The sequence below is a fragment of the Carnobacterium sp. FSL E2-0243 genome (genome assembly GCF_038003605.1).
GTDB classification, from domain to species: Bacteria; Bacillota; Bacilli; order Lactobacillales; family Carnobacteriaceae; genus Carnobacterium; species Carnobacterium maltaromaticum.
The window spans coordinates 2,652,888-2,710,558 of the sequence record NZ_JBBOPM010000001.1 but is presented as its reverse complement, the minus strand read 5'-3'; the positions used below and the strand labels follow the sequence as shown (position 1 = coordinate 2,710,558).

The 57,671-nt window shown below is 34.2% G+C and carries 56 protein-coding genes and 1 riboswitch (2 of these 57 cut by a window edge); of the genes, 48 read left to right on the top strand and 8 right to left on the bottom strand.

Going from position 1 to position 57,671, the window contains the following annotated elements:
• The 5 genes from MHI00_RS12945 to MHI00_RS12925 all read left to right on the top strand — a co-directional run.
• Positions 1–223, top strand: partial view of a VanZ family protein gene (locus MHI00_RS12945; RefSeq protein ID WP_010054348.1) — the end only. The gene continues 428 nt to the left of window position 1, outside the view; the window shows 223 of its 651 coding nt (coding positions 429–651); its start codon lies off the left edge, out of view; it ends in the stop codon at positions 221–223.
• A gap of 103 nt (positions 224–326) precedes the next feature.
• A complete protein-coding gene (locus tag MHI00_RS12940) occupies positions 327–1,535 on the top strand; it encodes a multidrug efflux MFS transporter (protein ID WP_010054350.1) in 1,209 nt (402 codons plus the stop codon).
• Between the two features lie 35 nt (positions 1,536–1,570).
• On the top strand, positions 1,571–2,749 hold the full coding sequence (locus tag MHI00_RS12935) for a class I SAM-dependent rRNA methyltransferase (protein ID WP_341114122.1): 1,179 nt from the start codon (positions 1,571–1,573) through the stop codon (positions 2,747–2,749).
• Between the two features lie 150 nt (positions 2,750–2,899).
• Positions 2,900–4,420, top strand: coding sequence for an ABC transporter permease (locus MHI00_RS12930; protein ID WP_341114119.1), 1,521 nt, complete (start codon positions 2,900–2,902; stop codon positions 4,418–4,420).
• Positions 4,421–4,439: 19 nt separating this feature from the next.
• Positions 4,440–5,099, top strand: a complete 660-nt coding sequence (locus tag MHI00_RS12925; protein WP_010054353.1) for an ABC transporter ATP-binding protein — start codon at positions 4,440–4,442, stop codon at positions 5,097–5,099.
• A 53-nt stretch (positions 5,100–5,152) separates the two neighbouring features.
• On the opposite strand, the gene MHI00_RS12920 is transcribed toward MHI00_RS12925, so the two are convergent.
• A complete protein-coding gene (locus tag MHI00_RS12920) occupies positions 5,153–6,196 on the bottom strand; it encodes a tagatose 1,6-diphosphate aldolase (RefSeq protein WP_057000573.1) in 1,044 nt (347 codons plus the stop codon).
• Between the two features lie 145 nt (positions 6,197–6,341).
• On the opposite strand from MHI00_RS12920, the gene ybaK reads away from it, so the two are divergent.
• Positions 6,342–6,836 (top strand): Cys-tRNA(Pro) deacylase, encoded by a 495-nt coding sequence (gene ybaK, locus MHI00_RS12915; protein WP_010054355.1) that lies wholly within the window; start codon positions 6,342–6,344, stop codon positions 6,834–6,836.
• 76 nt (positions 6,837–6,912) lie between these two features.
• Here ybaK and MHI00_RS12910 read toward each other — a convergent pair whose 3' ends face one another.
• Together MHI00_RS12910 and MHI00_RS12905 are read right to left on the bottom strand one after the other, a co-directional pair.
• Positions 6,913–7,722 (bottom strand): GNAT family N-acetyltransferase, encoded by an 810-nt coding sequence (locus MHI00_RS12910; protein ID WP_332490292.1) that lies wholly within the window; start codon positions 7,720–7,722, stop codon positions 6,913–6,915.
• A 362-nt stretch (positions 7,723–8,084) separates the two neighbouring features.
• On the bottom strand, positions 8,085–9,350 hold the full coding sequence (locus MHI00_RS12905; RefSeq protein WP_341114110.1) for a BaiN/RdsA family NAD(P)/FAD-dependent oxidoreductase: 1,266 nt from the start codon (positions 9,348–9,350) through the stop codon (positions 8,085–8,087).
• Positions 9,351–9,537: 187 nt separating this feature from the next.
• On the opposite strand from MHI00_RS12905, the gene MHI00_RS12900 reads away from it, so the two are divergent.
• The 9 genes from MHI00_RS12900 to MHI00_RS12860 all read left to right on the top strand — a co-directional run bounded on the left by MHI00_RS12900 (position 9,538) and on the right by MHI00_RS12860 (position 20,184).
• Positions 9,538–10,389, top strand: coding sequence for a GRP family sugar transporter (locus tag MHI00_RS12900; RefSeq protein WP_015075705.1), 852 nt, complete (start codon positions 9,538–9,540; stop codon positions 10,387–10,389).
• A 126-nt stretch (positions 10,390–10,515) separates the two neighbouring features.
• Positions 10,516–11,904 (top strand): APC family permease, encoded by a 1,389-nt coding sequence (locus MHI00_RS12895; protein ID WP_341114106.1) that lies wholly within the window; start codon positions 10,516–10,518, stop codon positions 11,902–11,904.
• Between the two features lie 173 nt (positions 11,905–12,077).
• A complete protein-coding gene (locus MHI00_RS12890; protein WP_010054365.1) occupies positions 12,078–12,416 on the top strand; it encodes a DUF1801 domain-containing protein in 339 nt (112 codons plus the stop codon).
• 204 nt (positions 12,417–12,620) lie between these two features.
• Positions 12,621–13,097 carry a hypothetical protein gene (locus MHI00_RS12885; protein WP_015075707.1) on the top strand — a complete coding sequence of 159 codons (477 nt, stop codon included), beginning with the start codon at positions 12,621–12,623 and terminating at the stop codon, positions 13,095–13,097.
• A gap of 287 nt (positions 13,098–13,384) precedes the next feature.
• Positions 13,385–14,086: an ABC transporter ATP-binding protein gene (locus MHI00_RS12880; RefSeq protein WP_010054366.1), complete on the top strand. Its 702-nt coding sequence runs from the start codon at positions 13,385–13,387 to the stop codon at positions 14,084–14,086.
• A gap of 18 nt (positions 14,087–14,104) precedes the next feature.
• Entirely contained in the window at positions 14,105–17,410 is a 3,306-nt protein-coding gene (locus MHI00_RS12875; RefSeq protein ID WP_341114101.1) for an FtsX-like permease family protein, read from the top strand.
• A 118-nt stretch (positions 17,411–17,528) separates the two neighbouring features.
• Positions 17,529–18,056 (top strand): AAA family ATPase, encoded by a 528-nt coding sequence (locus MHI00_RS12870; protein WP_015075709.1) that lies wholly within the window; start codon positions 17,529–17,531, stop codon positions 18,054–18,056.
• Positions 18,057–18,195: 139 nt separating this feature from the next.
• Positions 18,196–18,711, top strand: a complete 516-nt coding sequence (locus MHI00_RS12865) for an NfeD family protein (protein ID WP_015075710.1) — start codon at positions 18,196–18,198, stop codon at positions 18,709–18,711.
• A 21-nt stretch (positions 18,712–18,732) separates the two neighbouring features.
• On the top strand, positions 18,733–20,184 hold the full coding sequence (locus MHI00_RS12860) for a flotillin family protein (protein ID WP_341114096.1): 1,452 nt from the start codon (positions 18,733–18,735) through the stop codon (positions 20,182–20,184).
• A 33-nt stretch (positions 20,185–20,217) separates the two neighbouring features.
• On the opposite strand, the gene MHI00_RS12855 is transcribed toward MHI00_RS12860, so the two are convergent.
• Both MHI00_RS12855 and MHI00_RS12850 read right to left on the bottom strand, forming a co-directional pair.
• Positions 20,218–20,805, bottom strand: coding sequence for an FUSC family protein (locus MHI00_RS12855; protein ID WP_010054373.1), 588 nt, complete (start codon positions 20,803–20,805; stop codon positions 20,218–20,220).
• A gap of 20 nt (positions 20,806–20,825) precedes the next feature.
• Positions 20,826–21,500, bottom strand: coding sequence for a YkyA family protein (locus MHI00_RS12850; protein WP_341114092.1), 675 nt, complete (start codon positions 21,498–21,500; stop codon positions 20,826–20,828).
• Positions 21,501–21,649: 149 nt separating this feature from the next.
• Here MHI00_RS12850 and MHI00_RS12845 point away from each other — a divergent pair, with 149 nt between their 5' ends.
• The 7 genes from MHI00_RS12845 (at position 21,650) to MHI00_RS12815 (ending at position 28,066) form a co-directional block, all read left to right on the top strand.
• On the top strand, positions 21,650–22,654 hold the full coding sequence (locus tag MHI00_RS12845; RefSeq protein WP_229252294.1) for an aromatic acid exporter family protein: 1,005 nt from the start codon (positions 21,650–21,652) through the stop codon (positions 22,652–22,654).
• A gap of 189 nt (positions 22,655–22,843) precedes the next feature.
• Positions 22,844–23,989 carry an ABC transporter substrate-binding protein gene (locus MHI00_RS12840; protein ID WP_010054380.1) on the top strand — a complete coding sequence of 382 codons (1,146 nt, stop codon included), beginning with the start codon at positions 22,844–22,846 and terminating at the stop codon, positions 23,987–23,989.
• 84 nt (positions 23,990–24,073) lie between these two features.
• Positions 24,074–24,952 carry a branched-chain amino acid ABC transporter permease gene (locus tag MHI00_RS12835; protein ID WP_010054383.1) on the top strand — a complete coding sequence of 293 codons (879 nt, stop codon included), beginning with the start codon at positions 24,074–24,076 and terminating at the stop codon, positions 24,950–24,952.
• A 9-nt stretch (positions 24,953–24,961) separates the two neighbouring features.
• Complete coding sequence (locus MHI00_RS12830) at positions 24,962–25,933, top strand: branched-chain amino acid ABC transporter permease (protein WP_010054385.1); 972 nt, start codon at positions 24,962–24,964, stop codon at positions 25,931–25,933.
• Positions 25,934–26,707 carry an ABC transporter ATP-binding protein gene (locus tag MHI00_RS12825; protein ID WP_010054386.1) on the top strand — a complete coding sequence of 258 codons (774 nt, stop codon included), beginning with the start codon at positions 25,934–25,936 and terminating at the stop codon, positions 26,705–26,707.
• Positions 26,708–26,710: 3 nt separating this feature from the next.
• Positions 26,711–27,415, top strand: coding sequence for an ABC transporter ATP-binding protein (locus MHI00_RS12820; RefSeq protein ID WP_010054389.1), 705 nt, complete (start codon positions 26,711–26,713; stop codon positions 27,413–27,415).
• A 3-nt stretch (positions 27,416–27,418) separates the two neighbouring features.
• A complete protein-coding gene (locus MHI00_RS12815) occupies positions 27,419–28,066 on the top strand; it encodes a CBS and ACT domain-containing protein (protein ID WP_010054392.1) in 648 nt (215 codons plus the stop codon).
• 55 nt (positions 28,067–28,121) lie between these two features.
• Here the strand turns inward: MHI00_RS12815 and MHI00_RS12810 are convergent, their stop codons facing one another.
• Entirely contained in the window at positions 28,122–29,066 is a 945-nt protein-coding gene (locus MHI00_RS12810; protein ID WP_318589005.1) for a helix-turn-helix transcriptional regulator, read from the bottom strand.
• Positions 29,067–29,169: 103 nt separating this feature from the next.
• Between MHI00_RS12810 and MHI00_RS12805 the strand changes: the two genes are divergently transcribed.
• Positions 29,170–29,613 carry a VOC family protein gene (locus tag MHI00_RS12805; protein WP_010054394.1) on the top strand — a complete coding sequence of 148 codons (444 nt, stop codon included), beginning with the start codon at positions 29,170–29,172 and terminating at the stop codon, positions 29,611–29,613.
• Between the two features lie 51 nt (positions 29,614–29,664).
• On the opposite strand, the gene MHI00_RS12800 is transcribed toward MHI00_RS12805, so the two are convergent.
• Positions 29,665–30,633: a Gfo/Idh/MocA family protein gene (locus MHI00_RS12800; RefSeq protein WP_341114084.1), complete on the bottom strand. Its 969-nt coding sequence runs from the start codon at positions 30,631–30,633 to the stop codon at positions 29,665–29,667.
• 207 nt (positions 30,634–30,840) lie between these two features.
• On the opposite strand from MHI00_RS12800, the gene MHI00_RS12795 reads away from it, so the two are divergent.
• The 12 genes from MHI00_RS12795 (at position 30,841) to MHI00_RS12740 (ending at position 43,706) form a co-directional block, all read left to right on the top strand.
• On the top strand, positions 30,841–31,890 hold the full coding sequence (locus MHI00_RS12795; protein WP_035064421.1) for an AI-2E family transporter: 1,050 nt from the start codon (positions 30,841–30,843) through the stop codon (positions 31,888–31,890).
• A gap of 146 nt (positions 31,891–32,036) precedes the next feature.
• Entirely contained in the window at positions 32,037–32,576 is a 540-nt protein-coding gene (locus MHI00_RS12790) for a hypothetical protein (RefSeq protein WP_010054397.1), read from the top strand.
• Positions 32,577–32,826: 250 nt separating this feature from the next.
• Entirely contained in the window at positions 32,827–33,600 is a 774-nt protein-coding gene (locus MHI00_RS12785; RefSeq protein ID WP_010054401.1) for a M15 family metallopeptidase, read from the top strand.
• Positions 33,601–33,940: 340 nt separating this feature from the next.
• A complete protein-coding gene (locus MHI00_RS12780) occupies positions 33,941–34,573 on the top strand; it encodes a glycoside hydrolase family 73 protein (protein ID WP_016356346.1) in 633 nt (210 codons plus the stop codon).
• A 189-nt stretch (positions 34,574–34,762) separates the two neighbouring features.
• On the top strand, positions 34,763–35,449 hold the full coding sequence (locus MHI00_RS12775; RefSeq protein ID WP_057000588.1) for a hypothetical protein: 687 nt from the start codon (positions 34,763–34,765) through the stop codon (positions 35,447–35,449).
• A 36-nt stretch (positions 35,450–35,485) separates the two neighbouring features.
• Positions 35,486–37,516 carry a penicillin-binding protein PBP4(5) gene (pbp4, locus tag MHI00_RS12770; RefSeq protein WP_341114075.1) on the top strand — a complete coding sequence of 677 codons (2,031 nt, stop codon included), beginning with the start codon at positions 35,486–35,488 and terminating at the stop codon, positions 37,514–37,516.
• 28 nt (positions 37,517–37,544) lie between these two features.
• The gene (locus MHI00_RS12765; protein WP_341114073.1) at positions 37,545–38,186 is read left to right on the top strand and encodes a DNA alkylation repair protein; all 642 of its coding nucleotides are present in this window, start codon (positions 37,545–37,547) and stop codon (positions 38,184–38,186) included.
• Positions 38,187–38,325: 139 nt separating this feature from the next.
• Positions 38,326–39,045 (top strand): GntR family transcriptional regulator, encoded by a 720-nt coding sequence (locus tag MHI00_RS12760; RefSeq protein ID WP_341114071.1) that lies wholly within the window; start codon positions 38,326–38,328, stop codon positions 39,043–39,045.
• 506 nt (positions 39,046–39,551) lie between these two features.
• A riboswitch (purine riboswitch) is annotated at positions 39,552–39,652 on the top strand.
• Positions 39,653–39,820: 168 nt separating this feature from the next.
• Positions 39,821–40,405 carry a xanthine phosphoribosyltransferase gene (locus tag MHI00_RS12755; protein WP_341114069.1) on the top strand — a complete coding sequence of 195 codons (585 nt, stop codon included), beginning with the start codon at positions 39,821–39,823 and terminating at the stop codon, positions 40,403–40,405.
• Between the two features lie 4 nt (positions 40,406–40,409).
• Positions 40,410–41,738: a nucleobase:cation symporter-2 family protein gene (locus MHI00_RS12750; protein ID WP_341114067.1), complete on the top strand. Its 1,329-nt coding sequence runs from the start codon at positions 40,410–40,412 to the stop codon at positions 41,736–41,738.
• A gap of 120 nt (positions 41,739–41,858) precedes the next feature.
• Positions 41,859–42,182 carry a type II toxin-antitoxin system PemK/MazF family toxin gene (locus MHI00_RS12745; RefSeq protein WP_341115165.1) on the top strand — a complete coding sequence of 108 codons (324 nt, stop codon included), beginning with the start codon at positions 41,859–41,861 and terminating at the stop codon, positions 42,180–42,182.
• A 1,113-nt stretch (positions 42,183–43,295) separates the two neighbouring features.
• Positions 43,296–43,706, top strand: coding sequence for a hypothetical protein (locus tag MHI00_RS12740; RefSeq protein WP_057000591.1), 411 nt, complete (start codon positions 43,296–43,298; stop codon positions 43,704–43,706).
• A gap of 306 nt (positions 43,707–44,012) precedes the next feature.
• On the opposite strand, the gene MHI00_RS12735 is transcribed toward MHI00_RS12740, so the two are convergent.
• Positions 44,013–44,282, bottom strand: a complete 270-nt coding sequence (locus tag MHI00_RS12735; RefSeq protein ID WP_341114065.1) for a hypothetical protein — start codon at positions 44,280–44,282, stop codon at positions 44,013–44,015.
• 98 nt (positions 44,283–44,380) lie between these two features.
• On the opposite strand from MHI00_RS12735, the gene MHI00_RS12730 reads away from it, so the two are divergent.
• From MHI00_RS12730 to hutH, 13 genes are all read left to right on the top strand, one after another.
• Positions 44,381–44,599, top strand: a complete 219-nt coding sequence (locus tag MHI00_RS12730) for a helix-turn-helix domain-containing protein (RefSeq protein WP_414021676.1) — start codon at positions 44,381–44,383, stop codon at positions 44,597–44,599.
• 116 nt (positions 44,600–44,715) lie between these two features.
• On the top strand, positions 44,716–45,099 hold the full coding sequence (locus MHI00_RS12725) for a hypothetical protein (RefSeq protein WP_057000594.1): 384 nt from the start codon (positions 44,716–44,718) through the stop codon (positions 45,097–45,099).
• Positions 45,100–45,546: 447 nt separating this feature from the next.
• Complete coding sequence (locus tag MHI00_RS12720) at positions 45,547–45,912, top strand: hypothetical protein (protein WP_010050859.1); 366 nt, start codon at positions 45,547–45,549, stop codon at positions 45,910–45,912.
• A gap of 16 nt (positions 45,913–45,928) precedes the next feature.
• On the top strand, positions 45,929–46,474 hold the full coding sequence (locus MHI00_RS12715; RefSeq protein ID WP_010050863.1) for a DUF2179 domain-containing protein: 546 nt from the start codon (positions 45,929–45,931) through the stop codon (positions 46,472–46,474).
• A gap of 123 nt (positions 46,475–46,597) precedes the next feature.
• The gene (gene purE, locus MHI00_RS12710; RefSeq protein ID WP_010050865.1) at positions 46,598–47,086 is read left to right on the top strand and encodes a 5-(carboxyamino)imidazole ribonucleotide mutase; all 489 of its coding nucleotides are present in this window, start codon (positions 46,598–46,600) and stop codon (positions 47,084–47,086) included.
• On the top strand, positions 47,073–48,200 hold the full coding sequence (gene purK / locus MHI00_RS12705) for a 5-(carboxyamino)imidazole ribonucleotide synthase (RefSeq protein ID WP_035064409.1): 1,128 nt from the start codon (positions 47,073–47,075) through the stop codon (positions 48,198–48,200). Before purE ends, purK begins: the two co-directional genes overlap by 14 nt.
• 13 nt (positions 48,201–48,213) lie before the next feature.
• Positions 48,214–49,512 carry an adenylosuccinate lyase gene (gene purB, locus MHI00_RS12700; protein WP_341114059.1) on the top strand — a complete coding sequence of 433 codons (1,299 nt, stop codon included), beginning with the start codon at positions 48,214–48,216 and terminating at the stop codon, positions 49,510–49,512.
• Between the two features lie 372 nt (positions 49,513–49,884).
• A complete protein-coding gene (locus MHI00_RS12695) occupies positions 49,885–51,186 on the top strand; it encodes a dicarboxylate/amino acid:cation symporter (protein ID WP_341114058.1) in 1,302 nt (433 codons plus the stop codon).
• A gap of 57 nt (positions 51,187–51,243) precedes the next feature.
• Entirely contained in the window at positions 51,244–52,605 is a 1,362-nt protein-coding gene (locus tag MHI00_RS12690; protein WP_341114056.1) for a sigma-54 interaction domain-containing protein, read from the top strand.
• 401 nt (positions 52,606–53,006) lie between these two features.
• The gene (locus MHI00_RS12685; protein ID WP_201735667.1) at positions 53,007–54,572 is read left to right on the top strand and encodes an acyl CoA:acetate/3-ketoacid CoA transferase; all 1,566 of its coding nucleotides are present in this window, start codon (positions 53,007–53,009) and stop codon (positions 54,570–54,572) included.
• A complete protein-coding gene (locus MHI00_RS12680; protein WP_015075737.1) occupies positions 54,569–55,774 on the top strand; it encodes an L-lactate MFS transporter in 1,206 nt (401 codons plus the stop codon). The genes MHI00_RS12685 and MHI00_RS12680 overlap by 4 nt, the downstream gene beginning before the upstream one ends.
• Before the next feature lie 20 nt (positions 55,775–55,794).
• On the top strand, positions 55,795–56,727 hold the full coding sequence (locus tag MHI00_RS12675; protein WP_057000598.1) for a nitronate monooxygenase: 933 nt from the start codon (positions 55,795–55,797) through the stop codon (positions 56,725–56,727).
• 12 nt (positions 56,728–56,739) lie between these two features.
• On the top strand, positions 56,740–57,671 hold the 5' portion of the coding sequence (hutH, locus tag MHI00_RS12670; protein WP_341114051.1) for a histidine ammonia-lyase. It continues 628 nt past the right edge of the window; 932 of the gene's 1,560 nt are visible here — the first part of the coding sequence; its start codon is at positions 56,740–56,742; its stop codon lies off the right edge, out of view.

Below are 57,671 nucleotides of genomic sequence, written 5' to 3'. Positions count from 1 at the left end.
TCTTTCACAAAATAATCATCCGTTTTTACGCACATTTTTTATCGGTTTATTTTGTTCAATTGCTATTGAAACAATGCAGTTCTTATTTAGGACAGGTATCGCAGATGTAGATGATGTAATGTTCAATACCACAGGAGCGCTAATCGGTTTTGTATTATATGAAGTTTATTTCTTGCTAAAAAAATTATTTTCCAAACAAAAAAGACGAAAAGAGGCAGTCTGACTGTTTTTTTCGTTTTTTTTTTGAGAAAATAACCACTTTTAATTTTTTCTAAAAGCTGTGCTATAATAGGAAACAAAGGAATCAGAAAAGAGTGGATGCATCGATGAAAAGAGAAATCTGGCAAGTGAACCTTAAAATTTTATGGTTTGGTTGTTTTTTAGCTGGAGTTGGATTCAGTTTAGTCATGCCTTTTATGGCTCTTTATATTGATACTTTAGGTGATTTTACATCTAAAGAAGTGAGTATGTGGAGCGGAATTACTTTTAGTTCAACTTTTTTTGTGACGGCAATAGTAGCGCCTTTTTGGGGGAAACTAGCAGATCGAAAAGGGCGAAAGCTCATGCTTTTACGAACAGCACTTGGAATGGCAATTGTGATTGCTTTAATGGGTACGGTCCAAAATGTCTATCAATTAATCGGATTGCGTTTGTTACAAGGTTTTTTTTCAGGTTTTATTTCTAATGCGACAGCTTTGATTGCCACTCAAGTACCAAGGGAAAAAAGTGGTGCAACATTAGGGACACTTACAACTGGAAGTGTGACAGGAACATTGATGGGACCACTAGCTGGTGGAACGATTGCTGAATTTTTTGGTTTTCGAATTACTTTTTTTATTACTGGCTTTTTATTATTTTTAGTTTTCTTATTGTGCTTGTTCTTTGTAAAAGAAAATTTTGAACCTGTTTTAAAAGAAGACGAGTTATCTGGTAAAGCCGTTTTAGCAGAGTTGAAATTTCCACGAGTCATTATTGGCATGTTCGTTACAACAATGATGATTCAAGTTGCCGCTAATTCAATCAGTCCGATTTTAAGTTTATATGTGAAACAATTAGCCGGTGAATCCTCCAATGTAGCCTTTATTAGTGGCATTGTTGCATCTGTTCCAGGAATTGCCACCTTACTGGCAGCACCTCGTTTAGGTGCGCTTGGTGATCGAATCGGAAGTGAACGAGTGTTGAAAGCTGGGTTACTATTTTCAGTCATTATTTTAATTCCGATGGCTTTTGTGACCCAAGTTTGGCAATTAGCTGTTTTACGGTTCTTGTTAGGGGTATCAGATGCAGCTTTAATTCCAGCAGTTCAAGCTATTCTAACAAAAAATACCCCGCATGCTGTGGCTGGTAGGATTTTTAGTTATAATCAATCATTTCAAGCAATGGGAAATGTGATGGGTCCGCTGCTCGGATCGGTTATTTCAGCTAGTTTAGGATTTAGTGGAGTCTTTTTAATTACACCGCTATTTATTATAAGTAATTTCTTTTTAGTACAGCGTAATACTAAAAATATTAAAAAAATTCAATCAAATAAGTAATTTGAGTAAAGAGAGATAAAGGGGTTTTAGGTAAAATGGAAAAAATAATGGTGAAAATGCAAGCAACAAATAAAATTAAAAGTGGCTATCCACTGCTTGTGAAGGGTGATTTTGTTAAAGAACCAAGTGTTACAGAAGGTACCTTGGTTGAACTAATTGACCAACAAAAGAAATTTGTTGCTAGTGCCTATTTAGCTAAACAAAATAAAGGCGACGGTTGGATCTTATCTCTAAATCCTCAAGAAAAAATAAATCAAAAGTTTTTTGAAAAGTTATTTCATTTAGCTGGAAGCAACCGGACATTTTTAGAAGCCAATGGTGATACGACGGCTTATCGCTTTTTTAATGGTGAAGGAGACGGTTTAGGCGGATTGACAATTGATTTTTATGCAGATTACTATGTTTTTTCATGGTACAGTGAAGGTATTTATACACATCAAAAAATGATTATAGAAGCTTTTAAGTCAGCAGTTCCAGCTATAAAAGGTATTTATCAAAAATTTAGATATGATACAAAAGGCCAAAATGATGAGAGTCATGTATTTGGTGAAAAGGCTCCAGAACCCTTGTTGGTACAAGAAAATGGCATCCAATACGCAACTTATATGAATGATGGTTTGATGACTGGAATTTTCCTAGATCAACGAGAAGTTCGTGAAGCCATTAGGGAAAAATATGCTGTGGGTAAAACTATTTTAAATACATTCAGCTATACAGGTGCTTTTTCAGTAGCTGCAGCCATGGGTGGTGCTTTAGAGACAACGAGTGTAGATTTAGCTAATCGTAGTTTACCTAAAACTAAAGAACAATTTGAAGTTAATGGAATTGATCCAGAAACACAAAAAATTATTGTGATGGATGTTTTTGATTATTTTAAATATGCATCTAAAAAAAAATTGTCTTTTGACACAGTTATAATAGACCCACCAAGTTTTGCAAGATCTAAGAAGCGAACTTTTAGTGTGGCAAAAGATTATTCAAAATTACTAGAAGAAGTGATTGAGATAACGAATAAAAATGGTGTAATTGTTGCTTCAACAAATGCAGCCAATGTAACAATGGAGAAATTTGAAGGATTCATTAAGAAAGCTTTTGCAAATAAAAATTGCCAATTTGATTGGCTTGAAAAGTATCAACTGCCGAATGATTTTAAAATAAATACTCATTTTCCTGAAGGCGACTATTTAAAAGTCTGGATTTTACGTAAAAAATAAATAGATTTCGACTGATTAGACAAACGAGTCATACTTGTTTGTCTATTTTTTTCGACTTTTTTTAAGTTTGATTTAAGCTTGGAAAGGTATAACTAATGCAGAGCACAAGTAAAGTGTTTCTATATTGAAAGTAAGCAGGGGGAAAGTAGTATGAATTTTATCAAACGAGCACTATTAAGTACTAAAGTAAAAAAAGGACGTTCATTTTTATTGTTATTCATTTTTTCTGCCATCTTAATTTTTGTGTTAGCAGGGTTAACAATCCAAAGTGCTGCCAATGTAGCTACATCTGAAGCTAGAAAATCAATGGGAGGTTCTGTAACCTTAGGAGTCAATCGTGAAAATACATTAAAAAAATCAACTGAAGAAACGAGTAGTTTAGAAACCACAGAAACTCAAAGACCAACTCCTGGTTCCTATGAATCAACGCCTGTTGATTTGACGGTTGCCACTAAAATAGCGGCGTTAGATCATGTTGCTAGTTATAACTTTATTTCAACAACTTCAGCAGGAGCGGAGTCTTTCGAACCCATTTCAAGTAGCGATTCAACGGAAGCAACGACTGAAACCCAACAACCAACTGGGGGACCAGGAGGTGAAGGTAGCGAGAGCGAAAGAGGCTCAAATTTTGGACCAGGAGCAGCCCAAGGTGATTTAAATGTTCAAGGTGTTCTATCGACAGAAAACTTAGCGACTTTTACAGACGGAACAAGTACATTGACAACTGGAACAGCCTTGACTAAAGAGGACGTAAATAAAAATGTTGTTTTAATCGAAAAAAGTTTAGCTGAAGCCAATGACCTGGCTGTTGGCGATACAATTACTATTTCTAATCCAACAGATGACACAGTCACATATGAGCTAAGGATTCAAGGAATTTATGAGACAACAACAAGTGACAATGCAATGGCGGCTAATTTTAATTTCTTAAATCCTTCGAATCAAATCTATGTCCCTTACACCTTTGCCAATACTTTAAAAGGCGCAACATATGATAATGGGGTTGACTCAGTTATCTTTAATTTAGATGATCCAGAAAATGTCGAAAGTTTTGTGAAAGCTGCAGAGGCAACCGGTTTAGATACTGAGACCTATAGCTTACAAACAGATACAGCCGTTTATGAGCAAATGATTAAACCGATTGAAAATGTCTCAAGCTTTGCTAAAAAAGTTGTTTTATTAGTAGCGATAGCTGGTGTTGTCATCTTATCACTAATTATTATGATGACAATTCGTGAACGCAAGTATGAAATGGGCGTTTTACTCTCTTTAGGCGAAAAACGTTGGAAATTAATTGCCCAATTTTTCACTGAGATTTTGATGATTTTCTTAGTTGCGATGTGTGTAGCTGGAATTAGTGGGAAATATGTTGGAACAATCGTTGGCCAACAATTACTAGATCAACAAACAGCGACAACAACAGAAACGACTGAAAATACAGGACCAGGTGGCGGCAATAGTGAACCACGTGGCGGAAATATGGGCGGATTTAGAAATTTTGGTGCAGAAAGTTCCACAGCAGCGAAACAAATAGATGAGCTGAACGTAACTGTTTCAACAAATGACTTAGTTAAACTAGGGGGAATTGGATTAGGAATTTGTTTCTTGTCCATCATGATTTCATCAATAGGAGTTATTCGTTTAGAACCAAAGAAAATTTTGACAATGTAAAAAGATAGGGGATGTTTAAATGATAACAGCAAAAAATGTCGGGTATTGGTACGATAAAGGGAATATACCTCTTTATCAGCATGTGAATTTAACGTTTGAAAAAGGCGTTTTATACAGTATTTTAGGCAGTAGTGGATCTGGTAAAACGACTTTTTTATCTTTACTAGCAGGATTAGAAAAGCCTAAAGAAGGGGACATACTTTATGAAGGTACGTCCATTAGTAAAATGGGTTTGACTAAATTTCGCAATCAAAAAGTTTCGATTGTTTTCCAAGCCTATAATTTATTACCCTATATGACTGCTTTACAAAATATTGTAACAGCAATGGAAATCACCCGTTCCAAAGAAACGGATAAAAAAGCTTATGCGCTAAAAATGTTGAAAAAGGTCGGTATCTCTGAAGATTTAGCAAATAAAAATGTGATGAAACTCTCAGGTGGACAGCAACAACGAATTGCAATCGTGCGGGCGATGTGCACGGACACAGAATTGATTGTTGCAGATGAACCGACAGGAAACTTAGACGAGGAAACTTCTCGTGATATCATCCATTTATTTCAAGAGTTGGCTCATAAAGAAAATAAATGCATTATTTTGGTGACGCATGAAAAAGAAGTAGCGAATGAAAGCGACGTGTGCATCCAATTAAAAAATAAGGAATTCACAACTATTATTTAAGTACCAAAAAGGCGTTCTCAGATAAATTGAGAACGCCTTTTACATAATCTAAGCTAATCAGCAACATTTAAATCAAAGACATCAATGTTGTCTAAACCACCATAGATGTCATACCAGGGAACAGCACCATCCGCTAAAATGCGATTCAAAGTCTCAACGTTATTTTTCCCAGTGGTATCTAACCATTGGATTAAACCGGTTTTCCCACCTTGAGCATATGCTGAAACCCCATCAAACCAAGTGGCTCTCCCACCTAGAATTCCACTATATTGTGCACCGGCCTCTTTAGCAAATCTTAGTTCTGCTTGAAAAGTTTTGGTAGGGACGCCAGCGCTTAAATAGATAAAAGGCCGCGTTGCTGCATCGCTAGCCTCTTTAAAGTAAGCCAACGCTTCATCTCGAGAATAAACTTGCGGATCACCATTTTCTGTATAGCCTTCAACATACTTGAAAAGGACAGGCACTTCTACTTTTAGTACATCTATATGATATTTATCTTTAGTTAATTCTTTGATTGTATCGATAACTTTTTTCGGTTTGATTTTTGCAAATTCAGGACTGTGATCATCGGTAATATCATTATCATAAACGATAGGCTCTACGAAAACAGGAATATCAGCAGCCCGAGCTTCATCACCAAGTCTTTCTAGAAATCCCAATTTTTTTTGAATAATTTCATCCTCTTCATCGGGGTTAAAGTAGACTAGAACTTTCGCTGCATCAGCACCTTTAGCAATTAATCGTTGTGCTGACATTTCAGGAATTAACTCAGGTAAGCGACCAGGTGTATGCACATCATAGCCTGTTTTTTCATAAGATAAGATTAAACCAGCTTGCTCATTTTTATCAGATATTCCTTTAAAACCGAGTTCTTCATCAAGTAAAATAGCACTGACATATTTAGTTAGTTCTTGTGAAACGAGCCCTTTGAATTCATAGACCATTTCAATAGTATAATTTTCTGAACCCACAGCTTGTTCCATCATTTTTTTCATAGAACCACGTTGATCAATTGCTAATGCAGCAATCACGCCATTTGAGTTAGATAATTGTTGCATTTTTTCAAACTTGCCTCTTGAAATTCTTTTCTTTGTCATGAAAAATCCCTCCAATATCAGTTTCATTAATTGTAGTCCTCCTATTTCTAAAAGACAAATGAAACGCTAGATAAACAAAACCTTTACCAAAGAAAGAGTTATGATAAACTATAAGAAAGACTACTAAAGAAAAGAAGGAATGAACATGAAAGCTAAAAAAATCCACAAAACAAATGCTTGCCGTATTTTAGATAAAGCTAAGATACCTTATGAAATTTATGAGTTTCCTTGGAGTGAAGATCATGTAGATGCCAAAACAGTTGCTAAAGAGCTAGGCATACCAAATGAGAGTATTTATAAAACAATTGTCACAATCGGTGATAAAACTGGAGTTACAATAGCTTGTTTACCAGGTACTGAAGAATTAAATTTAAAAGCTTTAGCCAAGGCAAGTGGAAATAAAAAAATTGAGATGTTGCCCATGAAAGAGCTTGAAGAAACAACTGGTTATATTAGAGGAGGCTGTTCTCCAATCGGTATGAAGAAAAATTATCCAACCTTTTTGGCAAGCGAAGCCCAAGAAAGAAACGAAATCATCATTTCAGCGGGAAAACGTGGCATGCAGGTAGCACTTAATCCAGCAGACTTAACCAAGGTCGTTAATTTAAAAATTATGGATATTACTGAAAATAAGGTGTGAGTAGGATGTTTAAGAGGGAGTAAAAAGGCTGAGTAAACTAGAACATTCTAGTTTACTCAGCCTTTTTATTGCCTATTTAGAGCTGCTTACTATACTGATGTTGTGAGAGCTTCTCACTAAAGCCATTTTGTACTAAAAGTTTTGTTATGGGAGAATCAGCAACTAGATTACTTCCAATCCACTTATTAGGAGTATAAAGCTTTTGTAGTGAGGCTAAAGCAGCTTTTATTTGTAATTTTGGTGAATCTAACTCTAGTTGATGAATAACTAATTGATTCCCTTGTAAACTAACAACCGTATAACCGATTAATTTTGTCTGATCATAAATACCTATAGAATCATAGCCATGAATGGCTTTATTTTGCCATAAAATATCTGAGCTCTGATTCACACCAATCGATTTTAGACTCACCACTTTTTTCAGCTGATAATCAGTTTCAGAAGTGAAATTCGTAGAGCTTTCTAGAAATAAAACTTTTTTTACAGGCGCGAACCCAAATTTCTTATAAATAGAAATCGCCCGTTCATTTCCGTCAATCGCTTCAAGATACAAAATAGAAGTACCACGTTCAACAGCAACGCGCTCAAATTCCCTTAACATTTTAACTGAAACTTGCTGATTACGAAAAGCTGAATCGACAGCCATCCCACCTAACCAGGCTATTTTTTGATCAGAAAAAGTTCCTTCAGCATGAAGATAAATCCCAGCAGGTTGATTATCTATAAAGAAGACTTTGGATAATTCTTCAGAAATCGACAGACTAGATAATCTGTTATCTAACTGTGCCTCAGTCATATTGATAGGAACTAAATAATCTGAGAAACCATTATTCCAAACTTTAGTTCTAGCAGTTGGCGAAACTTCATTAAAACTTTTGAACATCATAATTAATCACTCCTTTAATAAAAAGTTCGTTGTGCCGTTTAGCTCCGTCAAGAAAATAGGAAAAATTGATAGGACGTTTTTTGTCCTCTCGAATTTTTATCTTTTTCTCGAGGAGTTGGCACAAAAGAACTAGGCTGATAAAAAGTTTGTTGTGCCGTTTAGCTCCATTAAAAGCTTGTTGAGTTTGCTCAGGCTCGAATGAAGAATAGGGGAATTTGATGTGGCGTTTTTTGCCACCTCGAAATTTCATCTTTCTTCCGAGAGGCTAACTCAAAAGAGCTGGCCAAGGCAAGAAAATAGATGAAAAAAATGTAAGAAACCCAATAAACCTGAATTTCTTACGTTTTGGATAAAAATGTATATCAATCTGTTTGTTTCCCTGCATGCATACCAGCAATTCTTCCAGTGACAAATGCCGCTGTGATATTGTATCCACCAGTATAACCGTTAATATCTAAAATTTCACCAGTAAAATACAACCCTTTTGCTAATTTACTTTCCATTGTTTTAGGATTAATTTCCTTTGTATTGATTCCACCGCCAGTAACAAAAGCTTTTTCCAAAGGTTGAGTTCCATTAGCAGTAAAGCGGAAATCCTTAAAAAATTCAGCCAATGCTTGAATTTGATCCGGTGTACATTGTTTTAAAGGCATCGTTTCTAAAAGCCCTAGACGATCAAAAGCAAAAAGTAAATAACGCTCTGGAACCAGCCCTTTTAAGGCGTTTTTAAGACTTTTATCGCCCTCATTCTTAATCAACTGCTGAAACTTTTGATTAAGCTGACCGCTACTAAACGCTGGCAAAACATCTAAAGTCATCGTAACAAAATCCGATTTATCACGACCCATCGTTTGGTGTACAAACATTGAACAGCGTAATGCAGCCGGACCTGACACGCCAAAATGAGTAAAAATCATATCCATTTGATGCGTAATTACTTTCTTTTCTTTCTTATTTAAAACACTCAAAGCAACATCTCTTAAAGAGAGACCTTGTAACGTTTTATCCAAAATAAAAGGTTCATCAGAGAGAATCGGAGCTTCAGTTGGGTAAAGAGGTTTTAACGTATGCCCAGCTTTCTTAGCCCATTTATACCCATCACCAGTTGATCCCGTTCGAGGCATAGCACGCCCACCAGTCGACAAAATAATCGCCGATCCATGAATCTCCTCGCCGTCTTCTAAAATAACCCCTTGAACTGCTCCATTCTCATAAAGAACCGTTGCAACAGGATTATCCGTTAAAATAGTGACATTCAATTGCTCCATTTTGGCCATAAGGGCCTCTAAAATAGTCTTTGACTTATCTGTTACAGGAAACATGCGCCCGTGATCTTCCTCTTTCAAGCGCACCCCGTTCGATTCAAAAAAGTTTATAATATCGTAGTTATCAAATTGATGAAAAGCGCTATATAAAAATCGACCATTTCCAGGAATATGGGCAATGATTTCATCTGCATCGCGGTTATTCGTTACATTACAACGTCCGCCGCCAGTCACCAATAATTTTCGTCCTAATTTTTTGTTTTTTTCAATTACCAAAACTTTGGCGCCTTCTTCAGCTGCTGCAATAGCTGCCATCATACCGCTTGTACCGCCACCGATGACAATAACTGTATAGGTTTTCATAATAAATCCTCATTTCCATTAATGAATCACTGCTTCTAATAATGTATCATAAAAAATGGGAAAAGCAATCTAAGAGATTTATTTTTAATGAGAATTTGTTCATTCTAGAGGATACTGCTTGAAGTGGGAACGCTCTCTTTGTTAGGATGAGGAAAGTAAAAACTTGTTTATAGAAAAGAGGAGTATCATGGAGATAATCATTGCACTTATTCCGGCAATTGCCTGGGGTAGTATTGGGTTAGTTAGTAATAAAGTAGGCGGTACTGCCTATAATCAAACTTTAGGTATGACAATTGGTGCGTTTATTTTTTCAATAGGCATCTACCTTTTTTATCAGCCAGTTATAGATATGAAGATTATGATTACTGGTTTACTTTCTGGTTTGTTTTGGGTATTAGGCCAACAACAACAGTTCCAAAGTATGAAATTTATGGGTGTTTCTGGTGCTTTACCGATTTCAACAGGCTGCCAATTAATTGCTAATACATTGGCGGGGGCGTTACTTTTTCATGAATGGAAATCGGGTCGTGATGTAACCTTAGGTGTTCTAGCATTAGTGATTTTAATTGTTGGGGCAAGATTTACCGCTGTAAGTGATGGTGGAGAGAGTAACGGTAGTGGCGAAAAAAATAAAGGCTACCGTGCAATTGCAATCTCAACAGTTGGTTATGCTTTGTATACAATTATTGTCAACGCTGCAGGAGTGGATGCGCTAGCAGTTATTTTACCGCAATCTGCAGGCATGCTAATAGGTGGAATTTTATTCTCCGTCAAGCAAGATGTGTTAAATAAATATACTGTGAGAAATTTAATTACGGGTTTATTATGGGCAGTTGGAAATATATTTATGTTGATTTCAATGAAGAATGTCGGACTTGCAGTTAGTTTTTCTTTGTCACAAACAGGAATTATTATTTCGACACTAGGAAGTATTTGGTTATTAGGAGAAAAGAAAACGAAACGAGAATTTCGTTATGTAGTAATGGGCTGTATTTTGGTTATTATTGGTGGTGTACTATTAGGATATCTTAAATCCTAAAAATAAAGATTAGGATTTTTTAACAATCTGAATCTCCCTTGTTATTTATGGTAAACTTATCATGGTTTTCGTAGATAAACCCATGGAATTGATAGTGTTTAAATTAAAAATAAGGTAGGAATAAAAATGGATTATATGAGGAAAAAACCGCTCGACCCGACAGCGCATCATTCGTCAAAATTAAAAAAAGAATTAAAAACAATGGATTTAATTTTATTAGGTTTAGGAGCAATGGTTGGAACGGGTATTTTTGTAATTACCGGAACTGCAGCAGCTAAATATGCTGGACCGTCTTTAATTATATCGTTTGCGATAGCCGCGTTTTCATGCGTACTCTCAGCACTTTGTTATGCTGAGTTTGCTTCACGGGTACCAATTGCAGGTGGTGCATACTCTTATGCTTATACTATTTTTGGTGAACTGATTGGTTGGATAACAGGTTGGTTAGTTGTTTGTGAATATTTGTTAGCCAATGCATCTGTAGCATCTGGTTGGTCAGGATATGTACATGGATTTTTAGATGGCTTAGGAATCCCCTTTCCAAATGCACTACGAGCTTCATACAATGCCGAAAATGGAACTTATGTGGATGTTATTGCAATTTGTATCACGTTTATTGTGATGTTTGTTGTAATGCAAGGAGCAAAAAAGGCATTAAGACTAAATAATATTATGGTTATTATTAAATTTGCGTTAGTTATTTTATTTTTAGTTGTGGGTATGTTTTATGTGAAACCAGATAATTGGACACCATTTGCGCCATTTGGCATGGCTGGGATTACAACTGGGGCCGCAATTGTTTTCTTTGCCTTCTTAGGTTTTGATGCCGTGAGTATGGCCGCCGAAGAAGTTGAAAACCCGCAGCGCGATATTCCACGTGGAATTATAGGTTCATTAGCTATCGCGACGATTTTATATATCGGAGTTACCTTAGTTTTAACTGGCATGGTGCCTTTTAGTAACTTAAATGTCAAAGATCCAGTTGCCTTTGCTATGCGTTTTATCGATCAAAATTTTGTAGCAGGTTTGATTTCAGTCGGGGCTATTTTAACATTACTAACCGTTTTAATTTCAATGATGTATGGGTTAACTCGAATGATTTATGCGATTGGTAGAGATGGTTTGTTGCCTAAAGGGCTAAGTAAAGTCGATTCAAAAACCAAGACACCAAAAAATGCGACTTTAATGATTGGGATAACTTCAGCTATTCTGTCAGGTCTTGTGCCTTTAGAAAATCTAGCTCAATTAACCAATATTGTGACTTTGATGGCCTTTGCGATTATTGCAGCAGGAATTATTAAGTTAAGGAAAGATTTTGGAGATCCAAAGATCAATGAATTTAAAGTTCCATTTGTACCAGTGTTTCCAATTGTTTCAATGCTCGTTTGTTTCTATTTAATGATTCAGCTTGAATTATCGACTTGGATTGTCTTTGGAATTTGGTTAGTTTTAGGTTTAGCTATTTATTTCTTATATGGATATCGGAATAGTGAATTAGGGAAAAATAAAGAATAATAGGGTTTAAAAAACACGTTAGAATCTAGTAAATAGAATTCTAGCGTGTTTTTTATCAAAATACTGTTATTTATAGTTAGAATAAGTGCTTATTTATTGACAAATAACAGTGATAACTGTAAATTTGGAGATAGAAAACCCTAAAATTCAGCATTTAGAAAAGAGGAATTAAGTTGAACCCAGAAGTAACTAATTTTATTAATGAGCTGGATAGTCCTTGGAAAATTACTTTAGTAAATGAGTTAAGAGAGCTCGTTCACTCAACAGTTCCTGATATTGAAGAGAGAATTCAATACAAAAAACCTCACTTTTTAAAAGATGGTCATTATGCAGCAGTCATATCTCCAAGTAAAGATGCAATTACTTTTATGATTATGAACACTGAAAATATTGAGTTTCCTAAAGAGTTTGCAGGACCTAAAGAACGAAGATGGATTAAAATAAGTGAAGGTCAAAAAGTTGATTTTGATTTGTTGTCTAAATTGTTAGCAGAAGCAGTAAATAGCCTTTAGAATTTAAGTTATCTGCTTAACAAAGTAATAAAAACAAGGATTTGTCAGTTATGCTGCACAGGTCCTTGTTTTTCGTACAAAAATGTGAACGTTTTCTTTTTTTAGCTGTTATTATATAAAAACAGTTGTATTTTAAATTTATTTAATATATAATAAAACCATCAGATGCATTTGATAAAAAAAATATAATAAGGGGTTGTTAAAATGAAAAGAATATCAGGAGTCACTCTGGCTATATTGGTTTTATTATTTATCCCGGTAAGTGCAAAAGCAGCAGAATATTCAAATCTTGGTCCAGGTAATATCAAAAAAGAAACTGTCTTTTACTCCAACTTAGGACCAGAAAAAATAGAATCTAAAAAAATAGAAGAACAAGAAAAAGTGGGAACTATTGAAATTAAATTAAACGATAATAGTATTTTAAAACTTGATAAAAAATATACAGAAGGAACAGAATATTCAACTGTCGATAGGAATGTAAGTACCAGAGCATTAACGGATTTTAAGACAATTACCTTAGCGAGAAATAATAGCAACTTTCCAACGGAAACTTACTATTCTCAATATAATAATAGTGTAAAGCGTTGGTATGCTGGCAATTTGAGTTTGAGGACTATATCCTATTCAAATGGAAGATATGTGGCTACTTATTCGGGAATTTTAGTCATGCAAAACTGGTGAAGATGAAGATAGATAAAAAGATTTGTAGATTATTTCTTTTCTATCTGCTTTATTTTACTCATACAGAAACGCTAAATAAGCTATTTGCTTAACCAAGTAATAAAAACAAGGACTTGTCAGTTATACTGAACAGGTCCTTGTTTTTCGTTTCTGCTTCTTTAAAATTTGTAGAAATAACTAGCTAGTCTGAATCAGATAACCAATAAAAAACGCCCCAGCTTCTTTTTTTATGGTAAAATAGATAGATATAAAAATTCTTAGGGGATTTAGAAAGTAAGGTGTATAAAATGGCATATGTCAGTATAAAAGATGAATATAAACGATACCAAATGGGAGATTCAGAAATTATCGCCAATGATGGCATCAGCTTTGATATTGAAAAAGGGGAATTTGCTGTCATTATTGGACCTAGTGGAGCAGGTAAATCCACTGTTTTAAATATTTTAGGTGGGATGGATAATGCTGATGAAGGGCAAGTCTTAGTCGATAATATTGATATTGCAAAATTCACAAAAAAACAATTAACAGGTTATCGTCGTAATGATGTTGGCTTTGTTTTTCAATTTTATAACTTAGTTCCTAATTTAACGACCAAAGAAAATGTTGAGCTAGCCGCTCAAATCTCACCTCATGCGCTAGATGCTGAAATGGTGCTTAGAGAAGTTGGTTTAGGCGAACGTTTAAATAATTTTCCAGCGCAATTATCTGGCGGAGAGCAGCAACGGGTAGCAATTGCTCGTGCATTAGCGAAACAACCTAAATTATTATTGTGTGATGAACCAACTGGGGCACTCGACTATGAAACTGGGAAGCAAGTCTTAAAACTATTACAAGATACTTGTTTAAATACAGGCACAACAGTCATTGTAATTACCCATAATTCAGCGATTGCTCCAATGGCAAACCGTGTGATTGAGATTAATAATGCCAAAGTACGGAAAGTGACACTAAATGAAAATCCACTCTCGGTTAGTGAGATTGAATGGTAAAGGAGCTGAGAAATTAAGATGAAAAAAGGAGCACTTTACAAAGATATATTTAGAGAAATTTGGCGGACTAAAGCACGTTTCTTATCTATTTTTGCGATTATTACATTAGGAGTCGGGTTCTTCTCTGGAATCAAAGCGACAGGTCCAAATATGATTGATACAGCGGACCACTATTTTAAAGATAAATCGTTGATGGATAGTAAAGTTCTTTCCACGTACGGCTTAGATAAAGAGGATATAAGCATCTTAAAAAAGCTTAAAGGAACTGAAATCCTACCAAGTTATACACAGGATGTTTTTCTAGGAAATTCAGGAATTGTCGCAAAAGTAATGTCACTGCCTGAACAAAATTCACTAAACCAGTATCGAGTTATCGAAGGTAGATTACCTGAAAAATCTGGTGAAATTGCCTTAGATAATGTAGCGAAATTAAAAAATAATTTTAAAATAGGTGATGAAATTACCTTTACTTCAGAGGGGACAACAACTGATTTAAAGGACAGTTTCAAAGAATTGACGTATAAAGTTACTGGATTTGTTAATAGCCCGATGTATATTGAAACGTTGACGCGAGGTACTAGCTCAATTGGAAAAGGCACAGCTGATGGTTTTGCCGTTATTCCAGAGAATGATTTTTCATTGGACTATTATACAGAAGCGTATTTAACCTTCCAAAATACAAAAAAATTACAGGCCTATTCAACAGAATATGAAGATACGATTGAGAAAAATAACAAAATAGTCGAAAAGGCTTTAGCAAATCAACCAGAAAAACGGTTAGCTGAAATCAAAACCAAAGGCGAAGAAAAAATAGCTGAAGGTGAAAAGAAAATAGCTGATGCTAAGGCAGCTATTAGTGATGGTGAACAGCAATTAGCTACGGCTGAACAAAAGCTAGCTGATGGCGAAGCTGCTTATACTGCAGGTGTGAACCAACTACAAACAGAATTAGCTAAAGCTCAAGCGAGCATTGATGAGAATCAAACAAAGATTGATACAGGAAAAAGTGAGATAGCTAGAAATGAAGCGACTCTTTCAGATGGCGAAGCACAACTTAATGCAGCCAAAGAAGAATTTCAAACAAAAAAAGTTGCGGCTGAAACTGGGATCAATCAAGGTCGCGATTTTGTTGCTGCTGTGAACCAAGCCATGGGAGTACCAATTCAACAGGTTCCTACAACAACTCAACAGAGTCTCATTCAAGCTGGCAATACAATTGATCCAGCTATGGGGCAAGTTCTGACAGGCTATTTTGCAGGAGTCGTACCGATTGAACAAGTTCAAGGAGCAATTAACGGATTGAATCAAAAACTAGCTGCCTCATCTGCTGAATTAGTTGCTGCCGAAAGTCAGTTGCAGCAAAAAGAACAAGAACTAGCAAATGGTAGAAGCACCTTAGAAGCAGCAAAATCGGACTTAGTGGCTGGCGAAGAAGCTCTAGCTAGTGGGAAAGCTCAATTAGAGACAGAAAGAGTTAATGGTGAGGCACAACTCGCAAGTTCTCGTAGTGAATTAGATGCTGGTCAAGCTAGTTTTAAAGATGCAACAACAGAATTTGCAACTAAAAAAGCCGATGGTGAAAAAGAAATTGCTAAAGGCGAACAAGAAATAGCGGATGCAAAAAAACAATTAGCTGATTTAAAAGAGCCAGAGTACTTTGTTCTAGATCGAACCACGAATCCTGGCTATGAAGAATTTAGCGATAATGCAACGAGAATCTCGGCCATTGCTCAAGTATTTCCCGTCTTCTTTTTCTTAATTGCTGCGCTTGTTAGTTTAACAACTATGACAAGAATGGTGGAAGAGCAACGATTACAAATCGGGACATTAAAAGCCTTAGGTTATACAAATGGCAATATAGCGATGAAATTTATCATTTATGCTTTGTTGGCGAGCGTTAGTGCAACTATTGTAGGATTATTTATTGGTTATCAATTATTCCCAACGATTATCTTTAATGCATACGGTGCGTTGTATAATTTACCAGATATCCGAATTACCTACTATGTAAGTTATGCGCTGATTTCATTAGTTGTAGCCTTACTATGTACGGTCATTTCAGCGATCGTTGTTACGTGGGTTGAACTAAAAAGTAATGCTGCCGAACTGATGCGTCCAAAAGCACCGAAAAGTGGAAAAAGAATTTTATTAGAACGAATTCCGTTTATTTGGAATCGATTTGGATTTAATCAAAAAGTGACAGCTAGAAACTTATTTCGTTATAAACAGCGGATGTTAATGACGGTTTTAGGAGTGGCTGGGTGTACAGCATTAATTTTAACTGGTTTTGGCTTGAAAAATTCAATTGCAGATATTGCTGGATTACAGTATGGTAAAATTATGCGCTATCAAGCAGTAGTTGCTTTCAATCCAGAAGCTTCCAAAGCGGATGAGGAAAGTTATGCTAAATTAATTCAAGGCACACCAGAAATAACTGGAACATTGAATGTGAGACAAGAAAATTTTAAAGTGGCTAAAAAAGGTGTAAATACACAAGAAGCCGCTATCTTTGTTCCTGAAACTACAAAAGATTTTGATAAATTTGTAGGATTACAGAACCGTAAAACAGGTGAAAAATATACCATTCCGGCTAATGGAGTTTTAGTTACTGAAAAATTAGCCAAGCTGTTTGACTTGGAACCAGGGAAAACCTTTGAAATTACAAATACTGACAATCAAAAGTATAAATTAGTCGTTAAAGGGATTACCGAAAACTATGCGGGTCACAGTATTTATATGAATCCGACTTATTATGAAGAGATTTTTAAGACACCCGTAGTCTTTAATTCACAGCTTTTAACATTTAATGAAAGCAGCAAGTGGGAGAATAGTTTTGGTGAGAAATTAACAGCTAATCCTAGAGTTGCCAGTACGATTTTTGTAAATCGAGTTGGAGATAATTTTGAAGACACAATGTCTAGTTTAAATATTGTGACACTTGTCTTGATTATTTCAGCGGCGCTATTGGCCTTTGTTGTATTATATAATTTAACCAATATCAATGTTTCAGAACGAATTCGTGAGCTATCAACTATTAAAGTATTAGGTTTTTATGATGGGGAAGTCAGTCTTTATATTTATCGTGAGAATATTATTTTAACCTTGATGGGAATTGTTGTCGGTTTAGGCTTAGGTGTTGTTTTACATGGCTTTGTCTTAGCAACAGCTGAGGTAGATATCATGATGTTTAGTCCAACTATTAAGACCCTAAGTTACTTGTATTCAGCGATACTTACGTTACTTTTCTCAGGTATTGTGATGATTGCTATGCATGTTAAATTGAAGAAAATCGACATGATTGAAGCATTAAAATCAGTGGATTAATTCTAACTTAAAAAGTCTCTAAAACCATTAAAATTGGTTTTAGAGACTTTTTGACGCTAGTAGAATAGTAGAGTTTTTGATAAAATATCTATTTAGTGTGTTTAAGAGGAGGATTGTAATGAAAAAAATTATTGTCATAGGACCATCTGGTTCAGGGAAATCAACCCTAGCAAGAAAAATTGCCCCTATTCTAAATCTGCCTTTGTATCATTTGGATCAGCTTTTTTGGCAGGCAGGGTGGAAATCTATTTCTCAAGAAGCATTTACTGAAAAACTACAAGAAATTGTAAAAAAAGAGGAATGGATTATTGATGGGAATTTTAATCATTCTTTAGAAATCCGGATAGAAAAAGCAGATGCGATTATTTTCTTAGACGTTCCACGCCGTCTTTATTTTCCACGCATTTTTAAACGCTATTTTCAAAATTATGGTCGAGTTCGAGTGGATATGAGTCCTGGATGTGTAGAGCAACTGGATACGGAATTTCTCAAGTTTGTTTGGACATTTTCTAAAAAAGTTCGTCCTAGTTTAATTGAAAAATTAAAAGGTTTGAAGCCAGAACAAACTTTAATTGTCCTTCGTTCGAAAAAAGAAGTGAACTTTTTTATTGAAAATTTACCTAGTTCTAAAAGTGATAAAACATAGACAATAGGCAAATTTTTTTGATAAATAAATGAGATTGTTTTCGTTATTTAAAAGCTGGACAAACAAATTTACTTACGAAAAGGATACCAATTATAAAGGATTATTGCTACAATATAGTTAATGAGAGGAAGTGAAGAAGATGCTATGGGGAACGACCTATGAAACGGTTTACTTCTATATTTTAATTGTGACGGCTATTTTGGCGGTAATCACTTTTTTTATTGGTGATATTATTGATTTTGATGGACCCATTGATCCAGTTTTAATTGTGCCCTTCTTTGCCTTTACTTCATTGTTCGGTTACTTAGGGGAAGCTCATACTGGATTTGGAAGCGCTTGGATTTTATTAGTGAGTCTAGTAATTTCAACAATAATTATTTTTTTATTGAATTTTTATTTAGTTGTGCCAATGCGAGATGCCGAATCCACCTTATCCACATCTGAAAAAGATATGGAAGGACGAATTGGAATTGTTGTAACACCAATCCCGGAAAAAGGTATGGGAGAAATTAGTTTAAAGAGTGTGACCGGTTCAAGTACCAGACCAGCTAGTCGTTATCAGGCAGGCCAGGCAATCAAAGCGGGAGAAAAAGTTTTAGTGATTGAGATTAAGGAACGTGTTGCGTATGTAGTTCCTTACGAAGAAGCATTTTAAAAAAAGAGAGGTTGGGGGAAAATGTCGTATTTGGTAATTGGTTTGTGTGTTTTTGTTGTATTAATGTGTTTAGTAATTTTTATTTCAAAGTATCAAACAGCTAATCCTGATGAAGCTTTAATTATCAGTGGAAGTTATTTAGGTGTAAAAAATGTATTTAAAGATGATTCTGGTAATAAAATTAAAATTGTTCGTGGTGGGGGAGCATTTGTGTTACCTGTTTTCCAACGTTCTAATCGTTTAAGTTTATTATCAAGCAAGTTAGATGTATCAACACCAGAAGTTTATACAGAGCAAGGTGTTCCGGTTATGGCTGATGGAACATCCATTATTAAAATTGGCTCTTCTGTTGAAGAAATTGCAACAGCAGCTGAACAATTTTTAAGTAAAACCAGAGACGAATTAGAAAATGAAGCTCGTGAGGTTTTAGAAGGTCATCTGCGGTCAATCTTAGGCTCAATGACAGTTGAAGAAATCTATCAAAATCGAGATAAATTTAGCCAAAGTGTTCAAGAAGTTGCCAGTGTTGATTTGGCAAAAATGGGTTTAATTATTGTTTCCTTTACAATTAAAGAAGTAAAAGATAAAAATGGCTACTTAGATTCATTAGGTAAACCTCGGATTGCTCAAGTGAAGCGTGATGCTGATATTGCAATTGCTGAAGCAGACAAAGAAACTAGAATTAAACGTGCCGAAGCTGAAAAGAACTCAAAAAAATCAGAATTAGAACGTGAAACAGAAGTAGCAGAGGCCTTAAAAGAAAAAGAATTGAAACTAGCAGCTTACAAGCAAGAGCAAGATATTGCGAAGGCCCAAGCCGATCAAGCATACGGTTTAGAAAGTGCTAAAGCTCAACAAAAAGTTACAGAAGAAGAAATGACGGTTAAAATTATTGAGCGTCAAAAACAAATTGAATTAGAAGAAAAAGAAATTACGCGTCGTGAGAAACAATACGATTCAGAAGTGAAGAAAAAAGCCGATGCTGATCGTTATGCGAAAGAACAGGAAGCCTTAGCTAACAAAGCTAGAGAAGTTGCTGAAGCTGAAGCGGATCAATTCCGGGTTGAAGCTATGGCAACAGCCAATGCTAACCAAGTTCGTTTAGAAGGACAAGCAATCGCTGATGCTATTTTAGCAAAAGGACAGGCAGATGCTGAGGCAAAAGCCAAGATTGCTGAAGCCTTTAAACAATATGGTGAAGCAGCTATTCTATCTATGGTAGTTGAAATGTTACCAAACATGGTGAAAGAAGCGGCCCAACCAATGGGGAATATTGAAAAAATTACAGTTATTGATAATGGTCAAGGTGAAGGAAGTGGCGCAAATCGAGTCGCCAATTATGCAACGAATTTATTAGCGACTTCACAAGAAACTTTAAAAGAAACAACTGGCTTAGATGTTAAAGATTTGATTGAAAAATTTGTAACAAAAGCACCTCAAACGATTCATCAAGACATTCACCAAGATAAATAAAAAATAACCTAAAGCTCTAAAATGAGTTTTAGGTTATTTTTTTTTGCTGTTTTTAGGTTTTGTATCGTTTAAAAGTTCTTCAAGCTCTGCTTTCTCTTCATCTAAAGTTTTCAAATCGGCTTTAATCTCTTTGACCTCTTCATGAGCAGGAGTTCGAATTAAATGGTTAATGGTAATAGCGATAAAGGTGCCAATAAATGTATCTCCAACACGTTCTAATGCATAAATAAAAGTTTCATTATTAGGAATTGAAAAATAAATAATTAATAAAGTCGCAATCGCTCCAATAATTCCAGAGTTGTAATTAATACCATCACAAATGATAATAATGAACATAATACAAAAAGGGATACCAATTAATTCAATTAGGAAAGAAGAGCCTAGTTGTCCTTGAATAAAAATAAATAAGGCAGCAATTAAAGCTCCGATTGAGTTGCCCAAAATCCTAGATTTTCCAAACTTAACAGTTGTTTCAACATCTTCTCTTAAGGCGAAAACGGCAGATAAAGAAGCAATCATAGGAGTTCCACGTCCACTATAATGGAAGATTAGAATACAAATTGCAACTGCAATTCCTGTTTTTACTGTTCTCATACCAAGTCTAAATTGTCCAAGTTCCATTATTATCATCACCCTGATTTTTATTGAGTTTTTTTATCTTTTTCCTTAATTGCATCAGCTAAATTTGTCATTGCGAAGGCAGTTGAGCTGAGATCAGCACTTAGAACTTCCAATTGTTGAAAAGCGGCACCATGACTGATATTAATCAAACTAATTGCTTCTGCTAATTCCTCTTTCTTCATATCAGAAGAAAAATTTTGATAAAATTCAGATTCGGCATCCACTGTTTTTTCATAATAGGTATAAAATAAATCATAGGTGATACTAAGTTGTTTAAGAGTTTGAATCGCATTTTCTAATTCAGTTTCAGGCATATCGACTGCTTTTTTTGCTTGATAATCAAGTAAAGTATCTTGATTTTCTTTAAGTTTAGTCATATTTTTTTGAATACTTGCAAGTTCTTTTTTACGAGCTTTAAAGTTTTCGCCAACTTCACCTGTTTTCTTTCTAATGATTTTTTCAGCATTTTTATCTTTTAAATCGTTACTTAAAGCTGTCATCATATCTTCTTCTAAAGCTTCATATTTTTCTAAATGAGTATTGATATTTTCAATTCTCTCATTATTTTCTTCGGCAATTTTTTTAGCTCCAGCGCGTTCCTCAGTGTTACCACAACTAGCTAATACTAAGAACAATAGCGGCAATAAAACGAAATAGACTTTTTTGTTTAGTAACTTAAAATTCAAATAGAACACTCCTTCTTATAAATTGAATCATTGTGTGTAGTGCTACTTAAACTATGATAAAGGAAAATTGAAGAATTGCAAGAACTACATGTGATAATCCCAGAACTTAATCATTAAAATTTCAGAAAATAGTTGCATGTTTTTTTAGAATACATGCTATGATAGAAGAAAAAAGAAAAGGTGAGAATATGAGAATTGGTTTAAGGACCATTAAAACGGCAGTTGGAGCAGCAATTGCGATTTTTATTGCTGAGAAATTTCAGTTGAATTATGCTGTATCAGCAGGAATTATCACTATTTTAAGTGTCCAAAATACGAAAAAAAAATCAATTACATTAGCTGGGCAAAGGATTCTATCAACCTTACTAGCCTTGGGAATTTCTTCGATTTTCTTTAATTTAGTCGGATTTAATCCACTCGCATTTGGTTTATATTTAGTTGTATTTATCCCGTTAGCTGTGCGTTTAAGTTTAACCGATGGAATTGTTGTTAGTTCTGTTTTAGTTACTCATTTTTTAATCGAAGAAAGCACCTCAGTAGACTGGTGGACCAATTCTTTTGGTTTAATGCTCATTGGTTTAAGTATTGCGATTTTAGCTAATTTATATATGCCATCTAGTGAAGGCAGATTGCAGGAGTTACAAATGGAATGTGAAAATCAAATGAAACTAATTTTATTAGACTTTTCAGGCACATTACGAAATGGCCATTTTCACAGTGAAGAAAATCCGCTTTTAATTAAACTAAATCAACTTTTAAATGAAGCTGTGAATCTAGCTAAGAATCAACATAATAATCAATTTTTTGGACAAAGTTATTACTATATAAAATATTTTGATATGCGGCAAATGCAAACCTATGTCTTGCATCAAATCAAAGAAGATCTAAGTCAGTGTCATTTACCTACAATGGAAAATGAAAAATTAGCTGAGATGTTGATTCGAACAGCGGAAGGGTTACATGAAAATAATTCTGCTGATCAGTTAATGGCAGATATTCAAAAGCTTTTTGAACATTTTAGAAATAGTCCATTACCTGAAACACGGGCTGAATTTGAAAATCGAGCGATGTTATTTAAAATGTTAAATGATTTTATGCATTTTATTGAAATCAAACAAGTTTTCTATAAAGAATTTGCTTCAGAAAAGAAAATAAGTGTCTAGTTCGTATGAGGAAGTGTCATTAAAATGTCACTTCCTCATTTTTTTTTAATATTTAGACAATAAGCTATTGATTAAATTGTCAGAATATTCTATACTTACATTTATATTCATTGAATGTTCAGAAAATTTAGAACAAATGAATACATAAAATAGCAATTATTTAGCAGGATAATACAAGGGGGAAAATACATGAAGAAAATAGTCGCGAGTTTGGCAGTTTTGGCAATTATGGCCACAGGATGTGGAGCAGGTGGAGGAGCAGCAAAAGATTCTAAAACAATTAAAATTGGTGCGAATTTAGAATTATCAGGTCCAGTTTCGGCTTATGGAACAGCTGAATATGAAGGAGCTAAGTTAGCTGTTGAGGAAATCAATAAAAATGGCGGTGTCTTAGGCAAAGATTTGGAATTAGTTAAATTAGATAATAAATCAGACAAGGCTGAGTCAGCTAGTGTAGCAACAAAATTAGCAACAAAAGAGAATGTAGTGGCAATTGTTGGACCAGCAACATCTGGAGCAGTTAAAGCTGCTACTCCAAGTGTAACAAAAGCAAAAGTACCAATGGTGACACCATCAGGAACAGACGATTCTGTAACTGTTGAAAACGGAAAAGTTTGGGACTATGTTTATCGTGTTTGTTTCCAAGATTCATTCCAAGGTGTGGCACTGGCGAACTTTGCAACCAAGGATTTGAATGCGAAAAAAGCGGTTATCATTGGCGATAGTTCAAGTGATTACGCAAAAGGGTTAACAAAAAGCTTTAAAGATAGCTTTAAAGGTGACATCGTAGATGAAGTCAATTTTACAACTGGAGATAAAGATTTTAAAGCGGTCTTAACTAAAATTAAAGACAAAAACTTCGATGTTTTGTATATGCCTTCTTATTATGAAGAAGCTGGTTTAATCATTAAACAAGCAAGAGAATTAGGTATTACACAACCTATCTTGGGAGCTGATGGTTTTGGCAATGAAAAATTAGTTGATTTGGCTCAAGCTAAAAATCTAAATGATGTTTATTATACAGCACATTATTCAGATAAGAGTGAGAACCCTAAAGTTACTGACTTTGTTGCAGCCTTTAAAAAAGAAAATGACAAGACACCAGATGCTTTCTCAGCATTAGCTTATGATTCAGTTTATATGATTGCAAAAGCAATTGAAAATGCTGGAGAAGCAGATCCAGAAAAAGTAAAAGATGAATTAGCTAAAATTAAAGACTTTGATGGAGTAACAGGTAAAATTACAATGGATAAAGAACACAACCCAGTAAAATCAACCTTAGTTATCAAATTAGAAGATGGTAAAGAAGTTAGCAATACGGTTGTAGAACCTTAAAAATAAAATACTAGCTTTATCGAGCTGAAGGAATTCCCTTCAGCTTTTCGTATTTAAATTCGTTTATTAAAAAGAGGTGCTTTTATGGAAAATTTTATTCAGCAATTGATTAATGGTCTGTCATTAGGCAGTATTTATGCATTGATTGCCCTAGGTTACACAATGGTTTATGGCATTATCAAGTTAATTAACTTTGCCCACGGAGAAGTTTATATGGTGGGATCGTACGTTGGATATACAGTGATTCGTAATTTTAATTTAGGACTTATTCCAGCATTACTTTTTTCAATGGTATTTTGTGCTATTTTGGGAGTAGTCGTTGAACGAGTAGCTTACAAACCTTTGCGTAAAGCCACGCGAGTAGCTGCTTTAATTACAGCAATAGGGGTTTCTTTCTTATTACAATATATTGTACTGTTTATTATGGGACCTGAAGTGAAGGCTTTTCCCGAAACATTACAAAATAAAAGTTATTCATTAGGTGGTATTACAATTGATGAGCAACAAATTACTATTTTTGTCGTAACAATTGTGTTGATGTTAGCTTTACAATTCATTGTGAAAAAAACCAAAATGGGGAAAGCAATGCGTGCTGTTAGTGTTGATGCAGATGCTGCAAAATTAATGGGGATTAATGTAGATAACACGATTTCATTCACTTTTGCTTTAGGTTCAGCTTTAGCTGGTGCGGCAGGAGTTTTAGTAGGAATTTATTACAATTCAATTTCACCAATGATGGGAACTGCTCCAGGGCTAAAAGCATTTATTGCGGCTGTTTTAGGTGGCATTGGCCTAATCCCAGGTGCCATGTTTGGTGGATTTACGATTGGGATTATTGAAACATTGATCAGTGGCTACGGAAATTCAATGATTAAAGATGCTGTTGTATATGGAATCTTAATTGTGATTTTAATTGTTAAGCCATCTGGTTTATTAGGCAAAAATACTAAAGAAAAAGTGTAGGTGATAAAAATGAAACAATTCAATAAAACAAATCTTGGCTGGCTCATTTTTATTGCCGCTATTTATGGCATAATTGGAGCAGGCGTCTACTTAGGTATTATTGACGCTTTCTATGAGATTACGTTGATTACGATTGGAATTAATATTATTTTAGCTTTAGGTTTGAATTTAATTATCGGTTTTTCAGGTCAATTTTCGTTGGGGCATGCTGGATTTATGTCAATTGGTGCCTATTGTTGTGGAATTATGACTTTAAAAATGCCAAATTGGACAGGCTTCTTTGCTGGTATTATTTTAGGAATTATTATGGCTAGTATTGTGGCGTTGATTGTTGGGATTCCAACCTTGCGTTTAAAGGGCGATTATTTAGCGATTGCAACTTTAGGAGTCAGTGAAATTATTCGAATTGCGATCTTGAATATGGGAGATTTAACGAATGGGGCAGCCGGATTAAGCGGAATACCGATGTTTACAACATGGCCAGTTTTATTCATTTTTATCGTATTAGTGACGATTGTCATTGTGAACTATATTCGCAGTAGTTCTGGACGAGCAACTGTTGCTATTCGAGAAGATGAGATAGCGGCGGAATCTATGGGGATTAATACAACTAAATATAAAACCATTGCATTTATGATTGGAGCAGCAACAGCTAGTGTTGGTGGAGCTTTGTATGCGAGTTATTTTAGTGTCATTACTCCGTCTGATTTTGGCTTTATGAAATCTGTCGATATTTTAATTATTGTTGTATTTGGTGGATTAGGTAGTATTACAGGAACATTTATTGCTGCCGTAGTTTTAGGCATTATCAATGTTCTTTTGCAGGATTTCGGTGCTGTAAGAATGATCATCTATGCTGTAGCCTTAATTGCAATTATGGTTTTTAAACCGTCAGGCTTGCTAGGAACAAAAGAATTCACAATCAGTGGTTTAATAGCGAAATTTAGTAAAAAAACTCCTACAAAAAAGGAGGAAAAATAAATGAGTTTATTAGAAGTAAAAAAATTAACTAAAAATTTCGGTGGTTTAGCAGCAGTTTCAATGGTAAGTTTGGAACTAGGAGAAAATGAATTAATCGGATTAATTGGTCCAAATGGAGCAGGTAAAACGACTTTATTTAATCTTTTAACGGGTGTCTATGTTCCAACAGAAGGAACAGTAGAATTAAATACAAACGGTAAAAAAAATGTGTTAAATGGACAAAAACCTTACAAAATTACTGATTTAGGTTTAGCTCGTACGTTTCAAAATATTCGTTTATTTAAAGAATTAAGCGTATTAGAAAATGTCTTAATTGCCATGCATGCAAAAAATAAAGTTGGCGGATTAGCTAGCGTAATGAGAACACCAGGGTTTTATCGTTCTGAAGCGAAAATGCGCCAAGAAGCGATTGACTTACTAGCTATTTTTCAGCTTGAGAATAAATTAGACCATTTAGCTAAGAATTTACCTTATGGTGAACAACGTCGTTTGGAAATCGTAAGAGCTTTAGCAACAAAGCCTAAAATTCTATTTTTAGATGAACCAGCTGCCGGAATGAATCCACAAGAAACAGCTGAATTAACAGCACTAATTCGTCAAATTCAAAAAGATTTCAAAATAACGATTCTTTTAATTGAACATGATATGTCATTAGTAATGAATGTTTGCGAACGAATTTATGTATTAGAATACGGTCGGATGATTGCACATGGAACACCAGAAGAAATTAAAAATAATCAAGCCGTAATCAAAGCTTATTTAGGTGGTGACTAAGAGATGTTAAAAGTAAAAGACTTATCTGTTCATTATGGTGTGATTCAAGCCATAAATAAAATAAATTTTGAAGTTCATGAAGGTGAAATTGTTTCGCTAATCGGTGCAAATGGTGCAGGGAAATCAACAATATTAAAAGCAATTTCAGGTTTATATCGTCCTAGTGAAGGGGAAATCCTTTTTAAAGATACGCCGATTCAAAAAGCATCCACTAAAAAAATTGTGGAATCCGGCATCTCTTTAGTTCCAGAAGGGCGCCATGTTTTTAGTGGTATGACAGTTTTAGAAAATCTTGAATTAGGTGCCTATCTACGTAAAGATAAAGATGGAATTAAGCAAGACCTAGAAAACATCTATGAACGTTTTCCGGTTTTAGCAGAACGGAAAAAACAAGATACAGCGACACTTTCAGGCGGAGAGCAACAAATGGTTGCAATGGGGAGAGCCATGATGTCAAGGCCTAAACTTCTATTGCTTGATGAACCCTCAATGGGGCTCGCACCTATCTTTATTAAAGAAATTTTTAGCATTATTAAAGACATTAATCAGCAAGGAACAACGGTTTTATTGATTGAACAAAATGCGAAAGTAGCGCTATCTATTTCAAATCGAGGGTATGTTTTAGAAACTGGAAAAGTTGTACTAAGTGGAACTGGCGAGGAATTATTAGCGAGTGATGAAGTTCAAAAAGCCTATTTAGGAGGATAAAACATGTATGTAAAAAATTATATGACTGCTGAAGTCATCACAATTTCCGAAGAAACTAAAATTTTAGAAGCTTTAGATTTGATGAAAGATCATCAAATTCATCGATTACCAGTCACAAAAGATGGACAAATTAAAGGCTTAGTCACAGAAGGGATTATTCAAGAAAATTCCCCTTCAACAGCTACTAGTTTAAGTATCCATGAAATGAATTATCTATTAACTAAGACAGCTGTCGGAGATATCATGTTAAAGAATGTGATTACAATTGCCCCTGATGCATTGTTAGAAGAAGCTGCAGATACAATGCGCAAAAATCAAGTGAGCGTTCTTCCAGTTATTGGAACAGATCATAAATTAGTCGGAATTATAACAGAAAAAGATATTTTTGCTGCCTTTTTAGATTTATTAGGTTACTATAACCAAGGAACGCGGGTTGTTGTTGACATTAAGGATGATCATACAGGGATTTTAGAAAAACTAACACATCTGTTTACAGAAGAGCAAATGAATATCGATCAAATTGCTGTTTATCGTCAAGCTGGTCTAACTCAGGTTGTGATTCAAGTTGCAAGTGTTGAAGTTGCTAAAATAAAACAAAAATTAATGGATAATGGATATACAGTTAGTTCATGTAGTTTAAAAGAAGGATAACTAAAAAGCTAGTCTTTTCTAAACCTTTTAGGGTTAAAGAAAAGTCTAGCTTTGTTTATTGATAATGAGATAACATTATTTTAAGTTTATCTTTATAGAGAGCAATAAGGCTTTGAGGAGCAATAATTTTAGCTGAATCTCCAAAAGTAATCAAATAGTCTACCATAAAGTTTAACTCATGGGTTTCGAACCAACCTTGTATATAAAAATCACCTTTTTCCTCAACTAAACTCATATTAGGATAGTGTCGTTGATTAAAACGCTCTACTCCAAAAGTAGTCAGTTGTACTGTGAATTCAGTAGCAGCTTGGCTTTTATTCTTTTTTAAATGATGTTGGCGAATATCAAAATCCGCAAAATCTTTTGCTACATATCGTTTAGATTCTGTAAGTTCTAGAATTAAGTCACAACGAAAAATTCGATAGTCATTTTTTTCAAAATCAAAAGCGTTACAATACCATTTTCCATCCATCGCTTCAAGTCCTAAAGGTTGAATCCAACGCTTAGTTAGCGTTAAGTCTTTTTTTTGATAGCTAATTTGAACAACATTTTGGTTCATTGAGTAAAGAAGTAATTCTTTTAGAAAAAAGGTTGGATAATGTTGAGGTGAACCATTAAAAGAAAGCCTTTTTTTCATGATATTCAGTGCATTTTTTTGATTATCAGGCAAGCTTTCAATTAACTTTTTAGTGATAAAATCAGATTCAGATTGAAAAGGCGTTGTAATAAAGAAAGCTAGCATTTGCATAGCAAAAAAAATAGAGAAAACTTCGTCATCTGAAAAATAAACAGGAGGGAGAAAGTGTTGGTTAATCACTTGATATCCTCCATTTTTTCCATACTCAGCATACAGTGGAACACCTATTTCTTCTAGTGAAGAAATATCTCGTAACGCCGTACTTTTTGAAATCGAAAATTCATCCATTAAATCACGTAAGTTAAACTTTACTCTGTTATTAATAAAATAAAGTTCTTTTGTCAGCCGTACATCTTTTTTCATAGATTCTCCTAACGATGTCATGTTTTGGTACCTATTGATAGTATAATTGAACTTGTAAGTGAATACTAGAGCTTAGATTTTATCAAAGAAGGGATGAATAAAAATGACAGTACAATTAACAACATTTCTTTCAATGAATGGGAGAGCAAAAGAAGCAATTTCATTTTATCAAGAATATTTAGAGGCTAAGGTTTTATTTATAAAAAATTATGTAGAATTAAAAGAGATGGATCCGACTTTTGAATTTATTGAAGCAGAAGCGAACTATATTGCTCACTCCGTTTTAGAAATAGGCGGAGGGATGTTAATGGTGGCCGATGAAATTATGAGTGCCAATAAAAAAGAGATTATCGGGACTAATTTCTCACTTTGCATTACTGGAGAAGTGGAAGAAATCAAGAAAATGTATGCAAAATTAAATACTCATCCTAATGTTAAGATAGTGATTCCTTTGGAACCTAATATTTTTGGTAATGCATATGGAATTGTTGAAGATCCTTTTGGTATAACGATTCAACTGGTTAATGAAAAACAAGCCAAAAAGTAATAGTAAAAACAGCAAGACTTGCTAAGAAATCCAAGTTTTGCTGTTTTTTTGCTATTCAAAATCGTAATGTAATCCCCATTGTTTTCTAGCTGAATCCATCATTTTAAGAACATCGTGGGAGAGAGTAAGGTAATTTTCACCTTGTCCTTCTAAAATTAAATTTGTCATCTTTTGCGCTTCATAATTTAAAGCTTCTGCTTCAACTCCGGCCTCAACGATTTCAGTTGTTCCGTCTGGGCGCGTGATTGTTGCACGTGTAGCTCTAGGGTATTCGTCAACAGTAATATAGCCATCTTCACAAGCAATAATTCCGCGTTTAGGCATTTTAGCTCTAAAGGTTAGCGCAACAATCGCCATTTCATTTAGCTCGTTTTTTAGAATAATAGCTGATTGTTCATCCACTCCAGTTTCAAATAAATTCATGGTTGTTAAGATTTCATTTGGTTGACTGTTTAAGAAAAAGCGAGCGAAAGATAACGCATACGTACCAATATCTAATAATGCTCCACCAGCTAAATTTTTGTTATAAAACCGATTTGTCGGGTCGGTTTCTTTTAAGCTTCCAAAAGAAACTTGGAGCATTTTTAATTTGCCCAGAGTTCCTCCTTCAATAAGCGCTTTAAGCTTGTGAAATAGTGGCATATGAAAAATAGTCATGGCCTCTGCTAAGATTAAGCCTTTATTTTCTGCTAACTCCATCGCTTCTTGCAATTGTGTCGCATTCATTGTAATTGCTTTTTCACATAAGACATGTTTCCCATGCTCTAGGCATTTAATAATTAAATCAAAATGATGACTATGTGGTGTTGCAATGTAGACAACATCAACTTTAGGATCTTGAACTAATTGATCGTAATCCCCATAAGCTTTTTCTATGGCATGTTTTTGAGTAAAAGTAAGAGCTTTATCCAATGAACGAGAACCAGCTGCATATAAAGTCCCACCGTTAACATTAAAAGAACGAGCAAAACTGTCTGCAATTGCTCCTAAGCCAATAATGGCCCAATTAATAGTTTTCATAAAATTCCTCCTAATTCGAAATTTACTTGCAAAAATAAATGCTGTTAATAGTCTAATTGTAGCAAAAATATGTCGAAATCGATAGGAATAGCAGTTGTTTTAGAGCATTATTTAAAAAGAAAGAGAAATTGGGATTTATAGGTGTTCTAATTAGAGTGTAGTTAGGGTAAAATGGAAATGAGTGAGGAGAGAGGGATGAGATAGAAAATGGTTATGTGGGAGAATTTTAAACGAAACGACTCATTAAGACGTTTTAGTGTCTTTTTAGTCATATGTTTAGCGCTTTATTTTATTCGTGAAGCAATAAGTATGATTTTATTAACATTTATATTTACATTTTTAATTTTAAGACTAGTAAAATCGGTCCAACGATGGGTGAAAATCCCCCAAACGTTAATTGTAATCGTGACATACGCTGTGATTGTCTCTTTGTTTTATTTTACATTGACCCATTATGTTCCGAAATTAATTTATCAAACCGGGCAGATGATTGAATCCGTTTATCGTTTTTATCAATCACCAGCACGGAGTAGTATGATTGTTGAATGGATTGGTCAAAATATAGATGCTACAGAGATTAAAGATCAACTGAAAAATGGTTTAAGTTTAGCGTTAACTTACTTAACTAGCATCGGATCAATGGGAGCGACTTTTTTACTTTCTTTTATTTTAAGTTTCTTTTTTTCAATAGAAGAAAAACGTGTCAGAGAATTTAGCCGTTTATTTTTCACCAGCAAGATTGGTTGGTTTTCGCAAGATGTTGCCTATTTAGGTGGGAAATTTGTCGAAACATTTGGTGTTGTTCTAGAAGCACAATTTTTAATTGCTTTAGCAAATACCGTGATTACAACAATTGGACTTTATTTCCTAGGTTTACCTCAGTTAGTAAGTTTATCAATTATGATTTTTATTTTAAGTTTAATTCCAGTTGCGGGTGTAATTATATCGTGTATTCCATTAGCTTTAATCGGGTACAGCATTGGTGGATTTACAGATGTTGTTTATATTTTAGGGATGATAGCGATTGTCCATGCATTAGAATCTTATGTACTGAATCCAAAATTAATGTCGAGTAAAACAGAGTTACCTGTTTTTTTCACATTTGTAATTTTGTTGTTTTCAGAACGCTTTTTCGGAGTTTGGGGACTAATTGTGGGAATTCCAATTTTTGTTTTTCTGCTAGACCTACTAGATGTTAAAGCGATTCGAAAAAAAATTGGAACAAAAAAAGAGGAAAAAACATCCCCAACAATATGAGTTAAAAACGAAGTACCTAGCTTTTAATCAGTAGGTACTTTTTTTAGTTAGAGATACTAAGGGATATTAGTTGAAAGTTCACGTATTAAGTGTAAAATGAAAGTATAAAGCACTTGAAATTAGATTGTGAACGAGGAGGAATTAGTATGAATCAAGCCTTGGTAAAAATCGTTTTAATGGCAATTAAAGAACAATTTATTAGTGAGAAAGCATTTTATAAAGACCAACTGGGGATTACTCCACAAAGTTGGGATCGTTGGAAAAAAGGTGAACAAGGATTAAAAGCTGAAAACATGCAGAAAATAGCGTTATTATTTACTGATTATGAATGGATGCTTGTACAAAAAGTTTGCCGAAATGCACTTATTTTACCGGAAGTCGCTGAAAATCCAGTCTCAGAATTTCAACACATGAAATTTTATGTGGCAAAAAAATGGGTGAATAGTGGTATAGCAGATTTAGATTTTAAACGAAATGATTCAAAAGAAGAAACAGAAAATAGCTACCGTAAACCAGCAGTAACAACATTACGAGTCTCGGTTAATTATGAATTTTGGAGTTATAAAGATAGCATTGAGTTACGTTTACCAGGTATTATTCAACAACAAATTGAGCGAGAAAAACAAGACTTGTTGGAATGGTTTAATGAAAATATAGGTGAAAAATTTCCGCCAATGACTAAATAAAGGACAAGAACTATCCATTTTGGGATGGTTCTTTTTTTGAGTAAGAAGAGTTTTTCCGTTTTTTTATGTAACTTTCCATACATACAGATAAAAAAGACGAACTCCTTATTAAAAAATTAAAAAATAAATGGTATGATAGGGAAGGTACTTTTATAAGGAGAAATTAAAAGAAACAAATTTAAGCATACTCCTAGCGTGATAGTTATTGCTTAAAAAGCGAACCGATAAAAAAGAATTGGAGTCAACTTATATGAATAAAAAAATAATCATCTCTTTATTTTCTCTAACTTTGCTTAGCGGATGTCAGTTTATAGGTGAGAATACAGCAAAAGATTCGACTGACAATACAAATAAAACTACAAAAACGAGTACTACTGAAAAAGACAAAGCAACTGAGGAAAAAGTTGCAATAGCACCATTACCAAACGTCTCAACAGCCGATTGGAACTTATTATTAGTGAATTCTGATTTTCCAATGGATCCGACAAGGGAGATTCCTTTAGCAGTTGTAGATAATGGTTTACAGATTGATCAAAGGATGGAAGCCGATTATCAGGCTTGGATGGAAGCTGCTAGAAATGCAGGTTTTAATATGGAATTAATTTCAGCGTATCGTTCAATTGATTTACAGCAAACGGTATACGATCAATCGATTCAAGATAACGTAGCAAAAGGCATGAGCCAAGAGGAAGCCTTAAAAGAAACCAAAGAATATGTAGCATTTCCAGGAGCAAGTGAACACCACTCGGCTTTGGCGATTGATATTGTAGATGACCAGTGGCTTGCAACAGGTAAAGGTTTAATCCCAGAGTATGATCAAACAGACTCGCAAAAATGGTTAGTCAAAACAATGCAAGATTATGGTTTTATTCTTCGTTTCCCAAAGGATAAAGAAAGCTTTACAAAAATCAGTTACGAGTCATGGCATTTTAGATATGTAGGAAAAGAGAATGCTAAATATATTGTTGATAATCATTTAAGTTTAGAAGAGTATATTGAAAGATTAAAAGCAGCTGGTAAATAGTTTATTAAACTCGAGGAGCTTTTTCCATGTTAGTTCTTATGGTATTTTGGTAGACCTAAACGATTCAACAAACTTTTCATTAGACTAGTTCTTTTGAGTCAGTCCTTTGGAAAAAAGATGAAATTTCGAGATGGCAAAAAGCGCCATATCAAATTTCCCTATTTTTCTGCCAGGCCTAAACGACTCAACAAACTTTTTACTAGGCTAGTTTCACTCGCAAACTACTCGAGAAAAAAGATAAATTCCCAAAAAAGTAAAGAGACACTTTTCTTGGAATTTCCTATTTTTCTGACGTAGTTAAAGCTGCGAGTTCAACATACTAATACAAGGAGTGAGATAAGTGGTACTGAAAAAAGGGAATAAAAATTTAAAAAAGTTAAAATCAATTAAAATCATTCCCAGCTATCTAGTCGCTAGTATTTTTATTAGTTGCTTAGTATTTTTTGGGACACTTTCTTTCCTTTCAAGTCGTGAGAATGCGCAACAAGCTCAAGTTGCTGTTGAGATTGATCAAGAGCAAGCTTTTATTGATAAAATTTCAGCTTATGCAAAAGTTCTTCAATCTGAATATGGTGTGTTGCCAAGTATTAGTATTGCTCAGGCTATTCTGGAATCTAATTGGGGAAATAGCGAACTATCTGAAAAGTATAATAACTTTTATGGAATTAAGGGGAGTGAAGAGGCAAATACTGTTTTGATGAATACCAAAGAATTTGTTGATGAAGAGTGGATTGAAATAAATGGGCGTTTTCGAATTTATGAAAGTTGGCAAGATTCGATGAATGCACATACCAAACTCTTTGTTGAAGGAACAACTTGGAATCCGCAACAGTATGCGGCTGTTTTAGCTGCTGATAATTACAGAGATGCTGCATTTGCATTGCAAGCTAGTGGTTATGCCACAGATCCAACTTATCCTGAAAAATTGATTGAATTGATTCAGCAATATAAATTAGATCAGTTTGATAAATAATTTCATGAATACATGTATTTATATTGAGTGGAAAATTAGCTTGGACTTTCGTTCTATCAGCTAATTTTTTTGTTTATAGTAAATGTTTAAACTAATGATGGTATTAAGATCGTAAATTGAGTAAAATAGCTATATACAGAAAAATTAAATTTAAATTTTATATTTATATTAAAGGTGGTAAATAAACTTATGTCTGAGAAAAAGAATGTTCCTATTATAACGACGGATTTAAGAAAAGATATTATTGAAGTTCCAAAAGAGATTGAAGCAGCTAGTGGCATGCGTGTTTTTGGAAAATTGATTAAGTCTATTATTTTTACAACAGATATTTCCATTATTGCGAATACAGATGCGGATGCTGTGATTGCAGTGTATCCCTTTACTCCTCATCCGGCTATTATTCAAAGTATTACAATGGTTGCCAATATCCCTGTTTTTTCAGGTGTAGGTGGTGGCTTAACTCACGGGACACGTTCTGCCAATATTAGTTTATTTGCGGAAGCTCAAGGGTCAATAGGCGTCGTTGTCAACGCACCCACGCCTATCAGTACAATTAAAGAAATCAGTGATAACATTGATATTCCAATTGTAGGAACAATTGTTTCTGAATATACGAATATTAAAGAAAAGTTGGATGCAGGTGTGTCTATTTTAAATGTTAGCGGTGGAGCCGATACCGCTCGGATTGTCCGCAAAATTAGACAGGATTTTCCTGATGTAGCTATTATGGCAACCGGTGGCCCTACACCTGAATCCATTAGCGAAACAATTGCAGCAGGTGCAAATACAATTACGTATACACCTCCAACCAATGGTGTTTTATTTAGTCGGAAAATGGAAAAATATCGTGATCAAGAAGAAGCAAAATATAGTTAATCTTTAAGCAATTAGTTTTATTAGGAGGACGAGGACTTGAGACAAGTAAAAAAGGAAAAAAATAAAACAGTGCTAATGATTGTTGCATCTATTTTATTAGTCATTGCGATGGTTGGCGGTACGTTTTATTATAAGTGGAATAATAGTCAAAAAAGTGATCGAGCAGCGTTGGAGACAGGTAAGAATTTTACAAAAGCACTTGAAAAACAAGACTTTAAAAAACTTAGTCAATTAGTTACTTCTGAATCATTAAAAAAAGTTGATTATACAAAAGAATCATTGGTTGATAAATATACAGTTATATTTGATGGCATTAATGCGAGCAAATTGAAAATTAGTGATTTGTCAGTCACTCCAATTGAAAATAAACCTGAATTTAAATTAACGTATACTCTAAATATGCAGACGAATTTAGGTAAATTTGATGAGGAAAAATATGAAGCAATCTTAGTTCCTAATGGTGAAAACTTTTTAGTTGAATGGACTGCTCAGTTAATCTTTCCCGAAATGGAAGCAACTGATAAAATAAATATCACTTCAACATTTGGAAAAAGAGGTTCAATAGTCGATCGTAATGGAAACCCGTTAGCTTATTTAGCCCAATACCCTGAAGTTGGAATGATTCCAGGTGAATTGGGTTCAGGAGCAGATAAGGCCGCAAATTTAAAGGCAATTAGTGAACAATTTGATGTTTCAGTTGAAAGTTTAGAAAATAGTTTAACAGCGGAATGGGTCAAACCCAATATATTTGTGCCTATCAAAGTTTTACCAAATGGTGAAACTCCGGTTATGACGGGAATCCAATATGCTTCTAAAGATATGCGCTCTTACCCGTTAAATCAAGCGGCTGCGCACTTAATTGGATATGTTGGCGAAGTTTCAGCAGAAGATATTGAGAAAGATCCGAACTTAAATGTAGGGGATACAATTGGAAAGGCCGGTTTAGAAGCAACCTTTGAGAAACGTTTACGTGGGAAAAATGGTGGGCGAATTGTGATGAACGATCAAGATGGCAACTTGAAAAAAGTTCTTCAAGAATCTGAAAAAACAGATGGAGAAACAATTTCTTTAACCATTGATAGTAAATTACAACAACAAGCCTTTAATCAATTAAATGGTGAAAAATCTTCTGCTGTTATTATGAACCCCCAAGATGGCAGTTTGTTAGCTTTAGTCAGTACGCCATCCTATGATGCCAACTTAATGGCTACAGGAATTTCCAGCAAAGAGTACGATGCTTATGCCAATGATCCTAATTTACCATTCTTAGCCCGTTATGCAAGTGGTTATGCGCCAGGATCAACCTTTAAGGCGATTACGGCTGGAATCGGCTTAGATGCAGGTGTGACGAAAGAAAATAAAGAACGAGAGATTTCTGGTTTGAAATGGCAAAAAAATAGTTCTTGGGGCAATTATTTTGTCACTCGAGTCTCAGATGTGTCTCCAGTAAATATGGACCAAGCACTGATTTATTCGGACAATATCTATTTTGCGCAAGAAGGGCTAGAAATGGGTAAAAAGACCTTTGAAGCTGGCTTAAATAAGTTCATATTTGGAGAAAAATTTGATTTACCACTAGCTATGGACCCAGCTCAAATAGCCAATAAAAAAGGTCTGAATACGGATATTTTATTAGCGGATACAGCATATGGTCAGGGACAATTATTATTAAATCCAATTCAACAGGCTGTTTCTTATTCACCATTTGCCGATGACGGAATGATTATGTATCCAAAGCTAACAGCTGATCAAAAAACAGCAAAAAGTAAACAAGCCATCACACCTGAGTCTGCAGCTATTGTCAAAAATGCTCTGATCCAAGTAGTTGATGATCCAAATGGTACAGCACGAACATTAGCAATTCCAGGACACAAAATTGCTGCTAAAACGGGTACAGCAGAATTAAAACAAGAACAAGATACTAAAGGCGATGAAAATGGCTTCTTACTAGCAATTGATGCAGATAATGCTAGCTATTTGATGGTGGCCATGATTGAAGGTAAAAGTAGTCATGTTGTCATTGAAAAAATGAAGCCAGTTTTAGAAAGTATCTATGCAGGGCAATAAAAGACTTTAATTTAGAAAGGTAGAAACAATGATGCCTCTTGTCTTACCAGAAAATAAAGATAACCGCCAAGCGATGGAAGCATATATGAAAAATAGATTTATATTTAAGGGGATTAAAGCACCAGAACGCCGTTTATTAGAGAAAGAGTTGCTTAAAGAAAGCCAAAAATGGCCGATAGAAAGAGTCTTAAATGAAATTGAAAGTTACTATCAAGAAGAAGCACGAGAATATCAATATATCGCGGCTGACCTCTTATTAAAAAATTATAAGCGTATGTCTTATCCAGAATTAAAATCGCTCTTTCCTTTGATTAATCAAAAAGCTTGGTGGGATACGGTTGATGTTCTAAGAAGTTCATTTTCTAAATGGTGTCTGCTAAATCCAACCTATTTTCATGAAATCTTTACCTATTTTACTAGGAGTGAAAGCTTTTGGGATCGCCGAGTAGCATTAAATTTACAATTAGGTTTTAAAGAGCAAACCGATCAAGCCTATTTAAAACAAAGTATTTTACAAGATTTAGCAACTGATGAATTTTTTATTCAAAAGGCAATTGGCTGGGCTTTACGGGATTATAGTAAAACAAATCCTGAATGGGTCACAAAATTTATTACTAAAAATCCAGGCTTAAGCACTTTAGCAGTCCGTGAAGGCTCCAAATATATATAAAGCATAGATAAGTTGGAAAACCATTGTTTTAAAAAGGTTTTTCAACTTATCCTTTTGTTTTTATTTAGATACAGATATAATAGAAAGAGATTTACATAGATGTCAAAGCCTTGAAAAAGTGGAAATTGGAGTGGGGAAAATGGCAAAATACAGTCAAATAGCAGACGAAATTAGAAAGAGAATTTTGGCAGGGCGTTATGCAGTGGATCATGCTTTACCTGATCAAGGAAAACTAGCAGCTGAATTTGAGACAAGCCGGATAACTATAAAAAAAGCAATTGAACTTTTAGTTGTTGAGGGACTAGTATACAGCCGTCAAGGTTCAGGGACCTATGTTCGAAAGAATGCTTTGGAGATGTCAAAATTAGATAGTAAAATGGACGAATATGTTGGTGTGACACATCAACTAGCGGATCGAAGTACAATTACAAGCCAAATTCTACATTTTGATGTTCGCTTTCCAACTGATATAGAAGCTGAAAAATTAATGCTGACTAAAACACAACCAGTGTACGCTATTGATCGTTTACGTTTACTTTCTGGTGAGCCTTTTTTAATTGAACATACAATTATGCCTGTCGAGGTGATTCCAAATATAACGAAAGAGATTTTATTGAATTCAATTTATCATTATATAAAAGGTGAATTAGGGTTGAAATTTGGTGGAGCAAACCAACATATTCGGGCAGATAAACCGAATGAATTGGATCAGAAATACTTGAAATGTGATCAAGATGATCCGGTTTTAGAAATCGATCAAGTTGTTTATTTAACCGATGGCGTTCCTTTTGAATACTCACAGACAAGGCATCGATATGATCAAGGGGATATTTTAGTTGTAACGATTAATAGCGTTTAAGGTCTAGATAAATAGTCTAGGAATCATAAAAAAATCATCATACTTTCTTCATATTTGCTAGGTATACTGTAGAAGTAGTAAGAAAGACATTAGCTTCCAACTAATGTCCAAAACAATAAACTTTTTTTATTTTTCTTTTACTCCTCCAAAGTAAAGAAATAAGAAGATTAAAGACTTTTTTTAAAGTAACTTTAATCAACCAACTCCTTTCACCACAGTCTCTCCAACTGTGGTGTTTTTATCATGGTTCTTGTTGCTTTAGCAACTTAGAACCATGATACACATCCATCAAAGATGGACTGTGATCCTTAAATGTTGGTTTACTAAGGTTCTTGTTGCTTTAGCAACTTAGAACCATGATACACATCCATCAAAGATGGACTGTGATCCTAAAAAGTTGGTTATTTGTCTAATTAGAAGAAATAGCTCATATATCGACTTTATACCAATCTGCATTTTATGAACTATTTTTAATAATGATTGACAAGAGCTGCTTTTGACGGTATATTAATCTAAATTAATTCACTCATATAATAGTCGAGATAAGGTCGACGAGTATCTACCCAGCACCGTAAATGGCTGGACTATAAGTGAAGAATACAAGGATACACGTTTAAGACTGTAGCCCTTTTTCTTTGCTGTTTCATTTAGCGAAGGAAAAGAGTTGCAGTTTTTTTGTTTCATAATATAAAAGGAACAGAACGAACCAAATTCCTCTTTATTCAAGGATTAATTAAATAACGAAAATATAAATCGAAGGAGTTTTTGAAAAGCAATGAAATTATTGGAAGAGCGCATTTTGAAAGATGGAGTGGTACTAGGGGATAATGTTTTAAAGGTGGATAATTTCTTAAATCATCAAATTGATCCAATTTTAATGCAAGAAATTGGAAATGAATTTGCAGAGCTTTTTAAAGGACGTGGCATTAATAAGATTATCACGATTGAATCGTCAGGGATTGCGCCAGCAGTGTTCGCAGGGTTAGCTATGGGCGTTCCAGTTGTTTTTGCCAGAAAACATAAAAGCTTAACTTTAGTTGATAATATGTATAGTGCAAGTGTCTATTCTTTTACTAAAAATGTAACCAATGAAATTGCTGTTTCTAAAAGTTTTTTAGATTCTTCTGATAATGTGTTACTAATTGATGATTTTTTAGCAAATGGTCAAGCAGCCATCGGGTTATTGGAAATTTGTGAAAAAGCAGGGGCAAAAGTAAGCGGTATGGGGATTGTTATCGAGAAATCATTTCAAAAAGGCCGCCAAATTGTTGAAGAGAGCGGAATTGAAATTGTTTCATTAGCTAGAATAGCTGCTTTTGAAGACGGTATTGTGAAGTTTGTTCCTCAGGAGGATAAATAAGCCTATGTTATCAAATGGAAAATCAGCTGCTTTAGGCTTGCAACATGTTTTAGCTATGTATGCAGGTGCCGTTATTGTTCCACTTTTAATTGGTGGAGCATTAAATTTCACTCCGGAAGAAATGACTTATTTAGTATCAATTGATATTTTTATGTGTGGAGTAGCCACATTATTACAATTAACCGTCAATAAATTTTTTGGAATTGGCTTACCAGTCGTACTAGGTTGTGCTATTCAAGCGGTATCCCCTCTAATTTTGATTGGATCTAATCAAGGTATCGGTGCTATGTATGGCTCAATTATTGTTGCAGGAATTTTTATTATTTTAATTTCAGGGGTCTTTTCTAAGATTAAACGTTTTTTTCCACCAGTCGTGACAGGAACGGTTATTACCGTTATCGGTTTAACGCTAATTCCAGTTGCTTTAGAAAAAATGGGTGGCGGCAGTAAAACAATGACAGATTTTGGCTCCACTAAGTTTTTAGTGTTGGCTTTCGTTACAATCGCAACGATTCTAATCGTTCAGATTTATGGTATTGGATTTATGCGCTCGATTGCTGTTTTGATTGGTTTATTAGTTGGAACAGGTTTAGCGGCATTTTTAGGCATGGTAAATTTAGCTCCAGTTGCAGAAGCAACATGGTTCCATATGCCTCAACCTTTTTACTTTGGTCGACCAACCTTTGAATGGTCATCTATTTTAACCATGATTTTAATTTCATTAGTGAGCATGGTAGAATCAACAGGTGTTTACTTTGCTTTAGGTGAAATTACAGATAAAAAAATTCAAGAAGATGATTTGAAACGTGGGTATCGCGCAGAAGGTTTAGCGGTATTGCTTGGTGGGATTTTCAATACATTTCCCTATACTGGCTTTTCGCAAAATGTAGGACTTGTCCAGTTATCTGGAATTAAAAATCGTAAGCCTATTTATTTTTCGGCTGGTTTTTTAATTCTTTTAGGCTTACTACCTAAAATTGGTGCAGTTGCAACGATTATTCCAGACCCTGTTTTAGGTGGTGCTATGCTAGTGATGTTTGGCATGGTTGCAACACAAGGCATAAGAATGCTGGCTCATGTCGATTTTACCAATGAAAGTAACCTTTTAGTAGTTGCTATGTCCGTTGGTTTAGGATTAGGTGTAACGGTCGTTCCAGAGCTATTTGCTGGCCTACCAGAAACAGTTCAATTGTTTACAAGTAATGGGATTGTTGTAGCAAGCTTGACCTCAATCATTTTAAATGTTTTATTCAATAAAAAAGAGCGTGGTAAGGTGGATTTAGAAACAAGTCCAGTTGGCAGTGAGTTTGCTGAAACTGGGAATAGTCATTAACAAGTTGAAAGAATGAAACTTGAAAAAAAGTCTAAAAACAGCATGAAATCTATTTTTATAAATGATTTCATGTTGTTTCTTATTTTTGATTAGCAAGTTATGGGAGAACTTATCTGATGTATAAGTCCAAAACAAGACGATATATTATTTGTGAATTTAAATCATACAAAGGGTTACGAACAATCAGGATTTCGACCGGTAGTAGTTGTAAGTAATGATGTTTATAATAGTTTTTCATCTATTCGAATTATTGCTCCAATAACAAATACGAATCGTGAATTTCCACTTAATGTAAAATTATCGGATTCACTCGAAACAACAGGAACGGTAATTTGTCAGCATCTAAGAGCTATTGATACTGAGCAACGAGAAGCTGTTTTTAAGGAAGAATTACCTGTTGAAACATTAGAAAAAATATTGGCCTTTGTGCCAAACTTATTTTAAACAATTGAATAATAATGATTGAAGAGAACAATTAAAATTGTTCTCTTTTTTATTTGTCCGGCATAAGCATACTCTAAGTTCCCCTTCATAACTGGCCTAAAACTTAAAAAATTATATAGTAATACAAACATTAAACCGAGAAAAAATATGTAGATATTGACAAATAAAATTCTTATCGTTATACTTAAAACCAAGTTAGGATAAAGTTAGTTATCAATGAAAAAATGAAGATAAAGACTTTTTTAGTAATGGTGTCGGATGTATTTTTGAGTCTATTTTTATTTACTGATTCTGTATCTGTTGAAGAAAAAGTTAATATTAATGATTTGGATCAATTATCAATTGATTTAATAACAGAAGCAGAATAAAACTTGAATGATTTCATCGTATACTTAATAGACAACCGATTTCAATTTATATGCTATGTTAAAAAAATGTTTTTGTAATGTGAAAGAGTAGTGATTAAATGAAAAGAGAAAAAATCAACTTAAACACCATCATTGGTATTCAATTTATCATATCAAGATGCTATAAATTGAGATATAGAAATACTAGAGAGAGTATACGACATGATTTAACAATATTTCTCTTTTGCTTCTTTCAATCCATTCTAATTTATACACTTAATTTGTTTCTGACGATTTCTAAGTCAATGAATACTCAAGCAGAAAACAATGAATTTGGTATTTTGATTCAAATAATAGAGTTAAGTTTGTTGTTCTTTATTTTCGTTTTTTTTATTTTTGGGACTTTAAAATTATTAATATTTTTTAGTCAAAAAGTATTAAGGTATAAAGAAGAAATTAACACTAAATATTTATTAGGTGTTACTGTTTCCCACATCTCATCTGAAATTGTAATTGAATCATTTTTAGGAGTACCTTTCATTTTTATTTTTAACTATTTGTTGTCTAAATTTATTGTAACAAAATTTCTCTATTTATTACTTGATATATTTCCGATTGGGAACGCTCTCGAAAATAGCATTCATACATCCAATCTATTTATTTTAGGTATCTCGCCATTCATATTTATACTAACAATAATAATTAGCCTTTTGTTTGTAAAAAGCAAAATATTGAAAGCTACAAAAAAATTTAAATATTGAAGAGAATGTTCGAAAAAGTAGTTGGAGTTTTATCTGAAAATAGCTCAGATGATTACTTTTATGATGATGAATTTATATATGTGCAAGAGTTATTGCGAGACTTTTCTGATAATGATTGGGAAAAATTATTTCAGAGTGTAAAAAGTAAAGGAGATAAATATAAAATTAGGTTAGTATATTGTATTGATGACGATTTTGGAATGAATGGATTAAAACTTCTATTTAGTTTACTCGATGAAAATGATGAGGTGGTTGAATATGTGATAGATTCATTAAGATCGTTTAAAACTCCAGAATATAAAGAACTAATCAACTCAAATAACCAAATTATTGAAAAGGCAGAAAGTTTATTAAAGAATGCAATTCCACCAGTAAAGCGAGTGTTAGAAGCTTTTATCGAAGAAAATAAAAGATAGCTGTTTTCGATATTGAATACTAAAAAATTCCTTGATTAGAATGTAATTAGTAATCAAGGTTTTTTATTTAGCTTAGAGTCTATGTAATATCAAGTATAGGATTTTTAAGTATTTTACGTATTTCTTATATATCTGGAGGTGAATTTGCTTTTTGTGATATCCAAAAGAAGTAAGTTGAAAAATAAAGCTTGATAGATATTTAACAGAGTAACATTATAAAAGAAACTAACGGAATCTGTGTTTGTGAAATGTTAGTTTCTTTTATTTGTTATGTTTTTTTGATGTATACTATAAAATTCGTTATATTTAAGATTCTTTGGATTCTGATTGACTACGATTTATACCTACATAAAATCCCATTTTATATATACTTATGTGTAAGTATTCGGCAATTTTTAACTTATTTTGTTTTAGACTTTTTTTATTAATTTCAGTTGGGTATTCTAGTACTTCATTTTCAACCAAACGAATTTTTTCTCTCATAAGTAGATACTCTTTATCTTCATTTAAAAATTGATACAGATCTTCCAAATAACTTTCTTTAAAAACTTGTTGTATGTCTTTTTTTAAACTCACCAGCACCCCTCCTTTGTATTATTGAATACTTGCATTATATCTGTATTTCAGATGTAATGCAATATCTTTATTACAGATATATATAATAAACATAGGTGATGAAGATGAAATATAAAAATATTCGTTCAATAAGAGAAGATAATGATGTGACACAACAGAAAATGGCAGAACTATTAAATGTCTCTCAAAATACTTATTCCCAATATGAGACGGGGAAAATTGAGTGGACTGCTAGTACATTGATTAAGATAGCAGATTATTTTGATGTTAGTGTAGATTATTTACTTGATAGAACGAAGACCAAAAAATTTAAATAGTTTAAGTTAAAAAGAGAGTATTGAGTAAATGCTCTTTTTTTATTCAATAAATATTAGTTTCATTTAAGTTTCCAAATGATAAAGCAACAATAATAAAATTTGGAGGTGACTAACCATTGGAAAAATTATCAATTGGCGGCAAGTTTGGTTGGTTTTTAGACACTTTAAGTAAGAGTGGGATATTTGTAAAAAATCTGTCGGATAGAGAAATTGAAACATATATTTTTGAAGATTTTATTGTAGGTGTAATATCATTTATGCAAACTAAAAACCTACAAGAATTAAAAGAATATGGCATAATTGATGACAAAATTATGAAAATGAGTTTGGACTTAAGGGAGAGAACTATAAAGTTAGATAATAGCGAGCTATGGAATGTTGAAAGTGTTAAACACTCTAGTGTGTGGTTAGGAATACTAGGTTTATCAGATGAACTTAAGAGTCTTATTAATACTAAATGGACAGTTGAAGAGATAGATTATTTAAAAACAGTTAAGTAATTTGCGTTTTAAGTATAAAAATTTAAAAACTGGAGAGATTAATTTTTATGATGCAAAAATGAAAGTGTCTATTCCTAAAGACTTAAAAATTAGAAATGGAATTACTGAGGATTTTTTGGATTATAGATTCAAGAGGTTTATCATTTATTTTTAAAATATTTAAATGAAGGTAAGACAAACCAAAAGTCTGTTAAGAATATAATAATTAACTATTTTGATAATTATTATACATTGAAATAACGTTCGGTACGTTTCACATGATTGTATTGTGAAACGTCTTTTTTTATTAATCCAGTGTATTGACAAGTACATTGAAATAAATAGGGTTTGCTTCGTAGCAGATTATTTAGCATCAATAAGGTTGTTAAAACTTTTTAAGTTTCTTTACTATCTCCTTGTATTTTCCATGAATCTTGCTAGACTAAACAAGGAGAGGGACGTGTAACTATGAAAAATCAAGCTCAACAAGCGGCAATATTTTTGTTAGCAGGAACGTGTTTATGGATTGGAGCTTTGATGGTGAGATCGTACATCACCTTCACAAATCCAATGCTACTTTTTATAGTAGGAAGTCTACCTAACTTTGGAACAGCTTGGATGTTACCAAGTTTTTTAATTTTAGTAAATATTACTTTGACTAAGCGACAATTATCTTTAAAAGTGGTAAGATGCATGTTGGTAGGAACATTTATTTTACAGAATTTATCAGAGCTGTATTATGTTTATTTTGCTGGAGCAAGCTTTGACTTAGTCGATTGCTTATTTGGTCTTGGTGCGTTACTTATTCTAGAACAAGCAATGAAAAGAATTTAGATTGGAGGAATAAAAAATGGTTATTGATGCAAAAATGTTGTTGATGATTTTTATCATCAATTTGTCATACATTACACTAAATACAATCCGCTTTATGTTAACGATGAAAGGTTATCGTTTGATTGCGCCAATTGTCAGTGTTTTTGAAATAACAATTTACGTTTTGGGTTTAAGTTTAGTCTTAAATCGTTTAGATAATCCTTGGAATTTAGCAGCCTATGCGATTGGTTATGGTGTTGGAATCGGTATTGGGATTCGAATTGAAGAATTTTTAGCGTTAGGCTATATTATGGTGACAGTTATTATTCCAGATGTAGAAAGTAAAATGCCAGAAGAATTAAGGGAATTAGGATACGGTGTTACGATGAATTATGCTTATGGTCGCGAGGGTGAGCGCATGATTTTAGAAATATTAAGTCCTCGTAAAAATGAACGAACTTTATACAAAGAAATTCATAAATTAGAACCAAAAGCCTTTGTCATTTCTTATGAACCTAAATATATCAGTGGTGGTTTTTGGACTAAAAAAGTTAGAAGAAGAAGAAATCAACTGAAAAAATAAGTATTCATTTGTGAAAAGGCGAATATTTTTATTGATTATCTGTTTATCGTTCGAATTATTTTGACATGTATTTGATAGATTGGTAAACTAGGAAGTGAAAATAAAAAGAAATGGGGACTAAAGTTGACCGAAAAAGTTGCAGTGATTATGGGAAGTACTTCAGATTGGGAAACAATGAAATTTACGTGTGACATTTTAGATGAATTTGGTATCGCCTATCAAAAAAAAGTTGTCTCTGCTCATCGAACACCAGATTATATGTTTGAATTTGCAAAAGGTGCTAGAGCAAGTGGGCTTCAAGTCATTATTGCAGGAGCTGGTGGTGCCGCTCACTTGCCAGGAATGGTCGCTGCGCAAACAACATTACCGGTTATTGGTGTCCCAATTGAATCTGCTGCATTAAAAGGGATGGATTCTCTATTGTCGATTGTTCAAATGCCAGGAGGAGTTCCAGTAGCTACTGTTGCGATTGGAAAAGCAGGAGCAACGAATGCAGGTTTGTTGGCTTTAGAAATGTTATCAATGACAGATGGGGAAATTGCTGATAAACTAGATAAGAGAAGAATAAAGCTTAAAGAAAAAGTAATGGAAAGTAGTGATGAACTTGTCTAATTTAATTCCACCCGGTAAAACAATTGGCATCATTGGTGGTGGGCAATTAGGTCGTATGTTAACCCTGGCAGCTAAAGAAATGGGCTACTTTGTTGGTATATTAGATCCTGAAAAAAATTGTCCGGCTGCTCAAGTAGCAGATTGGCAGATCGTTGCCAAATTTAATGATTACACTGCTTTACAAGAATTGGCTTTTCGAACAGATGTCGTAACATACGAATTTGAAAATGTGGATGTTGATGCAATTTCAAAAATTGAACATTTAGTTTCCTTGCCACAAGGAAGTGAATTGCTTTCAATTACGCAAGATCGTTTGTTAGAAAAAGCTTATTTAGAGGAAAATAATATCAATATAGCGCCATATGCAACGATTATTGACTTAAATGATATTAGTGCTTCCTTAGATGGAATTGGCTTTCCTTGTGTCTTAAAAACGATTCGTGGAGGCTATGATGGTAAAGGGCAAGTTGTACTTTATAGTGAAGAAGATATTCCTAAATGTGAAGTTCTTTTAAAAACAGGTATTTGTGTTTTAGAAGCTTGGATTCCTTTTGAAAGAGAATGCTCCGTGATGGTAGCTCGTAATGAAGCTGGTGAAATTAGAGTATTTCCAGTTGTAGAAAATTTACATCGAAACAATATTTTACATGAAACCATTGCACCAGCTCGTGTAAGTAATGAGATTAGTGAAGAAGTTGAACGAGTAGCAACCGTAATCGCTAAGAAGCTAAATTTAATTGGTGTTCTAGGAATTGAAATGTTTCTAACCTCTTCTGGTTCTCTATATGTAAATGAGCTAGCTCCGAGACCGCATAATTCAGGTCATTATAGTATTGAAGCTTGTTCATTTTCTCAATTTGATTTGCATATTCGTGCAATCTGCGGCTGGCCATTACCAGAAGTAAAGTTGTTATCTAAAGCTGTAATGGTTAATATTTTAGGTGAACATATTGAAGATTCTTTATTTCAAATTCTATTTAAGCCAGAGTGGCATTTCCATTATTATGGAAAAAGTCTTGCTAGACTTGGTCGAAAGATGGGGCATATCACCATTTTAACAGAAAATATTGAACGCACATTAGAGACAATTGAAGATACAGGAATATGGGAATAGGAGCGATGAACGAATGATTGAACGTTATACAAGACCTGAGATGGGTGCAATTTGGACAGATGAAAACCGCTATGATACATGGCTGGAAGTAGAGATTTTAGCCGATGAAGCTTGGGCTGAGCTTGGTGAAATACCTAAAGAAGATGCTCAAAAAATTAGAGAAAATGCTTCTTTTGATGTTGCACGTATTTTAGAAATTGAGGCAGAAACACGTCATGATGTTGTAGCCTTTACACGTGCTGTTTCGGAATCTTTAGGTGCAGAACGTAAATGGGTGCATTATGGTTTAACTAGTACGGACGTAGTTGATACAGCTTATGGCTATCAATTAAAACAAGCCAATGATATCTTGCGTCAAGACTTACAAAGATTTTTAGAAATCATTGGAACTAAAGCGAAAGAACACAAAATGACAGTTATGATGGGGAGAACTCACGGAGTTCATGCTGAACCAACAACATTCGGCTTAAAGTTAGCGTTATGGTATTCAGAAATGAAACGGAATATTGAACGCTTTGAACATGCTGCTAAAGGTGTTGAAGCTGGGAAAATAAGTGGGGCTGTAGGAACATTTGCGAATATCTCTCCATTTGTTGAAGAATATGTTTGTGAAAAATTAGAAATTCGTCCGCAAGAAATTTCAACGCAAGTTTTACCAAGAGATTTGCATGCTGAGTACGTTTCAGCAATGGCACTGATTGCGACAAGTATCGAAAAATTTGCTACCGAGATTCGTGGCTTACAAAAGTCTGAAACACGAGAAGTAGAAGAATTTTTTGCGAAAGGTCAAAAAGGTTCATCTGCAATGCCGCATAAACGTAATCCAATCGGCTCTGAAAACATGTCTGGTTTAGCTCGTGTTATTCGTGGCTACATGGTAACTGCTTATGAAAATGTGACATTATGGCATGAACGCGATATTTCCCATTCATCAGCGGAACGAATTATTTTACCTGATACAACGATTTTATTAAATTATATGTTAAATCGTTTTGGAAATATTGTTAAAAATCTGACGGTCTTCCCAGAAAATATGTTACGTAATATGGATGCTACTTTTGGATTGATTTATAGCCAGCGTGTTTTATTAAAACTAATTGATAATGGAATGAACCGTGAAGCTGCTTATGATTTAGTTCAACCTAAAACAGCTATTTCATGGGATGAACAAGTCCAATTCCGCCCATTATTAGAAGCTGATCCAGAAGTTACAGCTATTTTAAGCCAAGCAGATTTAGATGACGCTTTTGATTATCATCATCATTTAAAGAACGTTGATGTTATTTTTGAACGTGTAGGCTTAGGTGAATAGGTAAAAAGTAAATGAGTGTAAAAAATCGTATGGAATCCATTTTAAATGATGATTTCATACGATTTTTATTTGTTCATAAGACAGCACATACTTAAATTAAGGTGTTAAAGTGTATATTTCTTTTTAATTGTGATTAATTACACAAATTAAAAAGTAAATAGATAAAAGCATAGACTTTCGAGTCTTTTTCATGGTATATTGACTAGGTAGATTAAGAAAAAAGTAGAATAAATACATTTGTGAAAACAAACACATTGAATCCCTAACGTTGAGGTGTCTGCCCTAACCTAGGCAAGCAAACCTCAAAGCGCTAAAAAATAAAAGCGCTTTAATTAAGTTGGTTTAATCGACTAACTAATCGGAGGGGAAAAAATGGTGAAATTTTTAAAGAACTATAAAAGCTCGTTGACACTCTTAGCTGGTATTGCAGTTGGAGCGATTATTGGGGTGTTTTTTGGTGAGGCAGCACTCTTTTTAGAACCAATTGGCAAGCTATTTTTAAATTGCGTATTTGTACTGATTATTCCATTGATTTTTTGTAGCATGAGTTTGGCTGTAGCAGGTACTGGCAAACAAGGTGTAAGTCGTATTAAAAAAATTCTAGGCTTAACATTGGGAACCTTTGCGATAACAACCTTAATTGCTGTGACTTTAATGTATGTGGCAACGCTGGTTTACAATCCATTTGCTAGTATTGATCGGAATCAATTTTCAGCTTTAATGGACCAGAATCTTGTAGCTGAAAGTCAGTCTTTTGGAATGATGATTGTCAATACAATTAGTGTTGGAAATTTTCTAGACTTATTTGATAAAAGTAATTTATTAGCGTTGATTTTATTCTCTTTATTCTTTGGTATAACACTGTCTTTAATTGGAGAAAAAGCTTCACCTTTATTGGCTGTTTTAAGCGTGGGGAATGATGTAACAATGAAGATGATCGCACTTGTAATGAAGTTTGCACCAATTGGGTTAGGATCGTACTTTGCTTATACGCTAGGTGAACTCGGACCAAAAATCTTAGGTGGATATATGAAAGCTTTGCTGCTTTTTATTTTGATTTGTGGGATTTACTTTATCTTTATTCTTTCTTTTTATGCTTATATAGCTGGAGGTTTGAGAGGGCTTAAACTTTATCGGCAAAATATTTTCATTCCAGCCCTACAGGCTTTAGGAACGAGTTCCAGTGCTGCTTGTATTCCGACAAATTTAGCAGCTTTAAAAAAAATAGGCGTGCCAGAGGACATTCGAGAAACGGTGATTTCTTTAGGTGCAAATATTCATAAAGATGGTTCAGCTATGAGTGGTGTTTTACAAGTAGTCTTACTATTTACCTTATTTAATCGCGATTTGACGACACTTTCAGCAGGTTTAAGTATCATCTGTGGTGGATTCTTAGTTGGCATTGTGATGGGATCAATTCCTAGTGGTGGGTTTACTGCTGAAGTATTATTGATTGCTTTATTTGGTTTCCCTGTGGAAGTTATTCCGGTAATTGCAGTCATCACAACGATTACAGATATGACTGCGACATTAGTTAATTCAACAAGCAATATAACATGTGCCATGATAATTACAAAAGTTATTGAAAAAGAATCACTTACTCATAAATTTTATGAAACTGAATGTAGTAGTGAAAATCAAGGCATCAAAGGCAGCGCAAAGGAATTAAGTTAATCTGGAAAAGCTTATAAGTGCAAACTCAATAAAAATGAAAGAAAGGGAGAAAACTTAATGACAAAAACAGTCACGAAATTAATGAATGACGATGTCACTACGCTATTTGCAACGGATGGTGAGGGAAATATTTTATTAGCAAATGAATTTACGGCTATGACATTAGGAATGCCGTTGAATACATTGTTGAATTCAAATGTTTATGATTTAGTCGCAAGTAACATATACAATGCTTCAGCTACAATCGAAACATTAAAAACACATAAAATGTCTGAAGTGAATTTAACAACTAAAGCTGGTTATCAAATAAAATCAAAATCAACGCCAATTTTCTATCCAGATAAAACGCTACACCTAGTTGTAACTAAGTCTGATCCGCTGACAATCGAAGAGTTAGAGCGCTGGACGAAAAATATTGCTGAGACTTCAAAAGAAACCGAGGAATTTAGTGAATTAGAAGTCAATGAAAAAGTGATTGCCGAAAGTAATGAAATGAAGCGAGTTCTGCGAGTCTGTAAACAAGTCTCAAAATACAATAGTCGAATTCTGCTATTAGGTGAATCTGGTGTTGGAAAAGAAGTCGTTGCTAATTACATTCATCAGCATAGCCAACTAGCTGATTGTCAATTCATAACAGTCAACTGTGCTGCAATTCCAGATAATTTATTTGAGTCAGAGTTCTTTGGCTATAAAAAGGGGACCTTCACTGGGGCTAAAGAAGATAAAATTGGTTTGATTGAAGCCGCGGATGGTGGCACTTTATTTTTAGATGAAATTTCAGAAATGCCACTAGAAATGCAAACAAAATTATTACGTGCTTTAGAAACGATGAAGATTCGTAAAGTTGGTGATATTGCCGAAATCCCAATCTCTTTTCGTTTAATCTCAGCATCTAACCAAGACATTTTAAGTTTAGTCGAAAAAGGTAAATTTAGACGGGATCTTTACTATCGAATTAATGCCATTCCTGTTGTGATTCCCCCATTGAGAGAAAGAAAAAAAGATGTACTCGCTTTGGCAAATTATTTTATAGACTACTTTAACGAACAACACCAGCGCAGTATTTCATTAGAAACCCAACATATTAAGCATTTAATGTTGTCTGAATGGTCGGGAAATGTCCGAGAATTGAAAAATTATATTGAATACTTAGTAGTCACTGCAGATCTTGATTTACCCGTTCATCAAGGAGGATATGAAACACCTTCAAATGATCAAATCGAAGAGTCCTTACAAGCGATTGCCGAGGAATGTGATTATCAAGCATTTATCCAGTACGTTGAAAAAATTTATTTTCAAAAAAAATTAGAGTCTAGTGAATGGAATATTAGCCAAACAGCCGAAGAAAGCCAAGTCAGCCGTCCTTTTATTTATAAGAAAATTAACGAATTAGAATTGAAACAAAATGTGACATCTTAACTAAAAAAGCTTTAAAGTGTAATTGTTTGTTACACTTTAAAGCTTTTTACTTGCTCATAGTTAACTACATAAGATAAAGAAATCAAAAAAGATAACTACGAACTAAATTTTTTAGCTACTTGCGAAGTGGTATTAAGGAAGCTTTCTTACTAGCTAACGTCATTAAAAATGAAAGTTGAGAATAACTATAACGCCGCTTTCCAAAAGTTGGCATACAACTTGCTATTAATTCAGGTGTAAGGGATTTAATGTGATTCATTTCACTATCATGTGTGTTTTTCTACTGTTTAGATTTTTCTCAACATTGTAATAAAGTTAGGTTGCTTAATTACAAACAAATAAAGAAAGCAGTTGAGAGATTATTTTAATTTTTAAAATAAAACAAAGAAAGGGAGTTTAATGTGAAAATAATCACTAGAGAAGCTGCTGCCGCATTAATTAAAGACAATGATACATTGGCTTTTAGCGGATTTGAATTAGCTTGCGCTAACGAAGAAGTAGCGATTGCACTTGAAGAGCGTTTTTTAGAAACAAATTCTCCACAAGCTTTAACTGTGATTCATTCGAGTTGTTGGGGTGATAGAAAAGAAAAAGGCATGTCTCACTTATCACATAAACAGCTTTTGAAAAGATGGATTGGAGGGATTGTTAAAGCCTCATCACCAAAACTTTCAGAGATGATTCAAAACAATGAATGTGAAGCTTACAACTTTCCTCAAGGCGTGTTGGCGCAACTATATCGAGAAATAGCAGCTAAACGACCAGGATTGATTACAAAAATAGGCTTAGAAACCTATATTGATCCACGGATTGAAGGAGGAAAAATGAACGAAGTCACCACCGAAGAATTGATTCAAATTATTGAAATTTTAGATGAAGAGTGGATGTTTTATCCGGCCTTTCCAATTGATGTAGGATTGATTCGCGGAACCTATGCAGATGAAAATGGCAATTTAACATTAGGCAAAGAAGGCTTACATATGGAAGTCTTGCCGATTGCTCAAGCGGTGCATAATAGTGGTGGAATTGTGATTGCTCAAGTTGAAAAAATAGTAAAAAATGCCACTTTACATCCTAAAGATGTTGTTGTTCCAGGTATCTTAATTGACTATCTAGTGATTTCAGAACCAGAGAATCATTTTCAAACGGGGACAACACAATTTGAACCAGCATTTAGTGGTGATGTCAAAATTCCGTTGGCAAATGTGCCTAATCTTGCTCTTAATGAGCGAAAGGTTATCGCCAGGCGAGCAGCAATGGAGTTAGAGCCTAAGATGATTTTAAATCTGGGTGTTGGGATTCCAGTCAGCGTTTCAACGGTTGCTGCTGAAGAAGGGGTTAGCGATCAATTTATCTTAACAACTGAAGCAGGAACGATTGGTGGAATTCCAGCAGGTTTAAAAGATTTTGGTCATGCCTATAATAGTGAAATGATTATTGATCATCATGCTCAATTTGATTTTTACGACGGTGGTGGTTTGGATTTATCTGTTTTAGGTTTAGCTGAAGTTGATCAGTTGGGTAATGTTAATGTAAGCAAATTAGGCAATCAAGTTATTGGCTGTGGTGGGTTTATCAATATCTCTCAAACAGCTAAAAAATTAATTTTTACCGGAACATTTACAGCGGGTGGCTTAAAAACGGAATTAAAAGATGGGAAATTACTAATTTTAGCAGAAGGGCGCAATAAAAAATTCGTGAATAAGATTAACCAAATTACATTTAATGGTGGATTTGCCACTAAAAACAAGCAGGAAGTTTTATTTGTGACAGAAAGAGCAGTTTTTAAATTAGAAAATGGGGAACTTATTTTGACTGAAATAGCACCCGGAATTGATTTGAGTCGAGATGTATTAGACCAAATGGAATTTGATGTCCGAGTTTCTAGCGACTTAAAAGAAATGCCAGTAGAAATTTTTACTGAAAAATGGGGAAAGTTAGCTGAAATAATGGAGGAAAAAAAATGAGTGAGATCAAAAAAAAGGTTGGAATGAATCGCTGGGCGATACTATTTGCCTCAGTTGGAATTATTATCTGCCAAGGTGGTATTTATGCATTTAGTGTATTTGCGACCCCGATTGCTAAAGCTAATGGTTGGAATGTTTCAGATGTCATGTTTGCTTTTACAATTGCGATTGCCATTTCACCGCTACCAATGGTAATTGGCGGTATTATTTCAGATAAAGGTAAGTCGAGAGAATTAATTTTATTTAGTTCTTTACTGCTAGCAGTAGCCTTTATTCTGACAGGTTTTGCAACAGAAAAATGGATGCTGTACTTAACTTATGGCGTCTTTGGTGGATTTGGTTTGAACTTAGGTTACATTGCCTGTATTAATAACTGTATTCGTTTTTTTCCTGATAAAAAAGGCTTAGCATCGGGAATTGTGATTACTGGAATTGGGATTGGAACGATGATTTTCGCGCCACTATCTGCTTGGATGATTGAAAACTTAACTATCAGAATGACATTTGTTGTCTTAGGTGCAATTTATACAGTTATTTCGTTGATTTGTTGTCTAATTATTCGCAATGCTCCGATTGTTGCTAAAGATGTCGAAATAGCAGAAGACACGCCTATTGACCATAAGTGGAATGAAATGTTAAGAAAACCACTCTTTTACATTATTGTATTGATGTATGCAGCTGGTGGGTTTTCAGGTTTAATGATTTCATCCAATGCTGCGGATATTGGTCAGAACATGTTTAATTTGACTCCAATCTTAGCAGCAACATTTGTGAGTATTTATGCGTTAAGTAATTGTTTGGGACGTGTTTTTTGGGGTGGTTTATCAGATAAGTTAAATCGAACAAACACGATGATTTTAATTTTTATATCCATTGCTATCTCATTACTAGCCTTTATTTTTATTCACTCCGTTGCTGGTTTTGCTATCGGTATGATTGGTTTAGGTTTATGTGAAGGCGGAGTGGCTGCTGTCATGCCACCAATTACAATCGAAAGCTTTGGAAATAAGAATCAAGGTGTAAACTATGCCTTTGTTTTTGCAGGGTATTCGATTGCAGCTATGGTAGCGCCGAAACTATCAGCAATGATTGGTGAAAAAAATGATGGAAATTTTACTCAAGCTTTTATGATTGGATTTGGTTTAGCACTTGTTGGGGTAGCTCTGACATTTGTGTATAAAGCTATGCGAAAAGCAATTTAAAGAAAGAAAGGAAGAAGAGAATGAAACAGATTACTGAGATATTAGGCATTAAGTATCCTATATTCCAAGGTGCAATGGCACAAATATCAAAGCATCAATTAGCCGCTGCAGTTTCTAATGCAGGAGGATTAGGGATTATTGCTTCCGGTGGTATGACTGAAGAACAGTTAAGGGAAGAGGTGATTCAGTGCAAAAAGTTAACGGATAAACCTTTTGCTGTCAATATTATGCTAATGGCCCCAAATGTACCTGATATGGTTAAGGTCGTTGTTGAAGAAGGCGTTAAAATTGTCACAACAGGAGCAGGAACGCCTAAAAACTATATGGCAACGTTTAAAGAAGCAAATATTAAGGTCATTCCAGTTGTACCAAGTGCTATTTTAGCGAAAAAAATGGAAGCAATCGGTGCTACTGCAGTTGTCGCAGAAGGCTCAGAAGCAGGTGGACATATAGGTGAATTATCAACCATGGTGTTACTTCCTCAAGTTGTTGCAGCTGTCAAAATTCCAGTTATTGCTGCAGGTGGGATTGGCTGTGGCAAAGGGATGGCTGCTGCCTATACCTTAGGTGCCCAAGGAGTTCAAATGGGAACTGCTTTCATGCTGGCTAATGAATGTCCCATTCCTGAGAATGTTAAAGAATTTATTGCAAATGCCAAAGAAATGGATACGGCAGTTACAGGGCGTAACGGTGGTGCTCCAGTTCGGAGTTTGAAAAACAAAATGATTGAGCAGTATATTCAATGGGAAAAGGAAAATATGCCTAGAGAACAATTGGAAGAATTAACCATGGGATCAGCTCGTAAAGCGGCAGCTGGTGATATTGAAAATGGTTCCGTAATGGCGGGGCAAGTCTCAGGTTTAATAAATGAAGTCAAATCAGCGCAACAAATTGTCGATGATGTATTAGCAGAAGCAAAAGTAACGATTAAAAATGTACAATTAAACTTTTAGGAGGAAAATAAAATGTCAGTAGCAGAATCAATAAAAAAAGTAGTTTTAACCGGGGAAGATTTAACACTAGATGAATTAATTGCAATTTCAAGATTTAATGTACCTGTTGAAATTAGTGAGCAAGCGATTGAGGAAGTTAATCGTTCTCGTAAAATCGTTGATGAAATTGTTAACGAGGAACGTGTTGTTTATGGGATTACAACTGGCTTTGGTTCATTATGTAATGTTTCAATCTCAAAAGAAGATTCCGTTCAACTGCAAGAAAATTTAATTAGAACTCACGCATCTGGATTTGGTGCACCTTTTTCGACAGACATTGTACGAGCAATTATGGCAATTCGGGCTAATTCATTAACGAAAGGGTACTCAGGAATCCGATTAATCGTCATTGAAAAATTAGTTGAAATGTTAAATAAACAAGTTCATCCAATTATTCCAGAAAAAGGATCACTAGGAGCATCAGGTGATTTGGCACCACTATCACATATGGTTTTGCCGATTTTAGGCCTGGGAGAAGCAGAGTACCAAGGAAATGTTCTTGATGGAAAAGTGGCAATGAGTGAAGCGAACATTGATACGATGGCTTTGGCTTCAAAAGAAGGATTAGCCTTAATTAATGGGACACAAGCTTTAACAGCCTGTGGTGGTTTGGCGCTATACGATGCTATTCGTCTATTAAAAGTTAGTGATATTGCAGGAGCTTTATCTTTAGAAGCGCATAACGGTATCATTGATGCATTTAAAGAAGAGTTACATGTAATTCGCAACCATGAAGGGCAAGTATTAACGGCTAAAAATGTCCGTAATTTACTAGAAGGCAGTACATTTGTAACAAAACAAGGTGAAATAAGAGTGCAAGATGCTTATTCATTAAGATGTATGCCACAAATTCATGGTGCAAGTAAAGATGCCGTTCGATTTGTCCAACATAAAGTTGAAATCGA

Excerpts from the sequence above, each read along its gene's own strand:
- MHI00_RS12840 (WP_010054380.1), top strand. The coding sequence starts at position 22,844 with ATGAAGAAAATAGTCGCGAGTTTGGCAGTTTTGGCAATTATGGCCACA.
- MHI00_RS12830 (WP_010054385.1), top strand. The coding sequence starts at position 24,962 with ATGAAACAATTCAATAAAACAAATCTTGGCTGGCTCATTTTTATTGCC.
- MHI00_RS12865 (WP_015075710.1), top strand. The coding sequence starts at position 18,196 with ATGCTATGGGGAACGACCTATGAAACGGTTTACTTCTATATTTTAATT.
- MHI00_RS12835 (WP_010054383.1), top strand. The coding sequence starts at position 24,074 with ATGGAAAATTTTATTCAGCAATTGATTAATGGTCTGTCATTAGGCAGT.
- MHI00_RS12885 (WP_015075707.1), top strand. The coding sequence starts at position 12,621 with ATGAAAAGAATATCAGGAGTCACTCTGGCTATATTGGTTTTATTATTT.
- MHI00_RS12820 (WP_010054389.1), top strand. The coding sequence starts at position 26,711 with ATGTTAAAAGTAAAAGACTTATCTGTTCATTATGGTGTGATTCAAGCC.
- MHI00_RS12910 (WP_332490292.1), bottom strand. The coding sequence starts at position 7,722 with ATGATGTTCAAAAGTTTTAATGAAGTTTCGCCAACTGCTAGAACTAAA.
- MHI00_RS12790 (WP_010054397.1), top strand. The coding sequence starts at position 32,037 with ATGAATCAAGCCTTGGTAAAAATCGTTTTAATGGCAATTAAAGAACAA.
- MHI00_RS12940 (WP_010054350.1), top strand. The coding sequence starts at position 327 with ATGAAAAGAGAAATCTGGCAAGTGAACCTTAAAATTTTATGGTTTGGT.
- purB (WP_341114059.1), top strand. The coding sequence starts at position 48,214 with ATGATTGAACGTTATACAAGACCTGAGATGGGTGCAATTTGGACAGAT.
- MHI00_RS12740 (WP_057000591.1), top strand. The coding sequence starts at position 43,296 with ATGTTCGAAAAAGTAGTTGGAGTTTTATCTGAAAATAGCTCAGATGAT.
- MHI00_RS12895 (WP_341114106.1), top strand. The coding sequence starts at position 10,516 with ATGGATTATATGAGGAAAAAACCGCTCGACCCGACAGCGCATCATTCG.
- MHI00_RS12690 (WP_341114056.1), top strand. The coding sequence starts at position 51,244 with ATGACAAAAACAGTCACGAAATTAATGAATGACGATGTCACTACGCTA.
- MHI00_RS12775 (WP_057000588.1), top strand. The coding sequence starts at position 34,763 with ATGTCTGAGAAAAAGAATGTTCCTATTATAACGACGGATTTAAGAAAA.
- MHI00_RS12920 (WP_057000573.1), bottom strand. The coding sequence starts at position 6,196 with ATGACAAAGAAAAGAATTTCAAGAGGCAAGTTTGAAAAAATGCAACAA.
- MHI00_RS12805 (WP_010054394.1), top strand. The coding sequence starts at position 29,170 with ATGACAGTACAATTAACAACATTTCTTTCAATGAATGGGAGAGCAAAA.
- MHI00_RS12880 (WP_010054366.1), top strand. The coding sequence starts at position 13,385 with ATGGCATATGTCAGTATAAAAGATGAATATAAACGATACCAAATGGGA.
- MHI00_RS12800 (WP_341114084.1), bottom strand. The coding sequence starts at position 30,633 with ATGAAAACTATTAATTGGGCCATTATTGGCTTAGGAGCAATTGCAGAC.
- MHI00_RS12750 (WP_341114067.1), top strand. The coding sequence starts at position 40,410 with ATGTTATCAAATGGAAAATCAGCTGCTTTAGGCTTGCAACATGTTTTA.
- MHI00_RS12815 (WP_010054392.1), top strand. The coding sequence starts at position 27,419 with ATGTATGTAAAAAATTATATGACTGCTGAAGTCATCACAATTTCCGAA.
- MHI00_RS12860 (WP_341114096.1), top strand. The coding sequence starts at position 18,733 with ATGTCGTATTTGGTAATTGGTTTGTGTGTTTTTGTTGTATTAATGTGT.
- ybaK (WP_010054355.1), top strand. The coding sequence starts at position 6,342 with ATGAAAGCTAAAAAAATCCACAAAACAAATGCTTGCCGTATTTTAGAT.
- MHI00_RS12720 (WP_010050859.1), top strand. The coding sequence starts at position 45,547 with ATGAAAAATCAAGCTCAACAAGCGGCAATATTTTTGTTAGCAGGAACG.
- MHI00_RS12715 (WP_010050863.1), top strand. The coding sequence starts at position 45,929 with ATGGTTATTGATGCAAAAATGTTGTTGATGATTTTTATCATCAATTTG.
- MHI00_RS12680 (WP_015075737.1), top strand. The coding sequence starts at position 54,569 with ATGAGTGAGATCAAAAAAAAGGTTGGAATGAATCGCTGGGCGATACTA.
- MHI00_RS12905 (WP_341114110.1), bottom strand. The coding sequence starts at position 9,350 with ATGAAAACCTATACAGTTATTGTCATCGGTGGCGGTACAAGCGGTATG.
- MHI00_RS12810 (WP_318589005.1), bottom strand. The coding sequence starts at position 29,066 with ATGAAAAAAGATGTACGGCTGACAAAAGAACTTTATTTTATTAATAAC.
- MHI00_RS12935 (WP_341114122.1), top strand. The coding sequence starts at position 1,571 with ATGGAAAAAATAATGGTGAAAATGCAAGCAACAAATAAAATTAAAAGT.
- MHI00_RS12785 (WP_010054401.1), top strand. The coding sequence starts at position 32,827 with ATGAATAAAAAAATAATCATCTCTTTATTTTCTCTAACTTTGCTTAGC.
- MHI00_RS12930 (WP_341114119.1), top strand. The coding sequence starts at position 2,900 with ATGAATTTTATCAAACGAGCACTATTAAGTACTAAAGTAAAAAAAGGA.
- MHI00_RS12755 (WP_341114069.1), top strand. The coding sequence starts at position 39,821 with ATGAAATTATTGGAAGAGCGCATTTTGAAAGATGGAGTGGTACTAGGG.
- MHI00_RS12765 (WP_341114073.1), top strand. The coding sequence starts at position 37,545 with ATGATGCCTCTTGTCTTACCAGAAAATAAAGATAACCGCCAAGCGATG.
- MHI00_RS12795 (WP_035064421.1), top strand. The coding sequence starts at position 30,841 with ATGGTTATGTGGGAGAATTTTAAACGAAACGACTCATTAAGACGTTTT.
- MHI00_RS12825 (WP_010054386.1), top strand. The coding sequence starts at position 25,934 with ATGAGTTTATTAGAAGTAAAAAAATTAACTAAAAATTTCGGTGGTTTA.
- MHI00_RS12870 (WP_015075709.1), top strand. The coding sequence starts at position 17,529 with ATGAAAAAAATTATTGTCATAGGACCATCTGGTTCAGGGAAATCAACC.
- MHI00_RS12760 (WP_341114071.1), top strand. The coding sequence starts at position 38,326 with ATGGCAAAATACAGTCAAATAGCAGACGAAATTAGAAAGAGAATTTTG.
- MHI00_RS12675 (WP_057000598.1), top strand. The coding sequence starts at position 55,795 with ATGAAACAGATTACTGAGATATTAGGCATTAAGTATCCTATATTCCAA.
- MHI00_RS12730 (WP_414021676.1), top strand. The coding sequence starts at position 44,381 with ATGAAGATGAAATATAAAAATATTCGTTCAATAAGAGAAGATAATGAT.
- MHI00_RS12925 (WP_010054353.1), top strand. The coding sequence starts at position 4,440 with ATGATAACAGCAAAAAATGTCGGGTATTGGTACGATAAAGGGAATATA.
- purK (WP_035064409.1), top strand. The coding sequence starts at position 47,073 with ATGAACTTGTCTAATTTAATTCCACCCGGTAAAACAATTGGCATCATT.
- MHI00_RS12845 (WP_229252294.1), top strand. The coding sequence starts at position 21,650 with ATGATAGAAGAAAAAAGAAAAGGTGAGAATATGAGAATTGGTTTAAGG.
- MHI00_RS12900 (WP_015075705.1), top strand. The coding sequence starts at position 9,538 with ATGGAGATAATCATTGCACTTATTCCGGCAATTGCCTGGGGTAGTATT.
- MHI00_RS12875 (WP_341114101.1), top strand. The coding sequence starts at position 14,105 with ATGAAAAAAGGAGCACTTTACAAAGATATATTTAGAGAAATTTGGCGG.
- MHI00_RS12695 (WP_341114058.1), top strand. The coding sequence starts at position 49,885 with ATGGTGAAATTTTTAAAGAACTATAAAAGCTCGTTGACACTCTTAGCT.
- MHI00_RS12855 (WP_010054373.1), bottom strand. The coding sequence starts at position 20,805 with ATGGAACTTGGACAATTTAGACTTGGTATGAGAACAGTAAAAACAGGA.